Source organism: Nonomuraea basaltis, from assembly GCF_005893125.1.
In the GTDB taxonomy this organism is placed as follows: Bacteria; Actinomycetota; Actinomycetes; order Streptosporangiales; family Streptosporangiaceae; genus Nonomuraea; species Nonomuraea basaltis.
In genome coordinates this window covers 1-55,223 of record NZ_VCJS01000065.1, presented here as the reverse complement: position 1 = coordinate 55,223, position 55,223 = coordinate 1, and the positions used below count along the sequence as shown (strand labels likewise).

58 protein-coding genes and 4 pseudogenes (1 of these 62 running past the window's edge) are annotated in these 55,223 nt (G+C 68.9%); 21 read left to right on the top strand and 41 right to left on the bottom strand.

From position 1 onward, the window contains the following. Positions 1–621, bottom strand: partial view of a response regulator transcription factor gene (locus tag EJK15_RS28655; protein WP_138713580.1) — the 5' portion only. The gene continues 63 nt to the left of window position 1, outside the view; 621 of the gene's 684 nt are visible here — the first part of the coding sequence; its start codon is at positions 619–621; the stop codon falls past the left edge of the window. Between the two features lie 174 nt (positions 622–795). On the opposite strand from EJK15_RS28655, the gene EJK15_RS28650 reads away from it, so the two are divergent. Genes EJK15_RS28650 through EJK15_RS28640 form a run of 3 tightly spaced genes read left to right on the top strand, consistent with a single transcriptional unit; the run spans position 796 to position 3,813 of the window. After that, complete coding sequence (locus EJK15_RS28650) at positions 796–1,824, top strand: tripartite tricarboxylate transporter substrate-binding protein (protein WP_138713579.1); 1,029 nt, start codon at positions 796–798, stop codon at positions 1,822–1,824. A 1-nt stretch (position 1,825) separates the two neighbouring features. Further along, positions 1,826–2,287, top strand: coding sequence for a tripartite tricarboxylate transporter TctB family protein (locus EJK15_RS28645; RefSeq protein ID WP_138713578.1), 462 nt, complete (start codon positions 1,826–1,828; stop codon positions 2,285–2,287). A 20-nt stretch (positions 2,288–2,307) separates the two neighbouring features. Then, the gene (locus EJK15_RS28640; protein ID WP_138713577.1) at positions 2,308–3,813 is read left to right on the top strand and encodes a tripartite tricarboxylate transporter permease; all 1,506 of its coding nucleotides are present in this window, start codon (positions 2,308–2,310) and stop codon (positions 3,811–3,813) included. Positions 3,814–4,579: 766 nt separating this feature from the next. Here EJK15_RS28640 and EJK15_RS28635 read toward each other — a convergent pair. Beyond that, positions 4,580–5,272 (bottom strand): haloacid dehalogenase type II, encoded by a 693-nt coding sequence (locus EJK15_RS28635; protein ID WP_138713576.1) that lies wholly within the window; start codon positions 5,270–5,272, stop codon positions 4,580–4,582. Positions 5,273–5,596: 324 nt separating this feature from the next. Here EJK15_RS28635 and EJK15_RS28630 point away from each other — a divergent pair. Next, positions 5,597–5,914, top strand: a pseudogene (locus EJK15_RS28630) (hypothetical protein); the annotation flags it as partial. On the opposite strand, the gene EJK15_RS28625 reads toward EJK15_RS28630, so the two are convergent. Together EJK15_RS28625 and EJK15_RS28615 are read right to left on the bottom strand one after the other, a co-directional pair. Beyond that, positions 5,899–6,252 (bottom strand): DoxX family protein, encoded by a 354-nt coding sequence (locus EJK15_RS28625; RefSeq protein WP_138713574.1) that lies wholly within the window; start codon positions 6,250–6,252, stop codon positions 5,899–5,901. The pseudogene EJK15_RS28630 and the gene EJK15_RS28625 overlap by 16 nt on opposite strands. A gap of 614 nt (positions 6,253–6,866) precedes the next feature. Further along, positions 6,867–8,114, bottom strand: a complete 1,248-nt coding sequence (locus tag EJK15_RS28615; RefSeq protein ID WP_138713573.1) for an RNA-guided endonuclease InsQ/TnpB family protein — start codon at positions 8,112–8,114, stop codon at positions 6,867–6,869. Between the two features lie 54 nt (positions 8,115–8,168). Between EJK15_RS28615 and tnpA the strand changes: the two genes are divergently transcribed. Continuing rightward, a complete protein-coding gene (gene tnpA / locus EJK15_RS28610; RefSeq protein WP_138713572.1) occupies positions 8,169–8,585 on the top strand; it encodes an IS200/IS605 family transposase in 417 nt (138 codons plus the stop codon). Positions 8,586–8,759: 174 nt separating this feature from the next. Here the strand turns inward: tnpA and sigJ are convergent, their stop codons facing one another. Further along, complete coding sequence (gene sigJ / locus EJK15_RS28605; RefSeq protein ID WP_138713571.1) at positions 8,760–9,704, bottom strand: RNA polymerase sigma factor SigJ; 945 nt, start codon at positions 9,702–9,704, stop codon at positions 8,760–8,762. A 305-nt stretch (positions 9,705–10,009) separates the two neighbouring features. Here sigJ and EJK15_RS28600 point away from each other — a divergent pair, with 305 nt between their 5' ends. Both EJK15_RS28600 and EJK15_RS28595 read left to right on the top strand, forming a co-directional pair. Beyond that, a complete protein-coding gene (locus tag EJK15_RS28600) occupies positions 10,010–10,774 on the top strand; it encodes a class I SAM-dependent methyltransferase (RefSeq protein ID WP_138713570.1) in 765 nt (254 codons plus the stop codon). Between the two features lie 408 nt (positions 10,775–11,182). After that, positions 11,183–11,518: a hypothetical protein gene (locus EJK15_RS28595; protein ID WP_138713569.1), complete on the top strand. Its 336-nt coding sequence runs from the start codon at positions 11,183–11,185 to the stop codon at positions 11,516–11,518. Between the two features lie 62 nt (positions 11,519–11,580). Here the strand turns inward: EJK15_RS28595 and EJK15_RS76450 are convergent, their stop codons facing one another. After that, positions 11,581–11,712, bottom strand: a complete 132-nt coding sequence (locus tag EJK15_RS76450) for a hypothetical protein (protein ID WP_276615438.1) — start codon at positions 11,710–11,712, stop codon at positions 11,581–11,583. Beyond that, positions 11,709–12,710: a magnesium and cobalt transport protein CorA gene (locus tag EJK15_RS28590; RefSeq protein ID WP_240777270.1), complete on the bottom strand. Its 1,002-nt coding sequence runs from the start codon at positions 12,708–12,710 to the stop codon at positions 11,709–11,711. Before EJK15_RS28590 ends, EJK15_RS76450 begins: the two co-directional genes overlap by 4 nt. A gap of 43 nt (positions 12,711–12,753) precedes the next feature. Between EJK15_RS28590 and EJK15_RS28585 the strand changes: the two genes are divergently transcribed. Continuing rightward, positions 12,754–12,951 (top strand): hypothetical protein, encoded by a 198-nt coding sequence (locus EJK15_RS28585; protein ID WP_138713567.1) that lies wholly within the window; start codon positions 12,754–12,756, stop codon positions 12,949–12,951. Between the two features lie 31 nt (positions 12,952–12,982). Here the strand turns inward: EJK15_RS28585 and EJK15_RS28580 are convergent, their stop codons facing one another. Then, positions 12,983–13,723 carry a TetR/AcrR family transcriptional regulator gene (locus EJK15_RS28580; protein WP_138713566.1) on the bottom strand — a complete coding sequence of 247 codons (741 nt, stop codon included), beginning with the start codon at positions 13,721–13,723 and terminating at the stop codon, positions 12,983–12,985. Between the two features lie 124 nt (positions 13,724–13,847). On the opposite strand from EJK15_RS28580, the gene EJK15_RS28575 reads away from it, so the two are divergent. Then, on the top strand, positions 13,848–15,089 hold the full coding sequence (locus tag EJK15_RS28575; RefSeq protein WP_138713565.1) for an FAD-dependent monooxygenase: 1,242 nt from the start codon (positions 13,848–13,850) through the stop codon (positions 15,087–15,089). A gap of 82 nt (positions 15,090–15,171) precedes the next feature. Here the strand turns inward: EJK15_RS28575 and EJK15_RS28570 are convergent, their stop codons facing one another. Then, the gene (locus tag EJK15_RS28570; protein ID WP_138713564.1) at positions 15,172–15,627 is read right to left on the bottom strand and encodes a MarR family winged helix-turn-helix transcriptional regulator; all 456 of its coding nucleotides are present in this window, start codon (positions 15,625–15,627) and stop codon (positions 15,172–15,174) included. 50 nt (positions 15,628–15,677) lie between these two features. Between EJK15_RS28570 and EJK15_RS28565 the strand changes: the two genes are divergently transcribed. The 3 genes and pseudogenes from EJK15_RS28565 to EJK15_RS72995 all read left to right on the top strand — a co-directional run bounded on the left by EJK15_RS28565 (position 15,678) and on the right by EJK15_RS72995 (position 18,520). Continuing rightward, the gene (locus EJK15_RS28565) at positions 15,678–16,490 is read left to right on the top strand and encodes an alpha/beta fold hydrolase (RefSeq protein WP_138713563.1); all 813 of its coding nucleotides are present in this window, start codon (positions 15,678–15,680) and stop codon (positions 16,488–16,490) included. Between the two features lie 467 nt (positions 16,491–16,957). After that, positions 16,958–17,509, top strand: a pseudogene (gene rsgA / locus EJK15_RS77200) (GTPase RsgA); the annotation flags it as partial. 498 nt (positions 17,510–18,007) lie between these two features. After that, positions 18,008–18,520, top strand: a complete 513-nt coding sequence (locus EJK15_RS72995) for a GNAT family N-acetyltransferase (RefSeq protein WP_206061153.1) — start codon at positions 18,008–18,010, stop codon at positions 18,518–18,520. Positions 18,521–18,824: 304 nt separating this feature from the next. On the opposite strand, the gene EJK15_RS28550 is transcribed toward EJK15_RS72995, so the two are convergent. From EJK15_RS28550 to EJK15_RS28515, 10 genes and pseudogenes are all read right to left on the bottom strand, one after another. Continuing rightward, positions 18,825–20,282, bottom strand: coding sequence for a multicopper oxidase family protein (locus tag EJK15_RS28550; RefSeq protein ID WP_171074585.1), 1,458 nt, complete (start codon positions 20,280–20,282; stop codon positions 18,825–18,827). Positions 20,283–20,360: 78 nt separating this feature from the next. Beyond that, positions 20,361–22,133 carry a sensor histidine kinase gene (locus tag EJK15_RS28545; RefSeq protein ID WP_171074584.1) on the bottom strand — a complete coding sequence of 591 codons (1,773 nt, stop codon included), beginning with the start codon at positions 22,131–22,133 and terminating at the stop codon, positions 20,361–20,363. A gap of 35 nt (positions 22,134–22,168) precedes the next feature. Then, a complete protein-coding gene (locus EJK15_RS28535; protein ID WP_138713558.1) occupies positions 22,169–22,774 on the bottom strand; it encodes a response regulator transcription factor in 606 nt (201 codons plus the stop codon). Positions 22,775–23,072: 298 nt separating this feature from the next. Next, complete coding sequence (locus EJK15_RS70935; RefSeq protein WP_171074583.1) at positions 23,073–23,213, bottom strand: hypothetical protein; 141 nt, start codon at positions 23,211–23,213, stop codon at positions 23,073–23,075. Between the two features lie 112 nt (positions 23,214–23,325). Continuing rightward, positions 23,326–23,694: pseudogene (locus EJK15_RS77720) on the bottom strand (MauE/DoxX family redox-associated membrane protein); the annotation flags it as partial. After that, positions 23,691–24,185, bottom strand: coding sequence for a hypothetical protein (locus tag EJK15_RS28530; RefSeq protein ID WP_206061151.1), 495 nt, complete (start codon positions 24,183–24,185; stop codon positions 23,691–23,693). The pseudogene EJK15_RS77720 and the gene EJK15_RS28530, both read right to left, overlap by 4 nt. A gap of 75 nt (positions 24,186–24,260) precedes the next feature. Beyond that, entirely contained in the window at positions 24,261–24,419 is a 159-nt protein-coding gene (locus EJK15_RS70930) for a hypothetical protein (protein WP_171074582.1), read from the bottom strand. Positions 24,420–24,422: 3 nt separating this feature from the next. Then, positions 24,423–24,857 (bottom strand): hypothetical protein, encoded by a 435-nt coding sequence (locus EJK15_RS28525; protein ID WP_138713556.1) that lies wholly within the window; start codon positions 24,855–24,857, stop codon positions 24,423–24,425. 97 nt (positions 24,858–24,954) lie between these two features. Further along, positions 24,955–25,458, bottom strand: a complete 504-nt coding sequence (locus tag EJK15_RS28520; RefSeq protein WP_138713555.1) for a hypothetical protein — start codon at positions 25,456–25,458, stop codon at positions 24,955–24,957. A gap of 1 nt (position 25,459) precedes the next feature. Beyond that, positions 25,460–26,167, bottom strand: coding sequence for a hypothetical protein (locus EJK15_RS28515; protein WP_138713554.1), 708 nt, complete (start codon positions 26,165–26,167; stop codon positions 25,460–25,462). 170 nt (positions 26,168–26,337) lie between these two features. Here EJK15_RS28515 and EJK15_RS70925 point away from each other — a divergent pair, with 170 nt between their 5' ends. Then, a complete protein-coding gene (locus tag EJK15_RS70925) occupies positions 26,338–26,556 on the top strand; it encodes a hypothetical protein (protein WP_171074581.1) in 219 nt (72 codons plus the stop codon). On the opposite strand, the gene EJK15_RS28510 is transcribed toward EJK15_RS70925, so the two are convergent. The 4 genes from EJK15_RS28510 to EJK15_RS28495 all read right to left on the bottom strand — a co-directional run bounded on the left by EJK15_RS28510 (position 26,553) and on the right by EJK15_RS28495 (position 29,886). After that, positions 26,553–28,322 (bottom strand): NAD+ synthase, encoded by a 1,770-nt coding sequence (locus EJK15_RS28510; protein WP_138713553.1) that lies wholly within the window; start codon positions 28,320–28,322, stop codon positions 26,553–26,555. The two genes, EJK15_RS70925 and EJK15_RS28510, sit on opposite strands and share 4 nt — an antisense overlap. A gap of 103 nt (positions 28,323–28,425) precedes the next feature. Then, a complete protein-coding gene (locus EJK15_RS28505; RefSeq protein ID WP_138713552.1) occupies positions 28,426–28,983 on the bottom strand; it encodes an alpha/beta hydrolase in 558 nt (185 codons plus the stop codon). Positions 28,984–28,995: 12 nt separating this feature from the next. After that, the gene (locus EJK15_RS28500) at positions 28,996–29,349 is read right to left on the bottom strand and encodes a hypothetical protein (RefSeq protein WP_138713551.1); all 354 of its coding nucleotides are present in this window, start codon (positions 29,347–29,349) and stop codon (positions 28,996–28,998) included. 24 nt (positions 29,350–29,373) lie between these two features. Further along, positions 29,374–29,886 carry a hypothetical protein gene (locus tag EJK15_RS28495; RefSeq protein ID WP_138713550.1) on the bottom strand — a complete coding sequence of 171 codons (513 nt, stop codon included), beginning with the start codon at positions 29,884–29,886 and terminating at the stop codon, positions 29,374–29,376. 151 nt (positions 29,887–30,037) lie between these two features. On the opposite strand from EJK15_RS28495, the gene EJK15_RS70920 reads away from it, so the two are divergent. The 4 genes and pseudogenes from EJK15_RS70920 to EJK15_RS28480 form a co-directional block, all read left to right on the top strand. Further along, on the top strand, positions 30,038–30,211 hold the full coding sequence (locus tag EJK15_RS70920; RefSeq protein ID WP_171074580.1) for a hypothetical protein: 174 nt from the start codon (positions 30,038–30,040) through the stop codon (positions 30,209–30,211). A 267-nt stretch (positions 30,212–30,478) separates the two neighbouring features. After that, on the top strand, positions 30,479–30,766 hold the full coding sequence (locus tag EJK15_RS28490; RefSeq protein WP_338089896.1) for a rhodanese-like domain-containing protein: 288 nt from the start codon (positions 30,479–30,481) through the stop codon (positions 30,764–30,766). Between the two features lie 181 nt (positions 30,767–30,947). Beyond that, entirely contained in the window at positions 30,948–33,209 is a 2,262-nt protein-coding gene (locus EJK15_RS77195; RefSeq protein ID WP_338089895.1) for a TSUP family transporter, read from the top strand. 20 nt (positions 33,210–33,229) lie between these two features. Continuing rightward, positions 33,230–33,607 (top strand): annotated as a pseudogene (locus tag EJK15_RS28480) (redoxin domain-containing protein); the annotation flags it as partial. Between the two features lie 133 nt (positions 33,608–33,740). Here EJK15_RS28480 and EJK15_RS28475 read toward each other — a convergent pair. Both EJK15_RS28475 and EJK15_RS77715 read right to left on the bottom strand, forming a co-directional pair. Further along, on the bottom strand, positions 33,741–34,385 hold the full coding sequence (locus EJK15_RS28475; protein WP_138713548.1) for an OsmC family protein: 645 nt from the start codon (positions 34,383–34,385) through the stop codon (positions 33,741–33,743). After that, positions 34,382–34,573: a sensor histidine kinase gene (locus tag EJK15_RS77715; protein ID WP_420847096.1), complete on the bottom strand. Its 192-nt coding sequence runs from the start codon at positions 34,571–34,573 to the stop codon at positions 34,382–34,384. Before EJK15_RS77715 ends, EJK15_RS28475 begins: the two co-directional genes overlap by 4 nt. 202 nt (positions 34,574–34,775) lie before the next feature. On the opposite strand from EJK15_RS77715, the gene EJK15_RS28460 reads away from it, so the two are divergent. Next, complete coding sequence (locus EJK15_RS28460; RefSeq protein ID WP_138713547.1) at positions 34,776–35,024, top strand: DUF6544 family protein; 249 nt, start codon at positions 34,776–34,778, stop codon at positions 35,022–35,024. On the opposite strand, the gene EJK15_RS28455 is transcribed toward EJK15_RS28460, so the two are convergent. The 5 genes from EJK15_RS28455 to EJK15_RS28430 form a co-directional block, all read right to left on the bottom strand. Continuing rightward, a complete protein-coding gene (locus tag EJK15_RS28455) occupies positions 35,006–35,671 on the bottom strand; it encodes a hypothetical protein (protein WP_138713546.1) in 666 nt (221 codons plus the stop codon). The genes EJK15_RS28460 and EJK15_RS28455 overlap by 19 nt on opposite strands. Then, complete coding sequence (locus EJK15_RS72990) at positions 35,668–36,906, bottom strand: Acg family FMN-binding oxidoreductase (protein WP_206061149.1); 1,239 nt, start codon at positions 36,904–36,906, stop codon at positions 35,668–35,670. The genes EJK15_RS28455 and EJK15_RS72990 overlap by 4 nt, the downstream gene beginning before the upstream one ends. A gap of 734 nt (positions 36,907–37,640) precedes the next feature. Continuing rightward, complete coding sequence (locus tag EJK15_RS28440; RefSeq protein ID WP_138713545.1) at positions 37,641–38,057, bottom strand: VOC family protein; 417 nt, start codon at positions 38,055–38,057, stop codon at positions 37,641–37,643. Between the two features lie 10 nt (positions 38,058–38,067). Next, complete coding sequence (locus tag EJK15_RS28435) at positions 38,068–38,442, bottom strand: helix-turn-helix transcriptional regulator (protein WP_240777271.1); 375 nt, start codon at positions 38,440–38,442, stop codon at positions 38,068–38,070. Between the two features lie 194 nt (positions 38,443–38,636). Beyond that, complete coding sequence (locus tag EJK15_RS28430) at positions 38,637–39,959, bottom strand: M28 family peptidase (protein WP_138713543.1); 1,323 nt, start codon at positions 39,957–39,959, stop codon at positions 38,637–38,639. Positions 39,960–40,032: 73 nt separating this feature from the next. On the opposite strand from EJK15_RS28430, the gene EJK15_RS28425 reads away from it, so the two are divergent. Continuing rightward, positions 40,033–40,860 (top strand): poly(ethylene terephthalate) hydrolase family protein, encoded by an 828-nt coding sequence (locus EJK15_RS28425; protein WP_138713542.1) that lies wholly within the window; start codon positions 40,033–40,035, stop codon positions 40,858–40,860. 77 nt (positions 40,861–40,937) lie between these two features. On the opposite strand, the gene EJK15_RS28420 is transcribed toward EJK15_RS28425, so the two are convergent. From EJK15_RS28420 to EJK15_RS28390, 7 genes are all read right to left on the bottom strand, one after another. Beyond that, positions 40,938–43,016 (bottom strand): GH36-type glycosyl hydrolase domain-containing protein, encoded by a 2,079-nt coding sequence (locus tag EJK15_RS28420; RefSeq protein ID WP_138713541.1) that lies wholly within the window; start codon positions 43,014–43,016, stop codon positions 40,938–40,940. After that, a complete protein-coding gene (locus EJK15_RS28415; RefSeq protein WP_138713540.1) occupies positions 43,013–43,786 on the bottom strand; it encodes a carbohydrate ABC transporter permease in 774 nt (257 codons plus the stop codon). Before EJK15_RS28415 ends, EJK15_RS28420 begins: the two co-directional genes overlap by 4 nt. After that, positions 43,779–44,696 (bottom strand): carbohydrate ABC transporter permease, encoded by a 918-nt coding sequence (locus EJK15_RS28410; protein ID WP_138713539.1) that lies wholly within the window; start codon positions 44,694–44,696, stop codon positions 43,779–43,781. Before EJK15_RS28410 ends, EJK15_RS28415 begins: the two co-directional genes overlap by 8 nt. Further along, positions 44,693–45,952 carry an ABC transporter substrate-binding protein gene (locus EJK15_RS28405; RefSeq protein ID WP_138713538.1) on the bottom strand — a complete coding sequence of 420 codons (1,260 nt, stop codon included), beginning with the start codon at positions 45,950–45,952 and terminating at the stop codon, positions 44,693–44,695. Before EJK15_RS28405 ends, EJK15_RS28410 begins: the two co-directional genes overlap by 4 nt. After that, a complete protein-coding gene (locus EJK15_RS28400; RefSeq protein ID WP_138713537.1) occupies positions 45,949–46,731 on the bottom strand; it encodes a GntR family transcriptional regulator in 783 nt (260 codons plus the stop codon). The genes EJK15_RS28405 and EJK15_RS28400 overlap by 4 nt, the downstream gene beginning before the upstream one ends. A gap of 164 nt (positions 46,732–46,895) precedes the next feature. Continuing rightward, on the bottom strand, positions 46,896–47,528 hold the full coding sequence (locus tag EJK15_RS28395; protein ID WP_138713536.1) for an HAD family hydrolase: 633 nt from the start codon (positions 47,526–47,528) through the stop codon (positions 46,896–46,898). A 206-nt stretch (positions 47,529–47,734) separates the two neighbouring features. Beyond that, positions 47,735–50,230: a polysaccharide lyase family 8 super-sandwich domain-containing protein gene (locus tag EJK15_RS28390; RefSeq protein ID WP_138713535.1), complete on the bottom strand. Its 2,496-nt coding sequence runs from the start codon at positions 50,228–50,230 to the stop codon at positions 47,735–47,737. Between the two features lie 59 nt (positions 50,231–50,289). Between EJK15_RS28390 and EJK15_RS28385 the strand changes: the two genes are divergently transcribed. After that, entirely contained in the window at positions 50,290–50,475 is a 186-nt protein-coding gene (locus EJK15_RS28385; protein ID WP_138713534.1) for a hypothetical protein, read from the top strand. 4 nt (positions 50,476–50,479) lie between these two features. Here EJK15_RS28385 and EJK15_RS28380 read toward each other — a convergent pair whose 3' ends face one another. From EJK15_RS28380 to EJK15_RS28365, 3 genes are all read right to left on the bottom strand, one after another. Further along, positions 50,480–51,571, bottom strand: a complete 1,092-nt coding sequence (locus EJK15_RS28380) for a hypothetical protein (protein WP_138713533.1) — start codon at positions 51,569–51,571, stop codon at positions 50,480–50,482. After that, entirely contained in the window at positions 51,568–52,062 is a 495-nt protein-coding gene (locus EJK15_RS28375; protein ID WP_138713532.1) for a SigE family RNA polymerase sigma factor, read from the bottom strand. Before EJK15_RS28375 ends, EJK15_RS28380 begins: the two co-directional genes overlap by 4 nt. Before the next feature lie 402 nt (positions 52,063–52,464). Beyond that, entirely contained in the window at positions 52,465–53,742 is a 1,278-nt protein-coding gene (locus EJK15_RS28365) for a cytochrome P450 (RefSeq protein ID WP_171074579.1), read from the bottom strand. Between the two features lie 86 nt (positions 53,743–53,828). Between EJK15_RS28365 and EJK15_RS28360 the strand changes: the two genes are divergently transcribed. Continuing rightward, positions 53,829–54,536 (top strand): TetR/AcrR family transcriptional regulator, encoded by a 708-nt coding sequence (locus EJK15_RS28360; protein WP_138713531.1) that lies wholly within the window; start codon positions 53,829–53,831, stop codon positions 54,534–54,536. Positions 54,537–54,637: 101 nt separating this feature from the next. Here EJK15_RS28360 and EJK15_RS70905 read toward each other — a convergent pair. After that, positions 54,638–55,223: hypothetical protein (locus EJK15_RS70905; protein WP_206061148.1), on the bottom strand; the 586-nt coding region annotated here is incomplete at its 5' end.

Below are 55,223 nucleotides of genomic sequence, written 5' to 3'. Positions count from 1 at the left end.
GACCACGGCCGGCCCGAGCTTGTGCCGTAACGCCGCGATGTGGGTGTCCAGGGTACGGCTCGAGGACTCCCAAGTCGCGCTCCAGATCTGGTCGAGGATGACGTCGCGGCTGACCACGTTCGGCGCGCGCCGGGCCAGCAGCAGGAGCAGCTCGAACTCCTTGCGGGTCAGCGTCACGTTCGTGCCGTTGACGGTGACCTCGCGGGTGCCGACGCCGATCCGCATCGGGCCGAGGACGAGCGGCTCGTCCGGATGGCTCAGGGCACGCGCCACCCGGGTACGCCGCAGGACCGCGTCGATCCGCGCCAGCAACTCCGGGATCCCGAACGGCTTCACGATGTAGTCGTCGGCGCCGGCGCGTAAGCCGCGTACCCGCTCGTGCTCCTCCGAACGTGCCGTCACGGCGATAACGGCGGTCTCCGGGCGGTCACGCAGCTTACGGATCACGTCGAGTCCGTCGCCGTCGGGCAGGCCCAGATCGACGAGGACCACATCGGACGGGGCGGCACGCACGGCCTCGGCGGCGGTGGCGATGCGGTGGACCTCGAAACCCGCCTGGGCCAGGACGGTCACCAGTCCCCGCGCCACGCGGTCGTCATCCTCGATGATGGTGATCCGCATACCGGATTGTACGGCCCGGGTCCACGCTCGCGTTAGCCCCTTCAGTTCTTGGGATTTCTCTGACATTCGGCGCATTCCTTGGGATTTCTCTGACACCATCCGCGTCCCTGCCCGCCCAGACTGAGGCGGCGCACTCACCGACGAACGCGAATGCGCTGACGAGGAGGCCGCGATATGAGAACGACCAGCAGGTGCCGGGCCGCCGCGCGGATGATCGCCGCGATCGGCGTCGTTTCGCTCGTCGCCGCCTGTTCCGGTAGCGGAGGCGCCCCCACCGGTGGTGGCGCTACCAGCGCAGGCTACCCGGACCAGAACATCACGTTCGTCGTACCGTTCAGCGCGGGCGGCCCGACGGACACGGTAACCCGCATGATCGCCGAACCGATGGCCGCCAAGCTCGGCACCAAGATCGTCGTACAGAACGTCGAGGGCGCCGGCGGCACGGTCGGCGCCGGCGAGGTCGCGCGGGCCGAGCCCGACGGCTACACCGTCCTCATGCACCACATCGGCATGTCCACGGCGCCCGCCCTGTACCAGAACCTCGGCTACAAGCCGCTCGAGAACTTCGAGATGATCGGACTCGTCACCGAGGTGCCGATGACGATCGTCGCCCGCAAGGACTTCGAGCCCAAGACACTCCAGGACCTCGTCACGTACGTGAAGGCGAACGCCGGCAAGGTCACCCTGGCCAACGCCGGCATCGGCGCCGCGTCCCACCTGTGCGGCCTGCTGTTCCAGACCGCCGCCGGCGTCAAGCTCCAGGAGGTCCCGTACGAGGGCACCGGCCCCGCGCTGACCGACCTCGTCGGCGGCCAGGTCGACTTCATGTGCGACCAGACGACCAACACCAGCGGCCAGATCTCCGCGGGCGAGGTGAAGGCGTACGCGGTCACCACGCCGGAGCGGGTGAAGAGCCTGCCCGACCTGCCCACCACGGCCGAGGCCGGGCTGCCCAAGCTCCAGGTCAGCGTGTGGCACGGTCTCTATGTCCCGGCCGGCACACCGCAGGAGGTTGTCCAGAAGCTGTCCGAGGCGCTGAAGACGGCACTGGCCGACCAAAAGGTCATCGACCAGATGGCCAAGCTCGGCACCGCGCCGGTCCCGGCCGAGAACGCGACCCCGCAGGCGCACCGGGCCAAGCTCCAAGAGCAGCTCGGCACCTGGGCAAAGGTCATCGCCGACGCCGGCGTCAAGGCCTCCTGAGGTGGAGCGCCGCCGATCCTTCCCGGACGTCCTCGCCGGGGCGATCTTCATCCTGATCGGTGGCGCATTCGTGGTGGGGTCGCTCGGCTACGAGCTGGGCACCCCACTACGGATGGGCCCCGGCGCCTTCCCGCTGCTGGTCGGCGCGACCGTGGCCGCCCTGGGCCTGGCGATCGTCATCAAGGGACTCATCGCCGGCGAGGTGGTCTCGTTCGGGCCGATCCCCTGGCGTGCGGTCGCCGTCATCGTGCTCGCGGTCCTGTTCTTCGGATTCACCGTGCGAGGCCTCGGATTCGTACCGACGTCGGCGGTGACCGCCCTGCTCACCACGCTGGCCAGCACGCGCGTACGGCCGCTCACGGCCGTGGCCGTGGCCGCCGGGCTGACCGTGGCCAGCACGCTCATCTTCGTCGTCGGACTTCAGCTGCGGATCCCGCTATGGGGCCCGTGGCTGGGGTTCTGACGCGGCATCCGGATTGAGGCATGGAACTTCTCGACAACCTCGCGCTGGGCTTCTCGACCGCCCTCCTGATCCAGAACGTCCTCTACTGCTTCGTGGGAGTGCTGCTCGGGACGGCGGTCGGCGTGCTGCCCGGCATCGGGCCGACGGCGACGGTGGCGATGCTGCTGCCGATCACGTTCAGCTTCGAGCCGGTGACGGCGCTGATCATGCTGGCCGGCATCTATTACGGCGCACAGTACGGCGGCTCGACGACCGCCATCCTGATCAACCTGCCCGGTGAGTCGTCGGCGGCGGTCACCGCGCTGGACGGGCACGAGATGGCCCGGCAGGGCCGGGCCGGCGCGGCGCTGGCCGCCGCTGCGGTCGGGTCCTTCATCGCGGGTACGGTGGCCACCGTCGCGCTGGCCGTCGCGGCCCCGCCGCTGGCCCGCGTCGCGTTGCAGTTCGGCCCGGCCGAATACTTCTCGCTGGTGCTGCTCGGCCTGATCGTGTCGATCGCGCTGGCGCGTGGCACGGCGCTCAAGGCATTGGCGATGATCGCGCTCGGCGTCCTGCTCGGTACGGTCGGCCAGGACCTCTACACGGGCACGCCCCGGTTCGTGTTCGACCAGCGCGAGCTGTACGGCGGCATCGACTTCGTATCGGTCGCCGTCGGCATGTTCGGGGTGGCCGAGATCCTGCGCAACCTGGAGAACGAGCAGACCCGCACGGCGGTCATCAGCAAGGTGAAGAACCTCTGGCCGACCCGCGAGGACCGGCGCCGGATCGTCGGCCCGATCCTGCGGGGTACCGGTCTCGGTGCCGCGCTCGGCGTCTTGCCCGGCGGTGGCCACGTGCTGGCCTCGTTCACCTCGTACGCCGTCGAGAAGCGGATCTCGAAGCGGCAGCAGGAGTTCGGGCGCGGCGCGATCGAGGGCGTCGCCGGCCCCGAGTCGGCGAACAACGCCGCCGCACAGACGTCGTTCATCCCGCTGCTCACCCTGGGTCTGCCCGCCCACCCGGTCATGGCACTGATGGTCGGCGCGTTCATCGTCCACGGCATAACCCCCGGCCCGAACGTCATCACCGACGAACCGGCGCTGTTCTGGGGCCTGATCGCGTCGATGTGGATCGGCAACGTGCTGCTCGTGCTGCTGAACCTGCCGCTGATCGGCCTCTGGGTGCGCATGCTGCGCATCCCGTACCAGGTGCTGTTCCCGATGATCATCCTGTTCGCCTCGATCGGCACATACTCTCTGGAGTTCAACGCGTACGACGTCTACGCGATCGTATTCTTCGGGATCCTGGGCTACATCCTGATCAAGTGCGGCTGCGAGCCGGCGCCACTGCTGCTCGGCTTCGTCCTCGGTCCCCTGCTTGAGGAGAACCTGCGCCGGGCGCTCATCATCTCCCGCGGCGACGCGTCGGTCTTCCTGACCCGACCGATCTCCGCGGTGCTCCTGGCCCTGGCCGTGGCAGCGCTCGTCGTCGCCGTCCTCCCGACGATTCGCAAGCGCCGCGAGATCGTGTTCGCGGAGGAGGAGTAGGAATTCTTAACCCGCGGGTTCGGGGACGGGCTCTTCAACGCAGCAGATGAGTGCATTGCTGGAGCAGTGATCTGAAACGGACGTCGCGGCACGAGTGGGCGACATCCTGACGGCTCCGATCAGGTCCTCCACGACTTGCAGTTTCGACGCCCGATGCGCCACCGCCCCGCCCGACTGAAGCCGCGTCACAAAGATCAGCTACAGAGCCTTTACCTGTACTCAGCTCTGTACATCGAGAAGGACGCCGACAGGCGGTGGCGTTGCGGATGCTGGGAGGCGCCTGCAGGTCATCGTCCGCCAGGGTCTGGCGCCCTTTGCCCGTACCGCATACTCCGTCGTACCGCGCCGGAAGCAACCCGTCACGACTCACAGACACTACGCATTCAACCTGTGTGGTCGAGTCCCGATACCGCTGGACGCCCTCCGCGACGCCCTGACCAGACCTTCCCTGCGAAGACGACGAATGCCTCGGTCGCCGTGTTGAAGTTGACGTACAGCCCTCCCGTCGGGGCGAGGTTGGCGGCCATCTGCTCGGCCGGCTTTCTCGGCGTGGGTCTCTTCGGCGGCGAAGTCCAGAAGTGTCCACCGCCGAGGCCGGCCGGTTGCGGCAGTGGACACCTCGATCCGCGCGATCTTGGTGACCTGCAGCGGAACGTCGGTCAGCGTGCTGGTAACACCTCGTGTTTCAGGGATACGAGTTCGACGCGACACCCATTCAGCGAACGTCCACCCCTGGACGCGGGAATCATTCATCGGATCGGCGCTTCTACGTCGCCGTCAGCGCGTCGACCAACTCATCCAGGCTGTTCGACCGCCATTTGAAGGTGTCGGTATCCATTGGAGGATCCCCGGCTGGTCGCTGAACGTAGGCGGTTCGCATTCCCACCGCCTGAGCTCCGCGAAGGTCCCAGGCGTGGGCGGCGACCATCAACACGCGCTCTGACGGACATCCTGCCGCGTCGACCGCGAGCTGGTAGACCTCCGGTGCGGGCTTGTATGCCTGGGCATCTTCGGCGGACAAGGCTTGGTGCCAGCGCAGCCCGGCGTATGCGTTGAGACGGAGCAGAGTCGCGCGACTGGCATTGGAGAGCCCCAGTACAGGAAATCGCCGCGCGAGGCGCGTGAGTCCGGCGAGGGAGTCGTCCCAGGGCTTTAGGCGCTGACCCGCGGTAGCCAGTCGCTCAATGGCCACCGGGTCGGTGAGCCCGGCACAGTCGGCTACGCGTTGAGCTGCCTCGCGGTCGATGATCTCGGTGTTGGCGTATGCCCGGCTTTTTTCCTCGATGCGTTGCTGCTCGTGCTCGACATGCTCTCGCCACACGGTGAGCAACTGGTCGACAGACGAACCGTCGGACGCGGGCACCGCGTCGCGAATCGCCGCTCGAAGTCCGCCTGGCTCGTCGACCATCGTTCCGAGGACGTCCAAGACGACTACCTCGATGTCGCATGCCTCGGCCATCCGGTCTCCTCTTTATGGCAGTCGGGCACGACGTGGCCCGGGCTAACACGTGGACTGGACAGTCAGGAGGGTTGCCCAGTTTCCGTGCGCGTTCAACGCCCCATGTGCGCCTGCAATCCGGCGCACTAGCCCCAGTCGCGTCACCGGTTCAGCAGGTAACGATTGTTGCTCGACCTCACGTCACCGGTCAAGATGGTGACGTGAGATTCCCATTCGTGAGTGGCAACCCAGCTTTGGACTTGGTCGGCACCGTGGGGGTCTCGTCGAGACAAGCCCGTCGACCTCCTGGTCGCCCCCGCCGATCTTGAGTAGTGGGTCCTCGAATGCGACGAGCTTTCCAACCAGGTGGCCGCCGATGTCGCGACCTTCACATCCGCGCTGCAGCTCAGCGAGGCGATCTACCAGCTGACGCTCGATCGCATGCAGGATCGGCGCTTCGCGCCGACCAGCCTGGATATCGTCAACGACGCCGCTGTCGGGCCGGTACCCACGGTCGAACTCAGCGACGCAGACTTACATCTGTCAGGAGATCTCCGCTCTGCGCTGGCCCACGTCGCTTCCGTGTACCTGGCAACACTTTCGTCAACGACAGGCCTTGATGACCCACCTGTGGTTGTCTCCACGGATCACCACCAGTGGTAGACCAGGTTCACGGCAAGTGCGGCCACCGCAGTGGCGAAGAATCCGGCCCAATTCACGAGCTTGCGGGAACCCACTCGCAGGTGCGCAAGAAGCGCGCCGATGAAGTACAGCACGAGGCCAGCGGCAGCGAGTGTCCCCAACATTGGCACGGCGAACCCGCCCAACAGCCCCAAAGAGCCCGCCGCCAGCAACATGCCCAACACCGGTACCCACGACCGTGGCAAGCGCTTCATATCCGCCTGAGCCTTTGGAAATTCGTGGCCGATCAGGTAGACGACGGCGGCGCTGCCGTTCAAGACCGAGGCGAAGATGGTGACCGTGACATAAGCGGCGAACATGAGCCCTCCTTTGTGGTTGTTTGCTTCAAGAACTTCCGTTGAGAAAGCCGGCCAGTGCATCGTTGATCGCTGCGCGTCTTCGGTGGGCGGCGTGAGGTATAACGACCACCTGAGCGTGTGCGATGAGACGGCGTGCGCGTGGGCATGGCGAGGTCTCCCTTCTCGATCTCAGCGGTGTCTGAGCCTTGCGACCCGGTGCCCCAGTAGTCCGACGAAACAACCGCTGGGAATGTGAGGCGACGCGCCAACCTCACAGGTTCGGTGGGCTGTCTCGTCGAACTGGTGAGGGCAGATGCGACCAAGGAAAGGCCGGCGACACCATGATCACCCCATCCGAGTCACGAGATGGCCGGCCCGATCCGAGCCTGAGCGCGATCATGAGCGAGCGGCGTCAGCTGATCAATCTGCCTCGACGTGCTCGGCACGGGCCCGGCACGAGCGCTACGTGGGCGAATGGATCCCGGAGCCGCTGCCCGGTCGCACGGATCTCGTCGTGTTCGAATCGATGACCCCGGCCGAGCGCGTCGCGCACATGTTTTGACATCCTCCCCGGCCTGAAGGCCGGGGGTTCCCCTACGTCGCCGTAGGGTTCTTACTGCTTCCGTCTACGCCGCTCACGCGGCGCAGGTTTCGGGCGGCGCCGGGATCGGAGTTGCCTCACCCGGTCTTACCCGCTCTCCACAGTCGTTTTGGGTGTCCGCCAGCCCGGCGGCCACCTGCTTTCGGTGCTGCTCCCGTCGGAGGCGGTGGCCTTCGGCGAGGATGTTGAGTGCAGCGGCGATGTCCCGGTCGTGGTGTTCGCCGCAGGACCGGCAGTCCCACTCGCGGACGTCCAGGGCGAGTTTCCCGACCTTCCAGCCGCAGCAGGGGCAGGTCTGAGAGGAGGGGAACCACCGATCGATGCGGATGAGGGTCCGCCCGTAGCGGTGGGCTTTGCCATCCAGCAGGGTCAGGAACGCACTCCAGGAGGCGTCGTTGACAGACTTGGCGAGCATCCCGCGCGCCAGGCCCCGCACGGCCAGATCCTCGATGTACACCGCTTGGTTCTCACGGATGATCGAGGTTGTGGCCTGGTGCAGGAAGTCCTTGCGCGCGTCGCCCACCTTCGCGTGCTGGCGGGCTACCTTGACCCGAGCCTTGTCCCGGTTCGCCGATCCCTTCTTCTTGCGCGACAGCTCCCGCTGGAGCTTGGCGAGCTTGTTCTCCCGCCGTCGCAACCACTTCGGGTTCGCGATCTTGTCCCCGTTCGACAGGATCGCGTAGCAGGTCAGCCCGAGGTCGATCCCGCTCTCGGGGTCCGCGTCGAGTCCGGGCAGGATCTGAGAATCGTCGGGCACCTCGACGACGAACGAGGCGAAGTAGCGCCCTCCCGCGTCCTTGATGACCGTCACCGACGACGGGGCGACCGGGAGCGGGCGGGACCAGCGGACCTCAACCTCGCCGATCTTCGCGAGGTACAACCTCCCGCTGTCACGCAGACGGAAGGCGTTGGCGTTGAACCGTGCCGTCTGCCGGTGGTCGCGCGCGGTCTTGAACCGGGGCAGTCCCATCTTCGGGCCGCGCCGCCTGCCCGAGACCGAGTCGAAGAAGTTCTTGTACGCCGCGTCCAGGTCGCGCAGCGACTGCTGCAACGGGACCGGGGAGACCTCGCCGAGCCACTCCCGTTGCGGGGTCCTCTTCGCGGCGGTGACGCAGATCTTCTGGATGTCTGTGCCGCCGATCCACGGCAGGCCCGCCTTGCGGGCCTGTTTGCGCAGCGCCAGGGCGTCGTTCCAGACCACCCGCACGCACCCGAAGGTCCGGGCCAGCAGCTCCCGCGCCGGGGCGTCCGGGTACAGCCGGTAGTTGTAGCGCAACCTCACCGGAACCACCCCCTCACCAGGAACCCCTGACTCGAACACATTATCATCAGGTCTATGGCCATAGAAGATGAATACAGAAGAGGCCGACATGTAGTTTCCGCGCTGCACGTCCATCTGGTCTTCGTTACGAAATACCGCAGGAACGTGTTCGACAACGCCATGCTGCGCCGCTGCGAGGACATCATGATCGAAGTCTGCGACAGCTTCGAGGCCGAGCTGCGGGAGTTCAACGGCGAACACGACCACGTCCACCTCCTGGTGAACTACCCGCCCAAGGTCGCGATCTCCAAGCTCGTCAACTCGTTGAAAGGCGTCTCCTCGCACTACCTGCGCAAGGAGTTCACCGGCCGTGTCAACCACGCCCACATGGGTGGGGTGTTCTGGTCCCCGCCCTACCTCGCCGCCTCCTGCGGCGGCACACCACTCACGATCATCAAGGCGTACATCGAACAACAACGCCGACCCACCTGACGCCCGGAGCGGACCCGACGGGTTCCGGGTCCGCGCTACGCGCTCCGGCCTGCCCGCCTCCGGCGGGCCATCCCCTAAAGGGGATGGCATTCATCCCCGGCCTGAAGGCCGAGGCTTTCTGCGGACCTTCGGTAACGGCTGGGTTGCTTCGACGGCCACGCGTCTGGGCTGGTCCTAGTGCTGTGGCCCCACCGTCCATGGCCGGAGCTTGTCGGGGTTGCGTACTGCCCAGATGTGCTTGATCCGGTCGCCGGCGACCTCGAACGCGAACACCGCCACGGTGACGCCGTCGTGTTGAGCGATCAGGCCGGGCTGACCGTTGACCGTACGCTCCAGGAGCGTCAGGTCGGGTGCCCTGCCGGCGAGATCGATGGCGTAGCGCGCGATCTGTTCGCCGCCTTCGATCGGGCGGAGTATGGCGCTGACGAGGCCGCCGCTGTCGGCGATCGTCGTGGCGTCGGGGTCGAGGAGGGCGATGAGGGCGTCGATGTCCTTGGCTTCCCATGCCTGCTTGAAGTCCCTGACGATGCCGGCCTGCTGGGCTGTGGGAGTGGCGGGAGTCTGCGACGCGCGGATGCGGCGGCGGGCCGAGGAGGCCAGCTGGCGGCACGCCGCCGGGGTACGGCCGACGATCTCGGCCACTTCGGCGAAGGAGTAGCGGAAGACATCGTGCAGGATGAACGCGACGCGCTCGGCCGGGGTCATCGATTCGAGCACGACGAGGAAGGCCATGTTGATCGACTCGTCGAGAGTGACGCGGTCGGCCGGGTCGACCGTGGGGCCGCCCGGCCGCCCGATGATCCACTCCGTGCGCTCGGGCAGCGGCTCGGGGATCCATTCGCCCACGTAACGCTCGCGCCGGGCCCGTGCCGAGCCGAGCAGGTCGAGGCAGATGCGACTGGCGACCGTCGTCAGCCAGGCACCGGGGGACTCGATGGCTTCCCGCTGCTGCTGGGACATGGCATACCAGCGGGCGTACGTCTCCTGTACGACATCTTCAGCCTCGGCCAGGGAGCCGAGGAGCCGGTACGCGAGATTGATCAGCTGACGCCGCTCGCTCATGATCGCGCTCAGGCTCGGATCGGGCCGGCCATCTCCTGACTCGGATGGGGTGATCATGGTGTCGCCGGCCTTTCCTTGGTCGCATCTGCCCTCACCAGTTCGACGAGACAGCCCACCGAACTGTGAGGTTGGCGCGTCGCCTCACATTCCCAGCGGTTGTTTCGTCGGACTACTGAGACACCATCCAGCACGCGGGAAGGCTCAGCGACCCCGGCCGGTATGCGGATCGCCGTCCAAATCCTGCGTCGGAACGCGTGATCGCAGCTGCCTCGCCCGCTCCATTCGGCATATTTCACCATAAGAACTGCTGCTGGCCGTACGTGTTTCCCTGGTTTACCGTGCCGTCAGAGGGTGGTGAGCCGATGGCGGGCAGGGAACCCGATGCCGCGGTCAATCGGGAGCGGTGGACCCGGATCAACGCGGACTACACCAACCAGCATGCCTCGCGCGCCTGGGCTGCCGAGGAGATCACCTGGGGCGTTTTCAACGTGCCCGAGCGCGAGCTCGGCGTGCTCGGCGATGTCGAAGGCCTGGACGTGGTCGAGCTCGGGTGCGGCACCGCGTACTTCTCGGCCTGGCTGGCCCGGCGGGGCGCACATGTGGTCGGTGTGGACGTGACCCCAGCCCAGCTCGACACCGCGCGGCGCTGCCAGAACCGCTTCGGTATCACGTTCCCACTCGTCGAGGCGGACGCCGCCGACACCCCGTTCCCGGACGGCAGCTTCGACCTGGCCGTCTCCGAGTGCGGTGCGAGTCTGTGGTGTGATCCCGCCCGCTGGGTGCCCGAAGCCGCACGGCTGCTGCGGCCGGGAGGACGGTTGGTGTTCCACACGATCAGCGTGCTGGTCACGCTGTGCCTGCCCGATCGCGGACACGCGAGCGAGCAGCTCATACGGCCCCAGCGCGAGGTCCACCGCCTCCGCCTCGCCGGCGGCGGGGTGGAGTTCCATCCCAGTCATGGCGAGTGGATCCGTATCCTGCGCACCAGCGGTTTCGTCGTGGACGCCCTGCACGAACTCCACTCCCCGCCGGACGCGGACACCCACCCGTACTACGAACTGGCGACCTCCGAATGGGCTCGCAGATGGCCCATCGAAGACCTCTGGGTGGCCCACCTGCCCGGTTGACTGACCCGGAAGCGCTCCTCCCCTACGCGCACTCCGTTCGTTTCGGTACGGCGTTCACAGTTCGGTAAGCACACGAGCACGAGGCCACAATCAGCCGTATCTGGGACAGGACGTTCCTGCCGATGATCATCTGGTGCATCAGCTGTTCTGCCCCGCCGACGAACTCCCCCATGGCCCCTCCCTGGGGATGTGTGGCGACACGCCGGGCTGGGATCCTGCCACGCCCAGGCGCTCGTTCACCCGCCGGAGCATAAGCCGGCCGACCGCCTGGCCCCGTAACCGAGCCCGCCCCAGCGAACGTCGGCAACGCTGGGGGCCCGACCATGAGCAGCCTGACCAATCCGTGAACCTGAGCGGTCAACGCATTAGTCTGATTCCGGGACCACTCGGACGGAGGTGCGGACGCAGATGAGCGAAACCGATCCGCACATCCACGTCGAGCAGAAAGTGGTGCAGGCCGGCGCCGCCTTCCGCAATGTGATCGTGTCGTCGTTGGGCCTCGTGCCCGATGCACCGAGTGTCGTCACCACCGGTTGCGGACTCCAGGTGCCCTATGCGATGACCTCTCCTCGTCCGGAAAGCGTCACCTGCCTCGCCTGCCGGGAACACGCTCATCGAGAGCACCTGCGCTTCGCCGACCAGGTGGAGCGCCTGAGCCGGATGCCTGGCTGGCCCTTTGCCGGCGATGAGGCGGCCAAGGCCGTGGAATGGACCCGGGACCACGCGAAGAAGTTCGCCGGCTAGTGCGGTGACCACAGAAGTCAACGACGCCACCCAACGACGTCGGCATCCACGCCTGCCGATCTTCATGGCGTGGGGCCGGCACCTCGGGGATCGAGCAGGATGATGACGGTCAGCACGACGATCCAGGCTAAGACCGCGGCCAGCAGGAGCCTGTTCAAAGACAGCCCGCGGCGGAAGAACTTCGGGGTCTTCACAGCCACCCACTCTTACGCAGCAGCCGGTGGACGATGATCACGGAGATGACCATGACGCTCAGGCTGAGGGGATAGCCGAGCAGCCAGTGCAGCTCGGGCATGTAGTCGAAGTTCATGCCGTAGATCCCGGCGATCATGGTGGGTACGGCGATGAGGGCCGCCCACGAGGAGATCTTGCGCATGTCGGCGTTCTGCTGCATGGCCGCGGCGCTCTGCTCCCGCCCCACCAGGGCCAGGTGCGCGCTCAAGGCGCTGGTCAGCAGCTCGTCGTGCTCATCGACCTTGGTGTCCACCCGAAGCAGGTGGTCCAGCACGTCCCGGAACTGGTCACGGGCGACGGCGCACAGCTCCACCCGGCCTTTGACGATCTCGTCCAGGACCGGCACCAGGGGATCTTGGGCGGCGCGGAACTCCAGCACCTCCCGCTTGAGGGAGTAGATGTCTTCGGTGACATCGGCGTACTCCCCGCTGAACACGCGCCGCTCCAACGCGATGAGGGCGTGCTCGACCTCGTGGGAGATGCGGGAGTAGGTGTCGACGACCTGATCACAGATCGCATACAGCACCCCGGCCGGCCCGACCGCGAGCAGGTCGGGGTCGGATTCGATGCGCCGGCGCACTCCGGTGAGCGGGTTGGCCTGGCCGTGGCGGACGCTGATGACGAAGTCGCCGCCCAGGAACAGGTTGATCTCGCCGACCTCGATGTCGGAGGTCTCCTCGACATACAGCAGCGGCTTGAGCACCACGAATAAGGTGTCGTCATAGCGTTCGAGCTTGGGCCGCTGGTGTGCGTTGATGGCGTCCTCGACCGCCAGTGGGTGCAGCTTCACCTCACTGGTGATCAGGTCGAACTCGTCCTGGGTGGGCTCGTGCAGGCCGATCCATAGGAAACAGTCGCCTCTGGCGCGGGCGGCGTTGAAGGCATCGCTGATATCGCCGGTGATGGTCTCACGCACGCCGTTGCAGTAGACCGCCTTGTCCACAATCACATCAGGCATTGTGACGGATCCGGCAATTCTTCTCATTTCCTCCTTCGTCAATGTGACGCAGTCCGTCGGCGTGTACGTCCTCGGCCACGCCCTGGCCCAGGTCGGCACGCCGCCCGGCACGGACGTCGCGGCCCTTGTCAGCGACCCCGCCGCGCTCGCGTTCTATGACCAGTGGTTCGAGGCCGGGCTGCTCGCCATGGTCTCAGGCTTCCAACAGCGGTTCGCGCATGAAGACCCCGACCACCTCTGACCGCCGACCTGAAACTGCCGGTCGGCTCCGACTAGGTGGGGCGCTGGCGGGCGAGCACGTCTATGCCGTCGAGGATGCGGTCGAGACCGAAGGTGAATTCGGCGTCCAGGTCGTCACTGTCGTCATCGATGGCTCCGGCGGCGATGGCCGCGCTGACGGCGGGGAAGCGTTGGTGGTCGATGAGTTTCGACAGGGCGCTGCCGTGGCGGATCTTCGCCCGTTGATCACCGGCCTGGTGGACGATCGTGGTGAGGCTTGCCCAGTTCCGGACGAAACCAGCCAGCAGCATGATCACCGATAGCTTCTCGTTCTCGGCGAGGCCGGTGCCCCGAAGACGGGTCAGGCCACGTTCCAGCCAGGCGATCTGGTTCGGCGTGATCGGCGGGCCAGTGATGGGGATCTGCAGCAGCCATGGGCGCCGGCGCAGCACGGCCAGGTAGTCCCAGGACCAGCGCGTGAGCCACTCGCGCCACCCCGCATGGTCATCGCCCTGGTCGGTGGGCGGCGGGCCGATGCCCGCATCCATCATGAGGTCGACCAGCTCATCTTTGGCCGCGACGTACCGGTACAGCGCCATCGTGGAGACGCCGAGCTCCTTGGCGATGCGCACCATGGACACCGTCGCCATGCCCTCGGTGGAGGCGAGGTGAACGGCGGCCTCGACGATCCGCTCCAGCGTCAGTCCGGGCTTCGGCCCGGGGGCGGAGCGGCTCCGTACGCCCCACGCCGCTTCGAGACTCGCGGGCAGCCCGGTGCCGCTGTCGTCGCTCATCCGCCCCCTCCAGGGTTGCCATCCATCCCAGGAGTGTGTATAGCATACGCCATTATGTATAAGGCTTACGCAATCATGTGTAAGGTCTACACCATTGCCCCCGAGCCTCAGTAGGGAGAGCCACATGCAGAACGCCAGCATCCTCATTTCGGGTGCGAGCATCGCCGGTCCTGCGCTGGCGTACTGGTTGCGCCGATACGGATTCAGTCCCACCGTGGTGGAACGAGCGCCCGCGCCACGGCCCGGCGGCTACAAGGTCGACCTGCGCGGCGTGGCGGTCGACGTCATCGACCGGATGGGGATCGGCACGCAGGTACGCGATCGCAACACGGACGTCCGCGGTGGGACCTGGCTGACCGGCGCAGGAAAGGCCGTGGCGACGCTCGGCCCCGACGTGATCGGGTTCCGCGATCCCGGCGACCTGGAGATCCTGCGCGGCGACCTGGCCGAGATCCTCTATCGGGCGACCAGCGGGGAGGTGGAATACCTGTTCGGCGACGCGATCACCGCGATCATCCAGGACGTCAAGGGGGTGCGGGTCACCTTCGAGCACGCGCCGCCACGTACCTTCGACCTGGTGGTGGGCGCCGACGGGCTGCACTCCGGCGTCCGCGCTCTGTCCTTCGGCCCGGAGTCACAGTTCGCCCGGCAACTCGGCCTGAGTGTCGCGGTCTTCAGCGTCCCCAACCACCTGGGCCTGGACCGCTGGGAGATGGTCTGCACCACCGCCGGTCGCATCGCCAACCTCTACGGCCTGCGGCCCTCCGCCGACGCCACGGCGCAGTTCTTCTTCGCCACGCCGCAACGGCGGCCTGACCGCCATGACCTGCGCGCGCAACACCGAGCCGTGGCCGAGGCGTTCGCCGGTCACGGCTGGGAGGTGCCCAGGCTACTGGCCGCCATGCCCACGGCGTCCGACCTCTACTTCGACCCCCTCGCCCAGATCCGCATGCCCGGCTGGTCGAACGGCCGGATCGCGCTGCTGGGAGACGCGGCCTACTGCCCCTCCCCGGCGTCGGGCCAAGGCACAAGCCTCGCCGTGGTCGGCGCCTACGTGCTGGCGGGCGAGCTCGCCGCGGCGCACGGCGACCATCGCACCGCGTTCCCACGCTTCGAGCAGGAGATGCGCCCGTTCGTGGAGCGGAACCAAGAGCTGGGACGCGACGCGGTCAAGCAGATGGTCCCCGCCACCCGCCTGCGGGCCTGGGCGCAGCTGGCGATGATGCGCATGATGCCGTACATGCCGGGCAAGGCCAGGGTCATCGAGAAGATCATGAAACCGATCCGGGAAGCCGCCAACGCCATCACCCTCAAGACCTACTCCACGGCCCCACCACTCCGGCCAGAGGAACACAGCTCTGCGTGACGATGGCGGCCGCACCGTGGCAGCCGGCCACCAGATCCCACTTGAGCACACCGCCGACCGGGCATCACGGGAACGAGTCGGCCTACCGGTGCGCCTGATGCGAGGCCGCGCCGCCGGTCAAGCGGGAGGCGAGGGCTTCCAGCAGCGCGATCACCTTGGCGACCTCTGCGGGATCATCGGTCCCGAGCGCCGCCGCAAGCGGGCCGTCGATGGATGTCGCACGCACCTGGGCCACTCTCTCCGATGCCCCAGGAACCACCTTGATCAAAGTCCGGCGACGGTCGGCGGGATCGGGACCAGTCACGACGGAGCCCGCCGCCTTCAGCCGCGCCACGGCGGCAGACACCGCACTCTGCGGCAGGCCGGTACGGGCGGCGATCTCGCCGACGGAGGTCTCCCCATGGGCACGCAGGTCGGAGACGACCACCAAAACGGTGCGGACACTGGTGGTCTGCGGCCCGATGCCTTCGGCCGGCATGGCCTCCTCACCGATCTTCATCAGCGTCCGGCCAAGCAGGAAAAGGTCCACTCCGTTCATGCGACCAATTTACATTAAAAAAGATGCATCAAGTCTGATATATTTCCCCCATGAAGCGAACTCTCCGCGTCCCGGGCGCCCAGCTGTCCTACGAGGTCCGCGGCGCTGGGCCCGTCCTGCTCGTCTCCCAGAGCGGTGAAGGCGACGCCGGCCGTACGATCGACCTGGTAGACCAGCTAACCGCCGACTACACCGTGGTCACCTACGACCGTCGCGGCCTGTCCCGCAGCACGCTGGACGACCCCGCGCGTGGCGCGACCATGGCCGAGCACGCGGACGACGTGCACCGGCTGCTCGCCGAGGTCACCGATGCGCCCGCGCGCATGCTCGGCTGCAGTTTCGGCGCCGTGCTCGGCCTGCACGTGGCTGTCAGCCACCCCGAACAGCTCGACGTACTCATCGCCCACGAACCCGTCGCACCTGCCCTGTTGCCCGACCTCGAACGCGGTCACCACGAGCGGGAACTGCAGGACCTCCAGCGGCTCTACCGCGACCAGGGACTCGCCGGGAGCATCGCAAAGATCGCCGAGGTCCTCGGCATCCGGCCCGGCGAACAGGAGACCGAGCACGGCCTCACCCAACACCCGATGGACGACCAGCGGAAGGCGAACTTCGACTTCTTCATCCGGAACGACTTCAGCGCAATCGTCCATGACACGCTGGACATCACCGCACTCAAGACCACCGCCACCCGCATCATCCCCGCCGTCGGACGCACCACCCCGGGCAACGTGTTCGACCACAGGTGCGCACACGAATTGGCGGCCCTAGTCGGGGCCATGGTTGAGGAGTTCCCTGGCGGCCACAACGGCAACCTCACCCACCCACGTGCCTACGCCTCCAGGCTCCTCGACCTGCTCTGAACGTCCGCGGTCGTGGTCTTCGAAGAGTGCGCAGATCCGCCAAGCAAGTGAACTGGTCGCGTGTCCTCTGCGGTCTGTGCGTGTACGGATCGGCAGAGGTTCCCGACCTTCCGGCGCAGCAACCCGTGACAGGCATTCTGCTGGGACTGCTAGGCTGCTGATCGTTTGGTGTTGGATTTCTGGATGAGAGGGAGGTGAGGTTTGATGACCGCGGTGAAGACCGCTGCCGTGTGCAGCGCCCGGACATTCCTCACGTCCCGGGCTCCGGTCTGACCCACTTCTTCCCCTCGCCGTAGCCGTCCGGCTTACGAGACGGGGGTGATGTCTGCGTCTCGTCGGGGCCCCTTCCCGCAAGGTGTCTCACGTTGCCAAACCTCTTCACCGATCCTTCCGACATCGGCCTGTCCCGGTACGGATGGACGGAAACCCTCGACAACGCCTTCGCAGAACACCGCGAGGCCGGCCTGGTGCCGGCCCGGATCGCACGGGTGGATCGCGGCCTGTGTGACGCGGTCACCGAGTCCGGCCCGGTGCGGGCCGCCCTCACGGCTCTGTACTCGCCCGACCCGCTCCTGGCGCCCTGCACCGGCGACTGGGCCGCGCTGCGCCCGGGCCGCGAACCGGTACTCGTTGCCCTGCTGCCGCGTCACAGCGCGATCGTGCGCTCGTCGGCGTCACGCACCTCCCACGGGCAGGTGCTGGCCGCCAACATCGACACCGTCGTCGTCGCCGTCTCACTGGCCGCTCCGCTGGACGCGGCCCGGCTGGAACGGCTGCTGGCCCTCGCGTGGGACAGCGGCGCCAGGCCGCTGATCGTCTTGACCAAGGCGGATCTGGCCACCGACGCCGCCGCCGTGCGCGCCGAAGCGAGCACGCTGGCACCGGGCGTGGACATCCTGGTCACCAGCGCGGCCACCGGTCAGAACACAGATGTGCTGACCGCCCTGCTGAGCGGCACCACGGTCCTGCTCGGATCCTCCGGCGCAGGCAAGTCCAGCCTCGGCAACGCGCTGCTCGGCGACGAGCTTCTGGCCACCGGCGAGGTACGGGCGCAGGACGGCAAGGGCCCTACAACGCGAGAACGTGTGGGCGGCCTCGCGCACCGATGCCCGGCTGCGCGGCGAACGCACCAACCGCCAGAAGGCCATCACCAGCCATCTGCGCGCGACCTACAAGTTCAGGGACCAGCAGTCATGACCGACCACATCCCACCGACGCCACAGACCCACCAGCCGGCTGAGTGGGGCCCCGGGCCGGACCCTTCCTCGCAAGGAACAGCCACCGCCGCGAGCGACACTCCGCACGACGCGATCCTCGACCTGCACCAGCCGTTCCTCGACGAACTGACGCGAGCCGCCGCCGCCCGCGGCGTCGGCCACGCCATCCGTACGATCCGGGCGTCGATGGCGGCCACCCCGCAAGAGATCACCATGCGCCACGAGCACGGCACGGACTACCAGTACACCGGCTATGTCCTGCGCCCGCAGGCGAGCACAGAAACGGACTCGAACACTCCCATGACCACTTCCTGGATCACCCGCCCGGAGCCCGCCGCCGACCTCGCCCAGATCCGCGAGGTCAACCTCGCCGCCTTCCCCACCTCTCTCGAGGCCGACCTGGTCGAGGCCCTGCGCGCCGACCCGCAGGCGTGGATTCCCGGCCTGTCCTGGGTCACCGAGGCGCCCGACGGCTCCATCGCCGGATTCGCGCTGCTCACCCGCTGCCACGTCGACGGCGCTCCGGCGCTCACCCTGGGCCCGTGCGCCGTACGGCCCGAGCACCAGCGGCGCGGCGCCGGTTCCGCCGCCATCCACGCCGCCCTGCGAGCCGCCCGTGAGCAGGGCGAGAACCTCGTGCTCGTGCTCGGCCACGCCGAGTACTACCCGCGTTTCGGCTTCACCCCGGCCTCCGGCCACTCCATCCGGCCGCCCTTCGACGTCGAGGACAAGTACATGATGGCGCTCGTCTTCGACCCCACCCTGCCCGTGCCGACCGGCACCATCCGCTACCCGGCGGCGTTCGGAGTCTGACCCAGGCCGTCCGGGGCGAGACCACGGCCATCCAGGGGTTCGGCGCTCTCGCCCACTCCTGGGCCACAGCCGCCGGCAGACCATCCTGGTGACGCACGTACCCGGATGGCCCTGAGGCGGGCGGCCTGCCAACGATGGAAACCCGATCGCCGGCAGGCCGCCCGCGGCCGCGAGGGAGCGCGCTGCGGTCGATAGCTGGACGATCACCACGCATGCGACGGCCGGCGAGGTCCTGATCGCCGAGTGGACCTTGCCGATTGCGTCCCGCGAGCGCGCACCGGAGTTTCGGCCGCGCAGGGCGGCGCTACGTGTGGTGGTGGGTGGCGATTGTGCGGGGCACCTGGTTTTCGGTGCCGGGTTTCACGATCACGAACTGCCCCATCATGCCGGAGTCCTCGTGCCGGAGGATGTGGCAGTGGTACATGTACGGCGTGACTGGGTCGGTGAACCGGCCGAACTGGACGGCGAGCCGTACCGTGCTCTTCGGTGGCACGTAGACGGTGTCCTTGTGGCCGCTCGCGTACGCGTGCGGTTTGTCCCCGTTCACGTCGAGCACTTGGAATGCCACCTCGTGGATGTGGAAATTGTGGGCGTAGACGGTGTTCTCGATCTCCCAGATCTCGGTGGCGTCGGCGGGAACCACCTCGTCGATACGCGACAGGTCCATTTCCTTGCCGTTGATGGCGTCGTGGCCGTTGAGCCGGAACCGGCGGACCTTGGCGTTCGGCGGGACCACGATCGGAGCGGGGGCGGTCAGGCTGGCCGGCAGGCGGGGGGAGGCGGCGAGCCGCGCCGCCGCGACGATCTTCAGCAGGTCGAAGTCGCCCTCGTCGATATCGTCGGACCCCGAGAGCGTGCGCAGGAGGACCTGCTCGCCGGGTGTGAAGGTCACGACGACCTCCACGCGCTCGCCGGGCGTGAGGGAGACCTGGTCCGCCTGGGCCGGGGCGGGCAGCAGGCCGGCGTCGTTGCCGACGACGTGGAACGCGCGGCGGTCGGCGAACGTGAGGTGGTACATGCGGGCGTTCGATCCGTTGAGGATCCGGAAGCGCACCCGCTCGGTGCGGACGTTCAAGAAAGGGGCGTGCGTGCCGTTGACCAGCATGTGGTCGCCCAGGATGCCGAAGGTGCCCTTCAACGGGTCACCCGTCGGCGAGCCGTCCTCGGCGAGATTCTTGTCCTGCAGGATGAGGGGGACGTCGTCGATTCCGTACCTGGAGGGGAGCTGCGCTGTGGTCCGATCATCGATGATGAACATGCCGGCGAGGCCGCGGTAGACGTGCTTGGCGGTCTCGCCGTGCGGGTGCGGGTGGTACCAGGATGTGGCGGCGGGCTGGTCGATGGTCCAGTGCGGACTCCACGTGGCGCCCGGTTCGATCGTCTGGTGCGGCCCGCCGTCCATCTTCGCGGGCAGCCGCATGCCGTGCCAGTGCACGGTGCTCGCCTCGTCCAGCCGGTTGGTGACCGTCATCCGGACCCGGTCGCCGCGTGCCGCCCGGATCGTCGGCCCGAGGTGCGGGCCGTTGATTCCCCACGTCTCGACCGGCTTGCCGGCCAGGATCTCGCTCCGGCCCTGCTGCATCGTCAGCGTGAATCTCCGCGTCCCGTCCTTGTCCACCGTGGGCTCGAGCAGCGGCGGCACGCGCAGCTCGGTGCGGAAGGCGGCCGGATCGCTCGCGGCACGCGGAGCCGCGGCGCTGGAGCCGCAGGCCGAGGCGAGGCCGGAAAGCGCGGTGGACGCAAGGAACTGTCGACGATTCATGATCCCCGGTTGATCTCTCGTGTCAGTGTGGCGGACTCACTGTGAGGCACCGGGCGGTCCCCGGCACAGTCGCCGGATTCACCTTGTGGGCGTGAGATCCTCATGATCGACCGGTGTGCGGGCGAGGAGCTCGAAGCGGTCGCCGGTCCGGGTGGTGGTGAGCTCGCCGCCGATGGCGGCCAGGCGGGCGCGCAGGCTCCGCAGCCCCGTGCTGGGCTCGCCGGAGGCGGGAGCGGCTCCGTCGTTGGCCACGCGCAGCCGTACGCGGCCGTCCTCGACGGTGATCTCGACCAGGCACTCGCCTGGTGTGCTGTGCCTGAGCACGTTGGTGACCGCCTCGCGCAGCACCACCGCGAGCACGGGCTCGGCCGGCCCGAGCACGGCCGTGGCGTCGATCCGCACGGCCGCTCCTATCGATTCCAGCACGGCTCTGGCGGAGTCGACCTCGGCGGCCAGCGACAGGCGGCCGTCCGGTGCGCTCAGACGGGCGGTGTCCGAGAGCGCGGCCCGCGCCGCCTGCGTCACCTGATCGAGTTGCCCCATCGCCCGGCTCGGGTCCGTGTCGAGCAGTCGCAGCGTGAGCTCCCCGTGCAGGACGATCGTCGTGAGACCGCGGCCGAGCAGGTCATGCACGTCCCTGCCCACCCTCAGCCGCTCGCGCAGGGCCACCAGCTCGACGAGCTCCGCCCGGGTCCGCCTGAGCTCGGTGACGAGAGCGACCAGCCGGGTCAGCCCGTAGACCGCCAGAGCAGTGGCCAGGGCACTGCAGAACTGATAGCCGGCAAGGAGCGGGGTCCGGGTGAGCCAGCCCTCTACCGCGGCGATGCCGCAGATCGCCACGCACAGCGGCCACGACACCGGTGCCCGCGCGCAGAGCAGGACGACGCCGGCGAAGAACCCTGACACCAGAAGCCCGGATGTCTCCCCGTCCACCAGGGGCACGTAGATGGTCATGGCCTGAGCCGGCAGCGTCCAGCCCAGGCCTCTGGGCCGCCTGCCCACACGCAGGGCGGCCAAGTGCCAGAACTGCAGGGCGAAGGTCGCAGGCAGCAGGGCCAGGTAGCCGACGCCTCCAGAGCCGGGATCGAGCGCCTCGTCGGCGGCGAAGTTGAACAGGGACTGCCCGATGAACAGCATGTGCGTGACGACGAGGATCGGCGTGGCCAGCCATACGATTCGCGCATCGTGATCGCGAGGCGGGACCGGGATCGGGCCGTCGGCGAGTGGGAGGGACCGTACGCGGTTGAGCACCTTGCGTGCGATGGCCACGGCCCGAGAGACCTCTCTGCGCACCGCCTCCTCGTCGCCCTGGCGTCGCGCTTGCCGCGCCAGATGCTCGACGGCGGCCACGCTGCTCACCACCAGGTGTTGTACGTGCCGCCACAGCCGTAGCCGCTCGACCTCCCTGGCCCTGGCCGCCAGCTCGGATCGCTCCCGCTGGACGTGGTCCAGGAGGTCGGCGAGCCGGCTGAGGCCGTACAGCATCAGGCCGAGACTGAGGGGGGCGACGACCGCGTAGTAGACGTGCACGGGTGCGCGGTCCAGAGCGGACGCCATGGCTCCCTCGACGACCGTGATCAGCCCGACGATCAGCCATGCGGAGGGACCGCTCACGACGAGGAGGGCCGAGGCGGCGACGAACCCGGAGCCGCCGGCCCGCCAGCTGTCGGCGTCGGCCAGCAGGGGCAGGTAGTTCAGTACGGCCTGCACCGGGAAGAGCACGGCGGACAGGCGCCGCCTGCCTGGCAGCGAGATCGGTAGCTGGAGCGCGGCGACCAGGATGATGCTCGCCACGGTCAGCGGCCCGGCCGAGGCCTCGCCGATGTGGAAACACACCCGCACTACACACATGACGCAGATGAAGGCGGCGAGTAGGCGAGCAGGGCTCAGAGCCAACCGGCGTCCTGGGCGATCCTGACGGCGTGCAGCCGGTTGCGGGCGTGCAGCGTGGCGACGATCGCGGTGAGGTAGTTGCGTACGGTGCCCACGGACAGGAACAGCGCCTCGGCGATCTGCTCCACGTCCTCGCCGTCGGAGAACCTCCGGAGCACCTCCAGCTCGCGCGGTTTGAGCGGGCTCTCGACCATCTCCAGCGCGGCCAGGGCGAGATTGGGATCGATCACCCGCTCACCCGCCGCGACCCTCCTGATCGCGTCGGCGAGCTGGTCCGGCGGGGCGTCCTTGACCATGAACCCGGACGCCTGGGCGGCGAAGGCTTTGCGCACGTTTCCCGGACGACCGAAACTCGTCACGACCAGCACCCGGCATCGCGGTAACCGCCTGCGCAGCTCGGCCGTGGCGGTGAGCCCGTCGACGCCGGGCAGCTCGATGTCGATCACCGCCACGTCCGGCGCGTGCTCTAGCGCCATGGGCACGATCTTGTCACCGGTCGCGGCCTCCGCGACCACCTTGATGTCGGGTTCGAGCTCGAGCAGTGCGACCAGTGCCCCTCGGATCATGTGCATGTCCTCGGCGAGCAGAACCCGGATCATCCATCGCCCCTACTCCCAGGACCTCACTTGCGCCCTATTTCTACCATCTCGTGAGGTCTTCATTTTGGATCATGAAAAATTCACGCCCTGAGCGGGCCGGGACCCGTCCGATGGAGCTCACGCCGCGCTCGTCCACCAGACGCCCGACCGGCGGGCCGACCCGTCGACGCCGTCGTGGTGGAGGGGACCGTCGGCGGCGCGTACCGCCTCGGCCTGGGCGGGGGTGAGCGATGGGTTGAGGAAGACCGATCCGGCTTGGCGGGAAGTCCGGGCCGTCGGCGGGCAGCAGCAGGCCGCGTCACGCCGCTTCTGAGATTGAAGGATGGAAGTTACGGTGGTTGAGGATCAGGCCGGTCTCCGCGATGAAGCCGTCCAGCAGCCGCGGGCGGTACCGCATGCGTTTGAGCTTGGTGTTGACCATGGTGGCCAGATCGCCCACGACCGGAACCGTTCGTTACCCTCGGAAGGGCGACCAGCACCAAGCCCAGCACGGCGCCCGTCAACTGGACCACCACGTCAACGGCCGGCAACGCCGCCGGCCCGGCCCCGACGACGAGAGCGGCCCGCACGAAACTCCACGCACCGAACGTCTCATCCGCCGACAGGCACCCACACGGCTTGCCGCGGAACCGGACGAAGCCGATAGTGACGTAGCCCAGCAATGCCAGCCCGAATCCCGTGGTGGCCACGGTGAGAGGCCAGATGACAGCCGGGGCGAGCCACGGCGTCAGCAGGAGACCGGCGCCGAGGACCAGTTCCACCCCAGGCACGGCATACGAAAGCAGCGCCAGCAAGGAAGCCGAATGCAGGCCCTGACCGCGCAGCGCCCCTCGAAACAGCCGCCTGTGCCGTAATTTCCAGGTCCCGGCGGCCAGCAACAGCACGCCAGCCGCAGCCGAAATAACTCCAACAACCGTCATACGGCGATAAACCCAAGAACGCTCGACAAACCCAGAAAGACCATCATCAGCAACGCCCCCACGAGCCCACTCCGCTGAGTCCACTTGGCGTGCCAGTCCGAGGTGTGCGGCATCCGCCCCGCTCCCCACGTCATCAAGGCGCGCCCGATGCCGAATCCCACCCCGGCCAGCAATCCACCTCCGAGATCAGCCACCAGGGCGACCATGAGGGCCAGCATGTAGGGCAGGTTGCTGGTGACGTACGTCCGAGCACCGGTCCCCATCTCGATGCCGAACTGCAGGGGTGCCACGAACCGTCCCAGCCGGAACACCGTCTCGGGAACCAGTCGCCGGTTCTCGGGCATCGGGAAGCTCACCCACCCGAGGTGGCGAGCCACCAAGACGGCCAGGCCAACGACCACCAGTCCCCAGCGTACGGCCGGCGGCAGCACCGATTGCAGAACGGCGCCCACGATCAGCAGGACGGTCGCGGACGCGACGCCCCCGATCACCAGCCCGAGGGCAAAGGCCTGAAGCGAATAAGAGCGCCGACCCGACACTCCCAGCACATCGGCTGAATTCTTGCTTCAAGTGGATCCGCTGAGCGAATAGCCCGCGGCCACGCCCAGCGCCGGCCACAGCGCCGCGGCCGGTGCCAGGGCCACGGCACCGGCCAGGCCGAGCGCACCACCACACGCGATGATGGTGAGAGCGATGACGGCCGGTTCTGCCGCGCGCTGTCTCATGAATCAGACCCGGTAGCGGCACACGGTGTTGTACGTGGTGCATCCACCGCTGGCGCAGACCTTCATCTTGCCGTCAGAGCAGCGATAGGTGTATCCGCCTGCGGCCCAGCGCCAGGCGTTCCTGCCGTCCGAGGTCGACCAGCACCGGTTGCTGACCGCCGAGTAATCCTTGGTCGTCGGCCCCGCGGCCTCGGCATCGGTCCTGTGCCATCCGCTCCTGCAGAACGTGCTGGCCCGGTACGAGCCCCCATTACACGCCGCGGCCAGACCGTAGTAGGCGCCTCCGGTGTCCGCGTCGGGCGCGTAGTCCACTCGGCAGGTGGTCCATTCGGTGAGAGCGAGTGGGCTCACATCTGCCCGGGCGGCCTTGCCTGTCATGCCGCGACTGCCCCAGCTCAAGACGGTGCCGCCCAGCGCCATCGCGGAGATGGTGACCATGCGCAGAACCGTACGCCGCTGGGGCCTGGTCTCCAGGAGGCTCAACGCCGCGCTCTGTTGGCGTTGGTCGGCAGGCCGTTCGTCGGCGGATGGAATCTCAGACCAGCTCAGCGTCACGGTCGTCCCCTTTCATCGCGGTCCAGCGCAGGATCGCCTCCTGGGCATCGCCTTGCTTGGCGGGAAGTACGACCTCTTCGACCCGGCCGCTTGGACCGACCAGGAGCACGATCGGTGCGGAGAGGTGTGCCAGGGCCGTCCACGCCGCCGTGTCTTCCCTGACGTCGAACTTGTCCTGTACGGCCGCCCACGTGGCGGCGGGCTCGTGCGTGAGGAGGATGATCTTCGTGGCGCCGGACAAAGGGGTCGTCTCCTCCACCGTGGCCCAGCAAGCAGGGCATGTGCTGTCGACCGCCAGCACGACGCGCGCCTCGGGCTCCTGCCACCCGGGAAGATCGATCGGCTGCTGACCGGCGGTGTTCAGCCGGGAGGACGCGAGCTCCGCCCGCAACGTCCGCAACTCGTGAAACACTCTGAGCAGCGCCAGGTAGAGCAGGATCAGAGCGGCCCACGTGACAATCCACAAGGCAGTCGTCAGGCTCATGTCAGCGCCAGGCGATTTCGAGAACGTCCAGCCAATTCAGCAAATCAGAATCGCTGGCCGGCGCATCGGATGAGAGCTTGATCTCTGCGGATCCACGCGGGCATCCAAGAATGTAGAAATAGTCGCGTACGGACGCGGCCGATGTTTCCCTGTCCGGCAGAGGACGCTTCCAGAGCTCGCCTTTCTGGGTTTTCGCGCCCCGCCATGACGGTGTCATCCCGCCGGCGCCTGTGGCGTCGGGGACGTGTAGCGAGCCTCGTCCCTCAACAATGACGCCCACGTCTTCCCACGCATGGCTGGCGAAGGAATCGCTATTGGGTTTGACAACCATTCCCTCGGCCGTGTCCTCGATGACGAGGGAGGCGAAGACGTCCTCGATCCGCTTCTGATTGGGCACTCCGTCGGCCCAGACGGTCATCAGTTCGTGGAAAGGCCCGAGAAGCGTTGTGACCAGCACCGCACCATCGTCGGACATGGAAGCGACCAGCTCGCGGCCCGCCACGTAACCGCGCCAGGCGAGGGAGGCCTTGACCACGGCCTCGCACGCGATATCGTGGTAGCCTCGGGCGCCGATCATAAACACTCGGGATGTCTTTCCCGTCGTCAACATGCAAGATGTGTTGACGCCTAATATTTTTTCCTCGGTCCCGGCGGTGATGTCGACAATTCGACCGCTCGGCGCACGCACAGTCACCTTCGCAGCTGCCATACCCAGCCCTTCTGGCGCAGTTATCGATCATCATGAACGCGGCGCCGCACAAACGTCAAGGCTTTGGCTCGACTACTTTTGTCAGGTCCTATCAGAAGACCGGTACGGTCCGTTTTCAAAGACGAGGCCGATGGCAACTCAATGAACTTGCCGAGAAAACGTTCGATTCCTTGACAAGATCACGATCCGACCGGGGCGGCGCGGCGGGCAGCCGTCGGACGGCCCTGGCCCCGTATTACGCCCGGGACGCCGGCATACCTGCCGAGCGGCGCGGCACCTGGCACGTGCTCGAAGACACCATGACGTTGGCCGGGCCGCGTGAGAAGGGCCCGGTGCCGGCACTGCGGCGGATCTTCATGCATTCCTCCACATGCGGAAAACGGGCCTAAGTGGTCTCGCGCCAGCGGTTGGTGATGGGCAGGCGGCGGTCCCGGCCGAAGTTCTTCGGGGTGATCTTGGGGCCGGGCGGATACTGGCGCCGCTTGTACTCGGCCAGGTCCACCAGCCTGATGATGCGCGCCACCAGGTCGGGGTCGTGGCCGGCGGCGACCAGCTCGGCCGAGCCCATGTCCTTCACGACGTAGTCGTCCAGCAGCCGGTCCAGCACCTCGTACGGCGGCAGCGAGTCGGTGTCGCACTGGCCGGGGCGGAGCTCGGCGCTGGGCTCCTTGGTGATGGAGTTCTCCGGGATGGGCCGGGCGACGTCCATGCGGAACCAGCCGTCGGTGTGGGCGTTACGCCAGCGCGACAGCTCCCAGACCATGGTCTTGGGCAGGTCCTTGATCGGCGCGAAGCCGCCCGCCGAGTCGCCGTAGAGGGTGGAGTAGCCGGTGGCCAGCTCGCTCTTGTTCCCGGTGGTGAGCACCAGGTGCCCGTGCTCGTTGGAGAGCCCCATCAGCGCCATGCCGCGCACCCGGGCCTGGAGGTTCTCCGCCGCCAGCCCGGTGAGCTCGATCTCCTTCTCGAAGGCGGTGACGATGCCGTTGATCGGCACCAGGCGTGAGTTGACGCCCTGGCGGCGCACCAGCTCCTCGGCGTCGGCGACGGAGTGCTCGGAGGAGTAGCGCGAGGGCATCATCACGACGTGGACCCTCTCGGGGCCGACGGCGTCGGAGGCGATGGTGGCGGTCAGGGCCGAGTCGATGCCTCCCGACAGGGCCAGGATGACCGACTCGAAGCCGTTCTTGGCCACGTAGTCCCGCACGGCCAGCACCAGCGCCGAATAGATCTCGGCCACGTCGTCCAGCCGCGGCGCGATCGAGGGCGTGATGGGCGAGTCGATCGTCACGGGCTCGCTGGAGAGCACGAGCCGGTCCACGGTGATCGTCGAGCCGTCGCCCGCGTCGTAGGCCGTCTTGCCCGGCTCCCGGTCGGCGACCGGGAGGTCCAGGTCCACCAGCAGCAGCTCCTCGCGGAACTGCCCGGCCCGCGCGACGAGCTCGCCGTCGGCGCCGACCACGATCGAGTCGCCGTCGAAGACCAGCTCGTCCTGCCCGCCCACCTGGTTGACGTAGGCCAGCGCGCAGCCCGCCTCCCGCGCCCGCCGGGCCACGAGCTCCAGCCGGACGTCGTCCTTCTCCCGCTCGTACGGCGAGGCGTTCGGCACGACCAGCAGCCCGGCGCCCGCCTGGCCGACCACCGCCACGGGCCCGCCGTCCTGCCACAGGTCCTCGCAGACCGCGATGGCCACGTCGACACCGTGCAGCCTGAAGACGGGCAGCCGGTCGCCGCGGACGAAGTAGCGGTACTCATCGAAGACTCCGTAGTTTTGCAGGTGGTGCTTGGCCGTACGGGTGACGACCTTGCCCTGGTGGAGCACGGCCGCGGCGTCCAGCGGCGCGCCCTTGGGCTGGCCGACGCGCGGCGCGAGGTCGGCCCGGTCCATGTAGCCGACGACCACGGGGAGCTCGCCGAGCCCCTCCTCGGCCAGCCGGGCGGCCGCCCGCTCCAGCGTGGCGATCGAGGCGTCCACGAAGGAGGAGCGGAGTGCCAGGTCCTCCACGGGATAGCCGGTGAGGAACATCTCGGTGAACAGAACCAGGTGCGCGCCCCCGGCGGCGGCCTGGCGCGTCCAGTCCAGCAGCTTGGCGGAGTTGGCCGCCAGGTCACCGACGACCGGGTTGGTCTGTGCTAGGGCAATGCGCAGGTGTGCCACATGGATCAGGGTAGTACGGTCCGATTTTTATCGTCAAATTGACGATAACTAGGCCGCCCACCCGTGCCGCTCGGTGGCGTCCGGCTGTCGGTCACCCACCCGTTCAGGCACTGGGTGGTGGTGGATCTGCTGCCATCACGACGAGCTCGAGGTCGTTGACCCACGCGTCGAAGCTGAAGTCGGCGACCTCCCAATCAGACAGACCGCATCCGCGCTCGTCGTAGCGGATCAGCCGGTGGTGGTGGGCCAGCCCGTCAAGCCAGTGCGCCCAGATCGGGCTGGACCATTCCAGGTCGAGGTGGGTGAGCCAGTTCGCCGCCCTGACCAGCGGCGAACCAGTGCCGGAGATCGCGTAAGCCACGCGCACGCCGTCCGGCGAGACGCAGTATCGGATCTGCTGTGGCGGTCGCACGATGCCCGGTTCGTCGACGGCGTCGCCGGCGTCAACGGCGTCGTCGTCGAGTTCGGCCACCTCGGCCACGAACCGGTAGCCGATCCCGTGCGCGGTGGCGATGACCCGCTGCTGGTTCCCGTCGTCGCCGAGAGCCCGGCGGAGCATCTTCACTCTGCTGGTGAGCGCTGAGTCGCTGATGTACCGGCCGCCCCACACCGCGTCCAGCAGCTCGCAACGAGTCCGGCCACGGCCGGACTCGTTGCCCAGATCATCGTGGTGTCAGCCGAACAGCTGGAAGAAGATCGGGAAGGTGCCCAGCACGCCCAGCCCGATCAGGCCCAGGGCGATCGTCAAAGCGCGGCGGGTCTCATAGGCGCTGGTACGCAGCCTCAGGTGCAGCACCAGCCAGGCGACCAGCCACACTATGACGGCGCCGATGGTCTTGCCCGACAGCGGGCCGACCGCCTTGCTCCAGGCCAGCCCTTCTTTGACGGCCGGGCTGGCCTCGGCCAGCGTGGTGAACAGGCCCAGCGCCGCCGAGCCCACGCCGGCGGCGAGGATGGCCGCCGCGATCGGGCCCTCCGGCTTGGGCACGTAGTGGATCTGCTGCTCGAAATCGAGTTCGGTGGTCATCGCGATTCTCCTCTTCCCTTTCCCTTACGCGACGGGCGCGACTTTGGTGATCAACGCTCCGAACAGACCGGCCACCGCGGCAAGGGCGAAGGCCAGGACGAACAGGGTGATCGTGGTACGGCGGACCCGCTCGTGGCGGATCAGATTGGTGCCGTAGTAGAAGACGATGAACACCACCACGGTGGCCAGGATCGGGCTGATCCAGGCGACGTGTTCCTTCCACTCCATCGCGAACTCGTGCCAGCCCGCGGTGTGCTCCGAGGCCAGCAGCCGTGATCTGGGGCTATCGGGGCCCTTCGCCCGGTACCAGGGGTAGACGATCCACGTGCCGGTGATGACGGTCAGCCAGGCGGCCACCGCCATCGTGGTCGTCCCGATCTTCAGGCGCAGCATCCGCATCCGGATGCCCTGCGCGGTCACCATGCGGGGTCGCAGGCTGTACAGCTCGGCCAAGCCGCCGGCGAAGGCCAGCAGAAACAACCCGCCCAGCAGCATGCCGTGGATCAGCGCCCACCATTCCTGCCCTGTCAATCGCATTTCCCACCTCACAGATAGGCTTTCGATCGCCGTAAGCTCAACGTAAAGAACGGCCGTGATCGCCAACAGTGACTAAAGTCACTCAGGCCAGGGCACTACGACCTGCGCCGTCGCGGCACGCAGGGCATCGCACGGCCGACTCGATGCGGCCGTGGCGCTGTCCCTCACGCTGATCGCGTTGCTGACCGGCCGCACCGCACAAGCCCGGGACGAGCTGGTCGTCGACGAGGTCCTGGCGGCCCAGCACGGCCTGCGGGTGGGCTGTCGACGGTCTCGTGCGAAGAACGGGTCCACGCCGGCCTTGACCCTATGCCTTCTCCTGTAAGGCCAGTCGATCTTGGCGTGCGCCGGCGCGGCCTCGCCCTTGCTGCGGACGAGTGCCCGGCCCGCTCGTGATGAACGACCCTCCACGCCATCGACTGTCGGGGTATGGAAACAGGTGGCGCGCAGGCGCCCCTGCAGCCGCTCTTCACGACGTGAGCGTTCAGGGATCTGAGTCCGGACTTTCGAATTTGCCTTCCCACTACCCCGGGAGTATAAATGGCCAAGGAAGGTACCCCCGGGGGTATATCCTCACGTGAGACGAGGAGCGATGAACACCGACGACGACTCCTCGAACGTCGACACCACCACCGCCCGCGCCATGGTCGCGTCCAACCCCGACGCACTTGTCGTGGACGTGCGCGCCCCCGGCGAGTTGGAGGCCGCACACATCGACGGCGCGATCAACCTGCCGCTCGACCGGCGGGCTACCCAGGCGCACAGGAGGCTCTGCGAGGCCGGACTGCCGGACACGGTCGTGCTCTCGGGCGGTATGAACGCATGGATCGCCTCCGGAGCCCCGCCTTCATCGATGCGGGCCCGGCCTTCGCCGCTGTGACCGATACCTGCGCCATGGGCATGCTGCTCTCCCGCCTGCGGTACAACCGCGGACCCGGCGTCGACGTGGACGCGGCCCTGGCCGGCATCAGCCGCTCGAACGCCTGACCCTCCGCCCCGGTCGCACCACCGGCGGCGACGCCTGTCGTCTACATACCCCCAGGGGTATGGGAAGGAATGATATGAGTGTTCTGACCCTCGCTGCGGCCTTGGTAGTCGGTCTGACTCTCGGTCTGTTCGGCGGAGGAGGGTCCATCCTCACCGTGCCGCTACTGGTCTACCTGGCCGGCGTCCCGGCCAAGGCCGCCATCGCGATGTCGCTGTTCGTCGTTGGCGCGACCAGCATGGTGAGCGCCATCGGACACGCCAGGGCCGGACGCATCCGGTGGCGTACCGGAGTCGTCTTCGGCCTCGCCGGCATGGCCGGCGCGTACGGCGGCGGGCTGCTCGGGCCGCACCTTCCCGCCACTGTGTTGCTGGCGGGGTTTGCGCTGATGATGCTCGCCACCGCTGTCGCGATGATCCGCGGCCGCAAGACCGCCGAGCCCGCTCCGAGCGGCGCCAAGGAGCTGCCGATCCTCCTCGTGATCACGGAAGGAGCCATCGTCGGCCTGGTCACCGGACTGGTGGGCGCGGGCGGCGGATTCCTGGTCGTACCCGCGCTGGTGCTGCTCGGCGGCATGCCCATGAGCGCGGCCGTGGCCACCTCACTGATCGTCATCGCGATGAAGTCGTTCGCCGGGCTCGCGGGCTACCTGCAGTCCGTCCAGGTCGACTGGTCGATCGCGCTGCCGGTCACCGCCGCCGCAATCGCCGGCGGCCTGCTCGGCGGGCATCTCGCCGGGCGGATCAGGGCCGAGCGGCTGCGCACGGCGTTCGGCTGGTTCGTGCTCGTGATGGGGGTGTTCCTGCTGGTCCAGCAGGCGCCGCCGACCCTGTTCCACACGGCGTGGGGCGTCGTCGCACTGGTCGCCGCGGGGGCGGTGACGCTGGCCACCGCCGCGTACCTACTGCTCAGCAAGAAGTCACAAAATTCGGCCAATAACAGGAGGAAGACCATGTTCTTCGCCCAGTACTACCTGGACTGTCTCTCCCAGGCTTCGTACCTGATCGGCGACCCCAAGACGGGACGCGCGGTCGTGGTGGACCCCCGGCGTGACGTCACCGAGTACATCACCGACGCCGAGGCGCACGGCCTGCGGATCGAAGGAGTGATCAACACTCACTTCCACGCCGACTTCATCGCCGGCCATCTCGAACTCGCCGCCCGCACTGGCGCCTGGATCGGGTACGGGCGCAAGGCCGAGGCCGAGTACCCGATCCGCAAGCTCGCCGACGGCGAGCGCATCGAGCTCGGCGACGTCGTCCTGGAGATCCTGGAGACCCCGGGCCACACACCGGAGTCGATCAGCGTGCTGGTGTTCGAGCACGCCGCGGACCAGGCGCCGTACGGCGTGCTGACCGGCGACGCGCTCTTCGTCGGCGACGTGGGCCGTCCCGACCTGCTCGCCTCGCTCGGGGCGACGGCCGACCAGCTCGGACGCATGCTGTACGACAGCGTCCAGCACAAGCTGATGCGGCTGCCGGACGCCACCCGCGTCTTCCCGGCACACGGCGCCGGATCGGCCTGCGGCAAGAACCTGTCCACCGAACGCCAGTCCACCATCGGCCGGCAGCGCCTGACCAACTACGCGTGCGCGCCGATGAGCGAGGACGAGTTCGTGTCCATCGTGACCGAGGGCCAGCCGCCCGCCCCCGGCTATTTCGTCTACGACGCGGTGCTCAACCGCAAGCATCACGAGCTGCTCGACGTGGACGCGCACACCGTCCCCCTGTCAGGGGAGGAGTTCCTGTCCAGGCGGTCGGCGGGCGCCGTCGTCCTCGACACGCGCGACCCGCAGGAGTACACGCTGGCCCACCTGCGGGGCTCGATCAACGTCGCCGCCGACGGCCGCTTCGCCGAGCGGACCGGCACGGTCGTCGCACCGAACAAGGAGATCGTGGTGATCGCCCCGCAGGACCGCGAGAGCGAGGTCGTCACCCGCCTGGCGCGGATCGGGTTCGACACGGTCGGCGGATACCTGCGCGAGCCCGAGGGCGCCTTCCTCGCCATGCCCGGCGAGATCGCCCACAGCAGCCGCCTGACCGCCGCCGAACTGCGCGCCGCGCTCGACGACAATCAGCCGCCGCTGCTCCTCGACGTGCGCAACGCGAGCGAGGTGGCGGGCGGCGCCATCGAGAACGCGCTGCACATCCCGCTCGCCCAGCTCGCCGGACGGCTCTCCGAGATCCCCCAGGACCACCCCGTCGTCGTCTACTGCGCCGGCGGCAACCGCTCGGTCATCGCCATGAGCCTCCTGGAGCACGAGGGACGCGAGCAGGTGTCCGACCTGATCGGCGGCTACGACGCCTGGCAGCGCACCGTCACGCCCGCGAACGCCTGACCGGCCCGGAAGGAGACGACATGACCATCGAAAGAGCAGGGCTTCCGCTCATCGGCGACAAGGTCCCGGACTTCTCCGCCGAGAGCACCCACGGCCCGGTACGGCTCGCCGACTACGCCGGCCGCTGGCTGGTCCTCTTCAGCCACCCCGCCGACTTCACCCCGGTGTGCACGACCGAGTTCGTCGCCTTCGCCGAGTTGGCCGGGGAGTTCGCCGACCGGAACGTCGCCCTGCTGGGCAACTCCATCGACTCCGTCCACAGCCATCTGGCCTGGATCCGGTCCATCCAGGACAAGCTCGGCGTGACAATCCCGTTCCCGATCGTCGCGGACCTCGACACGCGGGTGTCGCGGGCATACGGCATGCTGCACCCGAACACATCCCACACGGCGGCCGTCCGCGCCGTCTTCGTGATCGACCCCGAGGCGACCGTCCAGGCGATGCATGAAGAAACGCCGCGACATGTGGCTGCTCAAACGCTACGGCCTGCCCGCCCTGTACTGGCACGGCATGCTCAAGAGCCTCCTCTGATCAGGACAGCTCAATGCTCACCTGGGGCGGCTGGTGGAGCGTGTTGTGCAGGGTGCAGTGCGAGGCCACGGCCAGCAATCCCGCCCTGCGCTGCTCCGGCACGCCGAGGGCGGACACGCGCAGGCGGACGTCCCCGACGCGGACCGGCCGGTCGGTGGCCATGCTGAATTCGGCCGTCACCCGCAGGTCGTCGCGCGGCAGACCGTGGCGGCTCAGGTAACGTCCCGCGTAGAAGGCCACGCAGGAGGCCAGCGAGGCCACAAACAGCTCGGTCGGCGTGGCGGCGCTGTCGTCGCCGTCCACGTCAGGTGGCTGGTCGACGAGCAGCGTATGCTGCCGGACGCTGATCGCGTACGCCTCTCCCCCAGCGTGGGTCACCTCGATCCGCTCAGACGTCGCCCCTTCGCCGCGTTCGACGGCCGCGGCCTGAGCCAGCAGCTTTTCGGCAAGGCGGCGGCTCTCAGCCGGTGTGAGGCTGATCCACGCGTCGTCGCGGTCGTAGGAGCGCGGGCCGACGTCGAGCGTCACCCGGCCGGGAAGGTGCTCCGGGCCGTTGAAAGGTAGGCGGCCGACGACGATCTCGCGGCCACATGCGGCCTGCAGCTTCTGGTGCGGGGCAGGCGCGGTCGTGTCATGGACGTTCATGATGATCTCCTTAGCTGTGTCTCCGGCAAACGGATGGTGAAAATGGCACCGCCGTCCGGGCCCGATCGGGCGGAGATGGTGCCGTGGTGGGCGGTGACGAGCTCGCGGACCACGGCGAGACCAATGCCGGAGCCAGCGACATCGGCACGGGATTGGCCGCGCCAGAACCGGTCGAAGAAATGGCGCAGATCCTCGGCGGGGATGCCGGGGCCGGTGTGGCCCGCTCCAGGTAACGGCGCAGCAGGTCGCGAATGGACTTCTCGTCCTCTACCACCAGCACGGTTCCTGACATACCCCCAGGTGTATTCCTAGGTCGGCTGAGATGCGAGGGTCGAAAGTCCCTACTCGCCCGATCCACAGGTCATTCAGCTGGTATGGCCGGGCACGGCCGTGTCGAGGAGGTTCTCCGCGGCGCGGAACATCGGTTTCCGATCCGGCGATGAGCCCAGCACCGACCGGTACGCCGACCTGCCCGGCGGGCTGGTCCAGGCCGAATGGCACACTCCCGTGGAGGACTGGCGAGTCATCAACGGGCGGGCGGTGCCGGGCCGATTCAGCGCCGTCTGGCACCTGCCGCAAGGACCACTGCCCTACATCACCGGCCGGCTGACCCACCTCACCTACAACGTGGCACCCTGATCGTGACGGCGCAGCGCCGCGAGACCTGAGATCAGGGCGAGTACGGCGAGCAGCGGCGTGACGAGCGTCCACCAGGTGAAGACGGCGAATGGCACGGCGCCCAGCAACAGCATGGCCGCCGGCCGCCGGCGCGGCACGGGCGGCACCCACGGGGAGACCGCGACCAGGACGGCGCTCATGGCGGCGAGCGCCAGAAGCGCATCGGCCGTGGCCGCGACGACGACGAAGCACACCCCCAGTGCGCCGGTGAGGATGGCGAGCCAGCGCCCGCGCACCGCCCGGATGACGGCTGCCGGTGCGGCCGAGACCGTGGCGGCCGAGGCCAGGACGAGCACGCTCCCCGGGACCCACCACAGGCGTCCCACAGTGGTGAAGCAGACCAGGCCGGGCAGCAACTGCCCGGCCGCGATCGCCGCTCGCCGCCCCGGGCCGGGTCCCAGGGTGGTACGCGTGCGGAGCAGGTCCATGCTCGCGGCGACGGCAACGGCCGACAGCGCCACGGTGACCAGCCCCAGCGGCACCGGATCCTGCTTGCCGCCCGCCCAATCGCCGAGTTCGCCGCCGAGCAGGGTGGCCGCCAGCCCCGCCACGATTCCCAGCACCCCGGCGGCGGAACCGGCGAGGGCGGCGATGCGGTCGCGGGTCACCGCAGTACCTCCCGCACAGGCCGGCGGGGTGAAAGCCGGCCCTCGCGGACCGGGTATCCCAGGCGGAAGGTCGCCAGCACCTCCAGCCCGGGCGAGTGGGCCAGTGCCGCCAGACGCGACGCGTAGAGCGGCTCGCGTCCCAGACTCAGGTCCCGGTCGTTCCGCTCGGTGATCTGGTTCATGTGGTGCAGCGCGAGGCCGCCGGCAGTCGCGGCGAGGTGGACGCGTTGCAGCAGCCGGCCCCCTGCCAGCTGCTGAACCGGGTCACGCGGGTCGGAGACGAGAACGAAGCCGTACGCCGCCGCGGTGGCGGTGTGCACGGTACGTGTCTGCTCCACCCAGAAGGCGTCTCCGGATTCGCGGGACGAGGCGGGAAGCAACTTGGCGATCGCGGTGATGAAGGGAGACAGGCCCTGCCCGTCCAGAGTGAGCCCGTCCTTGCGGGCCTCGATGTCGTCGGCGCTCGCCCGGAACCAGGCGAAGCCGTCGCGGGACTGCTCGGCGTCGGAGACGACCGCCTGGGCGGCCTCGATCATCAACTGCCCGAGCGCGTCCTTGTCCTTCGTCGTGGTGACCCAGGCCAGCGAGACCTGGGGATCTGCGGACATTGCCGCCAGGCCGGTCAGCACGGCGTCGGGAACCGGTTCGCCGCTGTAGGGACCGCGGTTGGTGTGGCGGCCGGCGATCGCATCGTACATCGCCGACTCCTGACGGGCGCCCGTCGGAAGGCCGGCCCGGGCCACCAGCAGGGGCTGGGAGGCATCCGGCCGCAAGGTCACCTGGGGATCACGGCCGCGGGCGCGGGCGGCCAGCACGAGGTTCTCCAGGGCGCAGCCGAGCCCGAGGTGCATTTCGCGCGAGTACGGGTCGACGCTGCCCATCCGGCGGGACGGATCGGCGTACACCTCGATGCCGTCGTCGCCGTTGAGTCGGAACACCCACGGCTGGGTGTTGTGCGGGCTGGCCGCGAGCACCGCCGCCGCGACCATGCCGTGCGGTCCGGGGTCGTCGCGCCACAGCCGCCAGGCGTCGAATGCGCCGCCGCCATCGGCGCCGAGGACCCTATTGTCGTATGCCCGGTACGACAGGATCGCCGTGCCGGCCGCCGCCACGGTCAGCGCGCCGACTCCCGTGACTCGCAGAACGTCCCGCCGCCGCATGCCGCCCTCCGAGCGGTCGCCGCCGGCTGGGGCCGGCGGGGGTTCGCCGGCCATTCGAGTTTTCGCTGTGGACATGGTCTCAGCTCCCGGTTCGGCGATCGCGAGAGGTGCGCCACACGCACCCCGCCCCACTCTCCAGTCCGTCCGCGGGCTGGGCACAGTGCCACAAGGCCCGCCTAGCCGGGACCTAAGGCCCGCGGTGGCCAGCGCGAGGACTTACCGAGAACGGCCTCCTCGGAGCGCCGCCGTTTTCATGTCAAGGGCGGGTTGTGGCGCGGGGGCCCAGGTCCAGCGCCCCGCGTAGGCGTCGTGGATCCAATTCGTTGCGCCGCCGCTCCGATCGGCTGGAGTCCGTTTTCGTGCTGACAGCTCTGTTCCTGGTGCTGGCCAGTCTGTTCCCGGCCGTGCTCGCACGGCTGGATCGCATCCGGTTCAGGGAGTGGGAAACAGACTAGGTGCGGGCTGATGAGAGGTGGCGCCGCCCCAGGCTGCCCTAGTCATGACGCCGGTAATCGTGATGCCGCCCGCCGCGCGTGGCAGGACGCGTTCGACATCTTCAATCAGCTCGGCCACCACCACGCCGAGCAGGTCCGCGTCAAGCTCCACGGCCTCGGCCGCCCCGCACCTGTTCACCACACTGATCGCGCGCCCGGCCCACGAGGCGTTCCACCGGCTCCGCTGGTCGCAGTGGCGACACCGGCACCGAGCCCGGGCCCGCAATTGCCACTACCGGCGGCATTCGGCCGCGCAGGGATGACCGGGTGCGTCAGTTCGCCGGCAGGGTAGCGCCCGGTTCGCGGGCCCAGAGCTCACTTCCGGCGAGGCTGGTTGAAGCGCAGCATGTTGCCGGAGGGATCGCGGAAGGCGCAGTCGCGGACGCCGTACGGCTGGTCGATCGGCTCCTGCAGCACCTCGCCACCCGCTGCGCGGATGCGCTCGAAGGTGGCGTCGCAGTCGTCGGTCGTGAAGATGACAGCGCGCAGCAGGCCCTTCGCCAGCAGTTCCGCCATGGCCTGCTTGTCGGCGGGCGAGGCGTTCGGGTCCGCGAGGGGCGGCTCGAGGACGATGTCCACATCGGGCTGGGACGGCGCGCCGACGGTCACCCAGCGCATCCCCTCGAAGCCGACGTCGTTGCGCACCTCCAGGCCGAGAACGTCCCGGTAGAAGGCGAGCGCCTTGTCGTGGTCGTCGACGGCGATGAAGCACTGTGAAAGCTTGATGTCCATGCGTTTCACGCTACGGGCGGGGGCCGGGTTTCGCTTCTCCGTTCCTGACCGGTCGCGTGTAAATCTTGGCGATGCAGGCCGGGATGGCGGCGCCCTCGTCATGGCGGCGGGCCCGGTATGAGCTCGGGCTCTCGCCGACCAGCTCGGTGAACCGCGAGCTGAACGACCCCAGCGATGTGCAGCCGACCGAGAAGCAGACCTCCGTCACCGTCAGGTCACCCCGCCGCAGCAGCGCCTTGGCCCGCTCGATCCGGCGCGTCATCAGGTAGCTGTACGGCGTCTCCCCGAAGGCAGCGCGAAAGCTGCGGGAGAAATGGCCCGGCGACATGAGGGCGACGCGCGCCAGCGCCGGAACGTCGAGCGGCTTCGCGTAGTCGCGGTCCATCAGGTCACGGGCCCGGCGCAGCCGGACGAGGTCCTCCAACGTCACTCGACCACCATCGCACAGCGCCAGGCGCCGCAGAGATATCAGGGACTAAGGCAAGTGCCGCAGGTTCGGATCCTGCGCCGGAGGCACCACGTCCGACCAACACAACGTTCCCGCATCCCGCCACGCCGCGGTCGAGGTTCGATGCTCTGTTACGCCTGCTTCATGGGCAGGTTCTCACGGTTCGTCCGGTTCCACTGAGCCGTGCCGGCCACGATGCGGACGGCGGCGCGGGCCAGCGGTTCGAGGCTCGCCACGTCGATCTTGTCGATCGTGTCGGCCGAGTCGAACAGGTACATCGGCGCCGACAGGAAGTGCACCAGGGGCACACCCTCGGGGTGGAAGAACGCGCCGTCGGTGGGCGGCATCGGGGAGAACGCGTCGGGCGGCAGCACGAACGACCTGCGCAGTCCCTCCGCCTCCAGCGTCCGGGCGACCAGTTCCTCCAGCTCGGGCAGCCGGCTGGTGAACCACCAGCGGACCTCGGGGTCCTCGGTCGGCACGAGTTCGCCGTCGACGCCTTCGCAGCGCAGCGCCACGTGTTCAAGATGCACCTGGAGCACGACGTCGGCGAGCATGTCGCGGTGCCGTTCGATGAAGGCCCTGGTGCCCGCCGCGTGTGCCATGTGCCCGGAGGTGACCAGGAAGAGCAGGTTGTGCGGGCGCTCTTCCTGCGGCACCCGCGACCAGTGCCGGGCGGCGGCGAGCACGAGCGCGACGCCGGAGGCGTCCTCGACGGCCGAGGCCCACGGCCCGTCGTGGTGCGAGGCCACGATCACCCAGTGCGGCGAGTTGCCCGGCAACGTCGCGACGACGTTGTGCGCGGTCACGCGGTCGGTGACCGACTCGGCGACCAGCTCGCCGGTGCAGGGCAGCCGCCCGATGAGCCGCCGCGAGTCCGACCCCGACAGCCATAGGCCGGGGATCGGCCTCTGGACCGCGTCGTAGGGCACGTAGTAGTCGCGCGTGTCCCATGGCAAGCCGGTCAGCGCCCCGATGTATCCGGCGGCGCCCGCCTCCAGGGCGGGCTCGACGACCGCCATCATCCGCGGCCCGAACGGGATGGTCTGGACGAGCGAGTCGAAGACGCCCTCGGGGTCGTAGAAGGAGGTGGCGATCGTCTTGACGTACGACTGCGGCAGCTCGGTGAAGGTCAGCTCGTCCACCGCGATGTCGCCCGGCTCGGCTTCGGCCAGCGCGGCGATCCTGGCCCGTAATCCGGCGGCGGGGGCGGTGAACGGCAGCGGGAAGCCGGTGAACTCCTCGCCGGAGTCCAGCCGGAGCAGTGCCGTGCCGGGCTGCCAGCGGGGCATGTCGACCGGCTCGAGTTCGACCCCCAGCCCGAACTCGGCGAAGCGGTCGGCGAGCCATCGCTCGGTCCACGCGTCCGCCGGATAGCCGGGCCGCCGGATCCCGCGCGCGGTGATCGTCTCGATCCAGGCGAGCATCTCCGCCGCCGTCGGCACATCTTCCATTCCTGGATCTAACCATTGACAGCGCGTCTAGTGAAGCAAAAGATACGGTCATCCGTACAAATATGGAGGCCTTATGAAGCTTCTGGTCGCCGTGGTGCTGCTGTTAGGGGTCATGGTCTCCCCTGCCCGAGCCGCCGACACGATCGAGTCCCACTACGAGGTCGCCGGCCCGTGGGCGGTCGCCACGGCCGATGTCGGCACCGCGTACAAGCTCTACTACCCGGCCGACCTCGGCGCCGGAGGTTTCAAGCATCCGATCATCACCTGGGGCAACGGCACGAACGCCGTCCCCACGCAGTATCCGGGCGTGCTCAATCAGCTCGCGTCCTGGGGGTTCGCGGTGATCGCGTCGACGGACACGACGACGGGCACCGGCTCGGAGATGATCGCAGCCGCGACGTACCTGGTGGACCGGAACGCCGACGCCTCAAGCGTCTTCTACGGACGGCTCGACGTGACCAAGGTCGGTGCCGTCGGGCATTCCCAAGGCGCGGGCGGCTCCGTCAACACGGCCACCAAGTCGGGCGGCCTGATCAAGTCGGTGGTGCCGATCGCGCTGCCCGCCCCGATCTGGGTGAGCTCGGGTGACAAGTTCTCCGTGAACCAGCTGACCTGTCCCGTCCTGTTCCTCAGCGGCAGCGACGACGGCCTGATCTCCCCGCACTCCGCCATCCTGGCCTACTACAACGCCGTCCCCGGCGCCGGGGCCAAGGCCATCCTCAAGGGCGCCGGGCACAACACGATTCAGGGCGCGGGCGGCGGCTTCCTCGGTTACCTGACCGCCTGGTTCATGTACACGCTGCAGGGCGACTCCTACGCCCGTGGCGCCTTCGCCGGCTCCTTGCCGGAGATCGGTACCAACTCCTCCTGGCAGAACTCCGCCCAGAAGAACCTCCCCTGACGGAGCGCGAAGGCGGCGGCGGCGTTGCCGGTCAGCCCACTTCACGGTGGTGCCCCCGACGTCGTCGCCGAGCCGCGTCACCATGTGAGGGAAGCCGCACCGGAGACGGCGCCGGACGGAGTGACCACCTCGACCGGGCCAAGGGCCGAGAGTCGCCCGCTCCCGTCCGGCGCGACGGTCAGCACGCGGCTCCGGAACGAGGCGCCGCCACCGACGCGGAGGCGGCCGTCGGCATCGGGCCCGACACCCAGCAGGCGCAGGTAGGCCAGCAACGGCTGGGCATGCGCGTGCAGGTTGGCCACGGGGTAGGCCTGCATGGCGACGCCGACGTCCGCCAGGTCCCAGGTGCGGCCGGGACGGACCGACTCGGGCGGCAGGTAGGCGTCGGGACCGGACAGCGTGCCCTCCCAGACCTCGGGGTAGGCCGCCGCGTGGGAGGCCAGCGACATCCGCCGCCACCAGGCCCACCCCAGCTCGGGCGCGTGCTCGGCGGCGGCCCAGATGAGCGTCATGTTGATCGCGTACCAGATCGCGCTGTCCCCGGCTCCGCTGCCCGGCAGGACGGGCCACCGTACCCGGGCGCCCAGGGGCGAGCCGGCGGCGGCCGTGGCCTCGATCCTTTCCAGCAGGGCGCGGGCCTGATCGGGCGAGGCGGCCCCGCAGAGGATCGCCCACGGCTGGACCTCCAGCCACAGGTCGTCCTCCCCGACCACCGCCCCCGGACCGTGGGCGCGGCGGAACCAGCGCCCGTTCCACTCGCCGGCCACCAGGTCGCGCAGCGACTCGCCCAGCTTGCGCGCCTCGGCCGCCGTCGTGTGATCGCCGAGCCGCTCGGCCACCGCCGCGTACCGGGGCAGCACCCAGGCGGCCATCGCCGAGTTGAGCACCGACTCCCCGCGTTCGATCATGTCCGCCGCCGGCACGCCGCTCCTGGAAATCGCCAGATCGTTCCAGTCGGCGTTGAGTATCCGCACGTGCCCGTGTTCGCCACGGCCGACGACATCGGCGAAGAAGCGGAACTGCCGCCGTAGGTTCTCCCCGAGCGGCACCGCCGGCGCGTCATGCGCCGGGTGGTACGGCACGGCCGCGCCGAACGCCCGCACGTCCCCGGTCGCGGCCAGATACTCGGCGGCGAGCCACAGCGCCCACAGGTTCTGGTCGGACGGCCGGAACAGCTCGGTCCACGGCGACTTGTCCGGTCGCAGCGCGTACGGCAGGTCTCCGTCAGGGCTGCCCCACGCGCAGGTGTTGCGCAACACGGAGAGAGCCAGGTCGGGCTCGGTGTACACGAGGGGCAGCGCATGCTGGAGCGGATCGCGCGCGGCCCCGTTGAACCCGTGCCTGAAGGAGTAGCACGATCCCTGGTCCAGCGTGTGCCCGCCGAGCACCCCGTCGGCGCAGGCGCCGCCCGACAGCAGCGCCGCGTGCCAGGCGACCTCCCGCTCGGCCTCCGGAGCCTGTACAGCGCGCGCCCTGGGCAGGCGCGCGGCGAGCCCGGCGAGGCTGCCCTCGACGAGGCCGGCGGCGTCCGGCGAGCCCTCGTCCAGCAAGCCGTAGCGCAGCTCAACGATCTTCTCGGCACCCGGCTCCATGTCGAGAGCGACCGTGATGCGTCCCGACCGGGTTCGCTCGCCGCCGAGCTGCTCCAGTTCGAGGCCGGGGTCCGAAGCCGGCGCCGCGCCGCTGATCAGCTTGACCTCGGCCGGGCGGGATTCCCACTCCTCGATCAGCGACAGCCGGACCGGATCCTCTGTCCGGTTGCGGACCCGCAGCCGGATCAGGACCCAGGGCTGCTCCCCTTCCGGGCAGAGCACGGTGCGCTCCAGCGACAGCCGCTCGTCGGCCACCCGCACCCGCACGAACGTCGGCCCGAACAGGCGCTCCGTCGTGGAGCCCGCGGTGGACAGGTCGCCGATCCTGGTGACGCCGGCGCCGCGGGTCAGCCAGCGCAGCCCGGTGTGCTCGTCGAACAGGTCGCAAAGGCCGTAGTTGTCGGCGACCAGCGTGATCCGCCGGTTTCCGAGGTGGACGAAGTGCCGCCGGGTCGGCGGATCGAGGATCGGGTCCCACAGCGCCCGCGGGTCGCTCTCCTGATCCATCGTGTACGAGAACGCGGGCAGGCCGTGAACGAGGGTCCACTCGCCGAAGGCGTTCACCTCTTGACACCTCCGAGGGTCAGTCCGGCGACGTAGTAGCGCTGGAGGAGGAACATGAGCGCGATCGGCGGCACCGCGGTGACCAGCGCGGCAGTGGTCATCAGCCGGATGTCGTAGCCGATCTCGGTCTGCAGCTGGGAGATCCCTACCGGCAGCGGCCACAGCGACTGGTCGTTGGCGACGAGCAGCGGCCAGAGCAGGTTGTCCCACTGGGCGAGGAACTGCAGCAGGAACAGCGTGAGCAGCGCTGGGCGGAGCAGCGGAAGCGCGATCGTGGCGAAGATCCGGAACTCGCCGGCCCCATCCACGCGCGCCGCGAGCAGCAGCTCCTCGGGCAGGCTGAGCGCGAACTGCCTGACGAGGAACACGCCGAACGCGCTCATCATGCTCGGCACGATCATGCCCTGGAAGGTGTCGATCCAGCCCAGCTGGTAGACGATCACGTAGACGGGCACCATCACGACGGTCGGCGAGAGGGCCAGCGTGCCGACGACCAGCACGAACAGCGCCCTGCTTCCGGGGAAGCGCAACCGGGCCAGCGCGTAGCCCGTCGCGCCGGCGAAGACCACGTCGAGGATGCCGATGCCGAAGGAGAGGATGAGGCTGTTGCGGAAGTAGACGGGGAAGTCGCCGCCGGCGAACATCTCGGCGATGTTGGCGAACAGGCTGAACTCGGTGCCGCCGCCCTCGGGCGCCGAGGCCACGAGGACCATGACGCCGATCGGCAGCAGCATGACCGCCACGACCAGCGGGAGCACGACCCTACTCATCGCCGCCGCCGCGCAGGAATCGGAACTGCACCAGCGACAGCACGACCAGCATGGCGAGCAGCACCATCGCCATGGCCGACGCGTAGCCCATGCGCTCGAAGCCGAAGGCGGTCGACCACATGTAGTACGGCAGCACCTCGGTGGCGCCCGCCGGCCCGCCCCCGGTCAGCAGGAACGCCGGGACGAACGCCTGCATCGACCCCACCACGGCGATGACCAGGACGAACAGCAGGGTTCTGCGCAGCAGCGGGAGGGTGATCGAGAAGAAGGCGCGTACGGGTCCGGCGCCGTCCAGCGCCGCCGCCTCGAACACGCTGGGCGGCAGCCCTTGCAGTCCGGCCGTGAAGATGATCACGAAGAGCCCGAGGTGCTTCCAGGTGACCATGACGACCAGCGCCCACACCGCCATCTTGTCGTCGGTCAGCCAGGACACCGGCCCCAGCCCCGCCACGCCGAGCACCGCGTTGGCCGGGCCGCCGTCCGCGTAGATGATCCGCCATACCACCGAGGTGGCCACCAGCGGCATCACCGCCGGAATCATGATCAGGCCGCGCAGCACGCCGTTGAACCGCCCCGGCCTGGCCAGCGGTACGGCGATCGCCAGGGCCAGCACGATCGCCGGGAGCACCGAGCCCACTGTGTAGACCGCGGTGACCTGGGCCGAGTTCCAGAAGCCGGGGTCCTCCAGCATGCGCCGGTAGTTCTCCAGGCCGACCCATTCCGGCGTCCCCGCCAGGTCGTAGCGGGTGAAGCTCAGGTAACACGCCGACAGGAACGGCAGCAGCCAGAACACGCCGAAGAAGATCATCGCGGGCAGCGCCAGCATCCCGCCGACCCGCGCCTCGGCCCGCCGCTGTCCCCTGCCCGACAGCGTGGCCGGCCGCGCGAGCCGTATCTGGAGGGCTGTCACAGCGCGAGCCGCATCGCCTGGTCGAAGTCGAGCGCGGCCTGCTCGGGGGTCTTCTTCCCGTGGGCCACGGCGTCGCCCGCGTCGGTGAGCGCCTTGGCCATCTCGTTCCACACCGGCGTCCGCGGGCCGAAGTCGGCGTGCGGAGCGGAGGCCACCATGATGTCGATGGCCTTCTGGTCGGCGCCGGTGAGCTTCTCCCAGCCTCCGACCGGCGTGAGCGAGCCCGCTTCGCGCAGCTGCCTGGCGGCCACGTCGGGCCGCTGCAGGTAGTCGATGAAGTGCCAGGCCGTGTAGGGGATCTTCGTTTTGGCCGACACCGCCCAACCCCAGGTGTAGGCGGGCACCACCGGCTGCCCGGCGTCGAACCGCGGCAGCGGCGCGATGTCGAAGACCTTGCCGAACTCCAGCTTCTTGTTGAGCGTCGGGAACAGGTCCATCGCGAACAGGCCGGAGACGAGCATCGCCGCCTCACCGGTGGCGAACAGCCCGAAGCCGGACAGCGGGTTGGAGAGCTTGGCGTTGCCCAGGCCGCCGTAGAAGCGCAGCGCCTGCACGCCCGCGTCGGTGGCCAGCGTGGCCTTGCCTCCGTCGGGGCTGAGTATGGTGCCGCCCTTCCCCTTGACCAGGGCGAGGAGCTGCATGACGGTCCACTGCGGGTTGCCGAGGATCCACTGCAGGCCGACCTTCCTGCCGTCGGCCGAGGTCAGCTTCTTGCTGTATTCGGCGACCTCTTCCCAGGTGGTCGGCGGCTTGTCGGGGTCGAGGCCGGCCTCGGCGAAGCGGTCGCGGCGGTAATAGAGGTAGCAGAGGGTGTAGTCGGTCGGCACGCCGTACGCCTTGCCCTCGTAGGAGAGGGAGTTGAGCGCCGTCTGGTCGTAGGCGCCCGCTACGGCCTTCTCGCTGGGCGCCAGCCGGCCCTTGCGGGCGTGGCCGGGAATGGTCCAGCCGCCGATCCTGAACAGGTCGGGGGCGGCGCCGCCGGCGAACGCCGTGAGCAGCTTGGTGTCGAGCTGGTTGACGGGGACGTAGAGCGGGGTGATGTCGACGCCGCCGAACTCTTGCATGTACTGGTGGAGCAGCGGCGTGAAGACCGCGTCGTAGGCACGGGTCTGGTGCAGCCAGACCGACAGCTTGCCGCGCGGGACACCGTCGGCGGGCACCTCGGGCTCCTCGGGCTCCGGCTTGCCGCCACACGCGGCGAGCACGGGAGCGAGCGCGGCGGCGGCGAGTAACCGGCGTCTGGACAGGCGGTTCATCGCGCCTCCTGGCTCATCAGGGCATTCTTGGCGTCGTTGAGCTCGACGGAGAAGACGGCGAGATCGCCTCTGGCGTGGCGGATCGTGTACTCCAGCGGCAGCCCGCCCTCGGTGACCGTGGATCGTGCGGTGGCCAGGAGGGCCGCGGCCATGGGCACGTGCAGCAGCCCAGCCAGGCGGTAGTCGGCGTTGACCGCGCCGATCGTCTCCCTGCCCGAGGCCGGGCTCACCCCGTACTTGAGCCGCAGCAGGCCGTAGAGAGACCCGGTCAGATCCTCCTGGAGGATGCCGGGCACCCGCTCGGAGGGGAGATGAGCGCTCTCGATCATGCAGGGCTCGCCGTCGAGCAGCCGGATGCGTTCCAGAAAGACGATCTCGGCGCCGGGCTCCAGGCCGAGCGCGAGGGCGACGTCGGCGCTGCACGCCTGCGTGCGCGCCTCGAGCACCTGCGTGGCCGGCCTGCGCCCCAGCCTGACCATCGTCTCGGTGAAGCCGGTCGGCCGGGAGCCCAGCTCGGAGGCGACTCCCAGCGGCGCCGTGTAGGTGCCGCTGCCCTGCCGGGCCACCAGCAGGCCCTCCTGGACCAGGTCGCCGATCGCCCGTCGCGCGGTCGCCCTGCTCACCCCGGCGAACACCATCAGGTCCTTCTCCGCCGGGATGGGAGTGTTGGGCTCACACTCGCCGATCACTGCCCGCAGGCGCTCGCGCAGCTGGTAGTAGAGCGGCACGGCGGCGCCGGATTCCAGGGACAGCCGTCGCGCCCAGTCGATTTCGCTCATCCGGTGGCCTCTGGCTCAAAGTTGTACGGACGACCGTATCTTTTCCGGAGAGCGACACTCCTGTCAATGGCGATCCTGTTCGCGGCCCCTCGCGTGGGGCAGGCACCTTGGTGAGGGTGCCGGGGTCGGTTCAGGGCAGGCCGACCCGGGCTGATGCGATCTCGTCACAAGGTCGCAGCTCGGCCGAGGGCCGGCCGTACGTCGATGACCCGCATGCCCGCGGCGAGCGCCGCGGCGGCCCCCTCGTCGGTGTCCTCATAGGCCACGCAGCGCGCCGGGTCGACCTCCAGCCGCTCGGCGGCCAGCACATAGACATCCGGAGAGGGCTTGCCGTACCGCACATCTTCGCGGGTGACGACCGCGTCGAACAGCGGGCGCAGGCCGGTGGCCCGCAGACCCTCCTCCACCCCGCGCCGCGAGCCGCCCGACGCCACCGCCAGCGGCACCCGCCCGTGGTGCGCCCGGGCCACAGCGACCACGGGCTCGTGCGGCTCCACCGCGCCGACGAGCCGGCTGTAGGCGTCGAGCGCGGCGGCACGCACGGCGGCGTGGTCGAACTCCCGTCCGGCCTTCACCGTCAGCTCGGTCATGAGGGCGTCGGCGGGTAGACCGGTGCGGGCGCGGTACCACCCCGCGTCGAGCTCGATGTCCCACTCCGCCAGCGCGGTCCGCCAAGCGCTCTCGTTCGCGGCGGCCGTGTCGAGGAGCGTGCCGTCACAGTCGAAGATCAGGGCGGCGTACGGCGGGTCGGGGTGGAGCGGGGAATCGAGCACGGGCACCTGCCAGTTGGGGGACACAAGGCCGCCAGTTTAGAGCTGGCCACCGCTTGCACCGGGAGGGGTCAAACCTGCCCGAAACACAGCGAGAACGATCTCCCCGGCCGCTCCCCCGGGACCCACCGGACCATGAAAATTCCACACCCGGCAGGTGCCTCCTTGACGGCGTTCAGACGCCGCCGAACAATCTCAGACGCTCTCCGAGCGGGTAGCTCGCCGAGGGCCGTTCAGCGCAGGGTGGCGGTGAAGGTTCGGCCGTGGGCGTGGCGAGTCGCCGCCTGGACCAGGGTGCCGCCCGGTACGCGCCGTACCGTCACCCCCTCGTCGGCGGAGTCGAGGCGGAGGGGCGCGCCGTGCAGGACGACGGAGACGCGGTCGCGTTTCATCGTGGGGTCGGACAGAGCGACGACCGTGCGCTCGCCGGACCGGACGATGACCGAGGCGGGGCCGTCGACGAGCAGGTGCCCGGCGAGGCGCGGGCCATCGGCGAAGACGTTGGCGGCGACGATCCCGAGAGTCTTGTGCTTGATCGCTTGCACGTGCCGGTTGTTGGCCAGGACGGTCAGCGAGCCGTCCGCGTAGCCGCGCAGGCGGGTCTCGGTCGCGTTCGGGACCAGGGCGTAGGCGAGGGCGGGGACGTCGCCGGTGGCGGGGTGGGTGACCGAGGCGGTGAAGACGTTCTTGGTCACGCTGGTGTCGGGATTGGCCGTGCGCACGACTCTGCGGCTGCGGGTCACCGTCTCCAACCCGGCCGAGACGGGCTGCCTGGTGAAGAAGGCATAACCGACCGCGGTACGGCGGGTGCCGTTCGCGTAGCGCAGCCAGCGCGGCGGCGTGGTGTCCCCCGCCTGCCAGGCCCCGCCGTTCCAGCCCTCGCCCGTGAGCGCGATCGCGTCGCCGGGAGCGGCGATGCGGCTGTCCACGGTGGTCACCGCATCGCGGCCGCCCTGACCGGAGACGCCCGCGGCCAGCACCACGATCTCGTCGCCCAGCATGAACCAGGACTTGATCGCGCGGGCGTTCCGGTGGGCGACGAAGTCGTCGGGCAGGATGCCCGCCTGTTTGGCGGTGTAGGCGGCGTCGTCGGACTGGACCATGCCGGCCGCGCCGTACGCGCCGAGCGTCGCGCCGCCGGAGAAGGCGTTCCCGGCGCGCGGGAAGTACACGTAGGTGTTCTGGGACTCCGAGGAGGAGGTGAAGTTCAGCGGATGACCCGGGTTCTCGTACCAGAACCGGCCGTACAGCTCGGGCACCGTCCGGCGCTCCTCCACCGGCGCGGTGACCCCGGCCAGCCGGTACGGCGAGACGGCCGTGTAGTAGTCGACGCCGAAGACCTCGCGCTGGTCCTCGCCCGCGAGGTAGAGGTAGTAGGCGCCGTCGCCCTGGAACCAGGGCATGAGGTTCTCGCCGTTCATGTACTCGTACTTGCTGATGCGGTCCGAACTTCGCGCCAGGGCGAAGGCGTAGCCGGGGCGCCGGTGGACGGTCCTGTCCATGGCGTTGAACGCCACGCAGCGCTCGGGCGGGTTCAGGTCGGCGGCCGGGATGGCGGAGTCGGCGCGGATGGCCGCGTAGCGGGCGATGCTGACCGGGGAGACGAAGGCGGCCGTGTCGGCGGCCGGCAGGAACCTGACGTACTTCTTCAGGGCGAGGGCGCCGGCGCCGGCCACGTGGTCGGCCAGGTCGGCGATGGCCTCCACGATCACCCCGACGTCGGCGTAGCCGGTGGTGGTGCGCGAGACCGCCCGTCCCTTGACGATCTCCATCATCCACCCCTCGAAGATCAGCGGGGCGAAGCCGTCGGCGATCCAGCGGTAGACCACGTCCGCCAGGTCGGAGGCGCCGCCGCTCGTCGCGCCCTCGAGCATCTTGAGCGTCTGCACGACGCGGGTCAGCAGGGCCCGGCCGTAGGAGCCGGTGTAGGCGACCGAGTGGTGCTGGATGAAGGAGCCGTCGTGATAGTAGCCGTCGGTGACCCCGTGCCGGAGGTCGTAGGGGTCGATCGTGGCGAAGACGGTGGCCTGGTCGGAGATGGCCTTGCCGACGCGGGCGTCGTCGCCGGTGAGCGCGCCCTGCAGGATCCGGTTGGCGGTGATGTCGGCCAGGTTCGCCCCGGTGTGGAACCGCGAGTCGAGGTCGACGTCGCCGTTCTTGCCGTTGCGCAGGTAGGCGTCCATCGAGGCGATGTAGGTCGCCGTCAGGTCGGGCCGCTCCTCCCGCAACCGTTCGGCCAGCAGGGCCAGCGTCCTGCTCACGTGGGTGGAGATGCCGATCTCCCAGTTGTGCCAGTTGCCGTAGTAGCCCGTCGGCTGGTCGCCGTAGTAGCGCTCGTGCAGCCACAGCAGACCGTCGGCCACCCGCCGCTGGACGGCGGTGTCATCGTCGAGCTCGCCACCCGGCGTGCGGGTCGCTAGCGCGATCTCGTACAGGTACTGGTAGGCCAGGCGCAGGTTGGCGTCGTCGGTGCCGAGCCTGAGGCCGGAGAACAGCTCGCCGTCGCCCGCCTGGTCCATGGCGGCCAGCCGCTGCCTGGCGGTCCTGACAATCGCCGCGAGCTTGCCGGCGACCTCGGGCCGGGCGTTGACGTCCGGGGTCCCCGCGAAGATCGCCACGGTGTTGGCGAGCAGCCGCGCGTGATCGATCCCCGCCGCGGCGCGCGAGGGGGAGGCTACGGCGAGCAGACCGGCGGCGGGGAGCAGGGAGAGAACCTGGCGACGAGACATGTGCGGCACGGCGGACTCCAGGCCGTTGGAGAATATGCGGGCTCACACATGATCTACTTTTGTCAGCCCAGGATCCACAGGGCACCGTTGATCATCCCGCCGCGATCTCCGCGCAAAATCGTTGGACAACGCATGCACCCACGACCATCGTTGGCGCCATGCACCAGGAGGAGATCTGGGACATCGATGCCGCCCAGCACTATGACACGCCGGGCAGCGGCATGTTCGCGCCCGAGGTCTCTTGAGATTTCAGTGCACCAGCCCTGGCACCACGTTCCGCCCATCCTCACGCAGTGCGAATAGCTCCCGGCTCTTGCCGGTCCGCACATCCACCGCATAAACCACCGACACCGGCCCACGAGGTACGTCCGGCACGGCCAGCACCGTCACCTCCGTGGCATTCAGCCAGTTCCCGAGCTGCGAAGGAGCAAGCCCTTCTGAAATCCCAGAGATCGGAATACGGGTCTCCCGGCCGCCCCCTATCGCGTCAAAGATGACGATTGAGCCGTCCAGTCGCACCATCGGCTGCCGATCCCGATCGACGGTCTGCCCCAGCCGAGCGAGCGTCCGCCCGTCAGGTGCGAGAGCACTGTAGTAGTACGTGAAGTCCTGGATGGTGATCGGGTCGTGGCCGAGCACCCACACCTGGCTGGTCATGTCGTACGGCTTGGCCAGCACGACAGGCCCGGACCCGTCCGAAACGCTCACCGGCCACCACCCCCGCTTGAGGTCGGTCACCGTCCCACGCTCCACGTCCACCAGCTTGTTCGGCTCCCGCCGACCGCCCCACCCCGACACGACGAAGCGCAGCCCGTTGGGCGACAGCCGCAGGGCGTACTCGACCGCGAAGTCCTCCGCGGGCTGCTTCAGCGGCGCCTTCCATGTCTTACCGCTCGCCAGGTCGCGCACCACGATCCCGCGCTGCTTGGAGCTGTAGTACGCGATCCTGCGGCCGTCCGCCGTGACCTCCAGCGGCCCCTTCGCCTCCTTACCCAGCTCGTAGGTGTCGCCGTCGCGCGTCGCGATCCGCCAGGCACGCTCAGCGCACGCCTCGGCGGCGCTCCGGCACCCCGGCCGGTACGCCTGCTCCACCGGCCCGACGCCCTTCGCGGGCAGCGGGAGCACCTTCGTCTCCGGCGGCGCCAGCACGACCGGGGGCGCGGGGCGTACCTGCTGGAGCAGCACGGCCCCACCGCCCGCGATCAGGCAGGTTACGGCGGCGGCCACTACGGTGAGCCGGGTCGCGCGCCTTCTGCGCGCACCCCGCACCGCCTGTGCCGCCAGATCGACGGCGGGCGCCTGCTCGGCCAGCGCATGCAGGTCATCACGCAGTGTGTTCACCCGTACACCTCCTTAGGGGTGAACGCGCGTAGTTTGGACAGCGCGTAGTTGGTCTGGCTCTTGACGGTGCCGATCGAGACGCCCATGAGCTGCGCGGTCTCGTGCTCAGAGCGGTCCTCGTAGAAGCGCAGCACGATCATCGCCCGCTGCTTCGGCGTGAGCTGTGCCAGCGCGTGGCGCAGGGCGAGACGGCGCACGGTCGCCTCGTCGTGCGACTGCCCAGGCTCAGCGAGCTCCGGCAGCTCGGCCCCGGGCAACTCGACCTGCTTGCGCCTGCGCCACGAGATGGTCTGGTTCACCAGGGCTTTGCGGGTGTACGCCTCGGGGTTGCCGCCCCTGGCGAGCTTGGGCCAGTGGGAGGCGACACGGGTAAGGACCGTCTGTAACAGGTCCTCGGCGAGATGGGCGTTCCCAGTGAGCAGGTACGCCGTCCGCATCAGCGATTGCTGACGGGCGCGCACGAACTCGTGGAACCCCTCGTAACGGTCCATGTATCGAAATAACTCCGCCGAAGGGCTCCGGGTTGGAATGCCCCAGCGTAATGGAACCTACGTTGGCCGCCTTCTGTACCCCTTAGAACGGCCGGTTCATGTCGCCGCCGTACGCGTCCGCAGCCTTGAGAACGACGCCCAGCGGGTTCGGTCTGCTGCTTTGGGCTGAGCTTGGGTGCCGCCCGCCGCTCAACTGCGCAGCTGCGTGTTGAGCCGTGCGGCCTGTCGCGTGAGGTGGTTGCGTTCGGGGAGGCTGGGCGCCGATCGGGCGGCTTCGGTGTAGAGCCGTGCTGCGGTCACGGGGTCACCGTCACGCTCGTACAGGTACGCCGCGACGGCGGCGTGGCGGGGCTTGGGCCAGTCGGCTCCTGCTGTCGCTCGTGGCCGCCTTCCCCGGCCGTCTCAGGACCAGGTGACCGGCAGCGAACGCACGCCGAAGATGAGCATCTCGTTGCGTACCGGCACCTGCTCGGCCGGCACCGCCAGGCGCAGGTCCGGCAGACGGGAGATCAGTTCGCCCAGCCCGATCCGCATCTCGATCCGGGCCAGCTGCTGGCCCAGGCACTGGTGAACCCCATGCCCGAAGGCCAGGTGCGGAGCACGCGAGCGGTGCAGGTCGAGCGCGTCGGGATCGGGCCAATGGCGCGGGTCCCGGTTGACCTCGGGCGTGGCGATCACGACGGTCGCGCCGGCCGGGATGTCCACACCGCCCAGCGTCACCGGCTCCGTGGTGACCCGGCTGACCCCGAGCTGGATGATCGACAGGAACCGCAGCAGCTCCTCCACCGTGTTGTCGATCAGGCCAGGATCGGCACGCAGCGCCGCGAGCTGGCCGGGATGCTCCAGCAGCGCGAACGTACCCAGACCCAGCATGTTCGCCGTGGTCTCATGGCCCGCGTTGAGCAGGACGAGTGCGACATCGACCAGCTGCGCGTCCGTCAGGGGCGGGTCGGCGTCGTGGATGAGCCCGGACAGCAGGTCATCGGCGGGGTTCGAGCGCTTGCCGGCCACCAGCCGCCGCATGAACGCATACAGCCCGGCGCGCGCCATGGCCTGCTCCTGCGGGGTCGAGTTCGCGTTCAGCCCGACCGCCGTACGCTCCTGGAACTCCGCACGGTCGGCGTAGTCCACGCCCAGCAACTCGCAGATGACCAGCGACGGCAGCGGCAACGCGAACGCCGGCACCAGATCGGCCTGCGTGCCCGCCGCCTTCATCGCCTCGATGTGCTCGACCGCGATCTCCGTCACCCGCGACTCCAGCTCCCGCATGCGCCGCACCGTGAACTGACCCGTCAGCAACCGCCGCAACCGGGTGTGCTCCGGCGGGTCCATGAAGACGAAGATCCCGTCCTCCCGCTCCGCCACCTTCGCCTTCGGCGGCTCCGCCGCCTCCATCTCGGCCACCTCGTGCGGCTGCAGCGACGTCGCGTCCCGATGGCGCACCTTGTCGGCGCTGAAACGCGCGTCCGACAACACCGTACGGGCCTCCTCGAACCCCGTCACCAGCCACGCCCGCGCGCCATTGAGCAGATCCAGCGGCCGGACCGCGCCCTCCCCCCGCAGCCCCGGCGGCGGATCGAACGGGTTACGCCCCCGCTCCACCATGTCCACCGGCAGGATCCGCCGCATCGCCGTGGTGCTCACGCTCGGAGACTCCTCGGTCAAGCTGTTGTCGGCCATCAGCACATCCTGTTCTCGAAGGGGCCTTAGAGTACGCGACTGTATCTAATAGCGGACACCGTAAGTCACCGCGATAAGATACGCAAGTGGATCGTAAGCACGAGCGGATCGCGGGTGAGCGCGGGGCGATCAGGGCGCAGGCGGCGGAACGTCGTGCCGACGGCGGCACGACCCGCGACAGCGGCGCATCCCGTCGACGTGGCCCCAAACTCGAGGATGCGATCCTCGACGCCGCATGGGACGTGCTGGTCGAGCACGGATATCACGGCTTCACCTACGAAGCGGTCGCCGCCCGCGCCGGCACGAGTCGTCCTGTGATCTACCGGCGCTGGCCTCAGCGCGACGACCTGCTGCTGGCCACTCTCACCAAGTTCTGGCGGCTGATCGCGGTGCCCGACACCGGCAGCCTCCGCGATGACGCGATCGGCTTCCTGCGCAACGCCGACGCTGACCGCGCAGGCATGATCACGTTGATGAGCGTGCAGCTGGCGGACTACTTCCGCGACACCGGTACCAGCCTCAGCGAGCTACGCGACACCCTCATCACGCCGGGCCAGGCGACCGCCTTCGAGATGATCGTCGCCCGCGCGGTCGAGCGCGGCGAGCTGCCCGACGTGCCGCGTTCGTCCCGCCTGGTGAACCTGCCGTTGGACCTGTTGCGCCACGACATGTTCATGACGATGCGCGCGGTGCCGGACGAGTCGATCGTCGAGATCGTGGACGAGGTGTGGCTGCCTCTGTTGGGCGTGCGTGGGGCTCCGTCCGCGTCATCGGCTCCGGCCCCACCGGCCTGACCCTCGCCTGCGACCTGGCCCGCCGGGTGTCGCCGTCCTGGAACAACCCACCCTGGGCCCGGCCCGCGCCGGCTGCCCTGGGCATCGAGGCGGTTTGGACTTCAGGATCGCATCATCCACAGACCGGCCCAGGTGACGGCCACCCCGAAGGGGACGCCCAGGGGAGGCTGCCCCATCAGGACCGCGACGGCACCGCAGGCGACGACGGCGATGGCGACGGCTTTGGGCAGGGTGCCGGCGCGCAGGCAGCTGGCGCCGAAGAGCACCCATCCGACCGCGAAGAGCACGTAAGCCGATTGTCCGCCGGCGAGTAGTGTGCCCGATGATCCATGTCCGAAGATCTGCGGCGCCGTCTGGGCGATCCATGGGCTGGCGAATCCCTCGAACCAGTAGTCGCCTGCCAGATGGACCGTGCCCAGCAGGACGGCGATCAGCGCGGCCACGCCGAACCAGCCCGCCCGCGTCGCCTGCCGTTGGTAGATCGCCACGGCGGCGACGACGAGCAGGGCCATCGCGATGAACTGGGCGATGGCGTTGCCGACGTAGAGCGGGTCGGTGAGGGTGGCCGTCCAGTTGCCGCGGTCCAGGGCGGCGAACTGGATGAGCTGGGTGAGGACCAGCGCGATGCCCGCGATCAGCGCGAGCGGACCGGCCACCCGGGCCAGCGGCGGCGCCTGGCTCTTATAC

Bases quoted from the DNA above. Each gene is read 5' to 3' on its own strand.
- EJK15_RS28650 (WP_138713579.1), top strand. From the start codon at position 796: ATGAGAACGACCAGCAGGTGCCGGGCCGCCGCGCGGATGATCGCCGCG.
- EJK15_RS28640 (WP_138713577.1), top strand. From the start codon at position 2,308: ATGGAACTTCTCGACAACCTCGCGCTGGGCTTCTCGACCGCCCTCCTG.
- EJK15_RS28635 (WP_138713576.1), bottom strand. From the start codon at position 5,272: ATGGCCGAGGCATGCGACATCGAGGTAGTCGTCTTGGACGTCCTCGGA.
- EJK15_RS28625 (WP_138713574.1), bottom strand. From the start codon at position 6,252: ATGTTCGCCGCTTATGTCACGGTCACCATCTTCGCCTCGGTCTTGAAC.
- tnpA (WP_138713572.1), top strand. From the start codon at position 8,169: ATGGCCATAGAAGATGAATACAGAAGAGGCCGACATGTAGTTTCCGCG.
- sigJ (WP_138713571.1), bottom strand. From the start codon at position 9,704: ATGATCACCCCATCCGAGTCAGGAGATGGCCGGCCCGATCCGAGCCTG.
- EJK15_RS28600 (WP_138713570.1), top strand. From the start codon at position 10,010: ATGGCGGGCAGGGAACCCGATGCCGCGGTCAATCGGGAGCGGTGGACC.
- EJK15_RS28595 (WP_138713569.1), top strand. From the start codon at position 11,183: ATGAGCGAAACCGATCCGCACATCCACGTCGAGCAGAAAGTGGTGCAG.
- EJK15_RS28590 (WP_240777270.1), bottom strand. From the start codon at position 12,710: ATGCCTGATGTGATTGTGGACAAGGCGGTCTACTGCAACGGCGTGCGT.
- EJK15_RS28580 (WP_138713566.1), bottom strand. From the start codon at position 13,723: ATGAGCGACGACAGCGGCACCGGGCTGCCCGCGAGTCTCGAAGCGGCG.
- EJK15_RS28575 (WP_138713565.1), top strand. From the start codon at position 13,848: ATGCAGAACGCCAGCATCCTCATTTCGGGTGCGAGCATCGCCGGTCCT.
- EJK15_RS28570 (WP_138713564.1), bottom strand. From the start codon at position 15,627: ATGAACGGAGTGGACCTTTTCCTGCTTGGCCGGACGCTGATGAAGATC.
- EJK15_RS28565 (WP_138713563.1), top strand. From the start codon at position 15,678: ATGAAGCGAACTCTCCGCGTCCCGGGCGCCCAGCTGTCCTACGAGGTC.
- EJK15_RS72995 (WP_206061153.1), top strand. From the start codon at position 18,008: ATGACCACTTCCTGGATCACCCGCCCGGAGCCCGCCGCCGACCTCGCC.
- EJK15_RS28550 (WP_171074585.1), bottom strand. From the start codon at position 20,282: ATGAATCGTCGACAGTTCCTTGCGTCCACCGCGCTTTCCGGCCTCGCC.
- EJK15_RS28545 (WP_171074584.1), bottom strand. From the start codon at position 22,133: ATGTGTGTAGTGCGGGTGTGTTTCCACATCGGCGAGGCCTCGGCCGGG.
- EJK15_RS28535 (WP_138713558.1), bottom strand. From the start codon at position 22,774: ATGATCCGGGTTCTGCTCGCCGAGGACATGCACATGATCCGAGGGGCA.
- EJK15_RS70930 (WP_171074582.1), bottom strand. From the start codon at position 24,419: ATGAGACAGCGCGCGGCAGAACCGGCCGTCATCGCTCTCACCATCATC.
- EJK15_RS28525 (WP_138713556.1), bottom strand. From the start codon at position 24,857: ATGGTCACCATCTCCGCGATGGCGCTGGGCGGCACCGTCTTGAGCTGG.
- EJK15_RS28520 (WP_138713555.1), bottom strand. From the start codon at position 25,458: ATGAGCCTGACGACTGCCTTGTGGATTGTCACGTGGGCCGCTCTGATC.
- EJK15_RS28515 (WP_138713554.1), bottom strand. From the start codon at position 26,167: ATGGCAGCTGCGAAGGTGACTGTGCGTGCGCCGAGCGGTCGAATTGTC.
- EJK15_RS28500 (WP_138713551.1), bottom strand. From the start codon at position 29,349: ATGACCACCGAACTCGATTTCGAGCAGCAGATCCACTACGTGCCCAAG.
- EJK15_RS28495 (WP_138713550.1), bottom strand. From the start codon at position 29,886: ATGCGATTGACAGGGCAGGAATGGTGGGCGCTGATCCACGGCATGCTG.
- EJK15_RS28490 (WP_338089896.1), top strand. From the start codon at position 30,479: ATGAACACCGACGACGACTCCTCGAACGTCGACACCACCACCGCCCGC.
- EJK15_RS77195 (WP_338089895.1), top strand. From the start codon at position 30,948: ATGAGTGTTCTGACCCTCGCTGCGGCCTTGGTAGTCGGTCTGACTCTC.
- EJK15_RS28475 (WP_138713548.1), bottom strand. From the start codon at position 34,385: ATGAACGTCCATGACACGACCGCGCCTGCCCCGCACCAGAAGCTGCAG.
- EJK15_RS72990 (WP_206061149.1), bottom strand. From the start codon at position 36,906: ATGTCCACAGCGAAAACTCGAATGGCCGGCGAACCCCCGCCGGCCCCA.
- EJK15_RS28440 (WP_138713545.1), bottom strand. From the start codon at position 38,057: ATGGACATCAAGCTTTCACAGTGCTTCATCGCCGTCGACGACCACGAC.
- EJK15_RS28435 (WP_240777271.1), bottom strand. From the start codon at position 38,442: ATGGACCGCGACTACGCGAAGCCGCTCGACGTTCCGGCGCTGGCGCGC.
- EJK15_RS28430 (WP_138713543.1), bottom strand. From the start codon at position 39,959: ATGGAAGATGTGCCGACGGCGGCGGAGATGCTCGCCTGGATCGAGACG.
- EJK15_RS28425 (WP_138713542.1), top strand. From the start codon at position 40,033: ATGAAGCTTCTGGTCGCCGTGGTGCTGCTGTTAGGGGTCATGGTCTCC.
- EJK15_RS28415 (WP_138713540.1), bottom strand. From the start codon at position 43,786: ATGAGTAGGGTCGTGCTCCCGCTGGTCGTGGCGGTCATGCTGCTGCCG.
- EJK15_RS28405 (WP_138713538.1), bottom strand. From the start codon at position 45,952: ATGAACCGCCTGTCCAGACGCCGGTTACTCGCCGCCGCCGCGCTCGCT.
- EJK15_RS28400 (WP_138713537.1), bottom strand. From the start codon at position 46,731: ATGAGCGAAATCGACTGGGCGCGACGGCTGTCCCTGGAATCCGGCGCC.
- EJK15_RS28390 (WP_138713535.1), bottom strand. From the start codon at position 50,230: ATGTCTCGTCGCCAGGTTCTCTCCCTGCTCCCCGCCGCCGGTCTGCTC.
- EJK15_RS28375 (WP_138713532.1), bottom strand. From the start codon at position 52,062: ATGGACCGTTACGAGGGGTTCCACGAGTTCGTGCGCGCCCGTCAGCAA.
- EJK15_RS28365 (WP_171074579.1), bottom strand. From the start codon at position 53,742: ATGGCCGACAACAGCTTGACCGAGGAGTCTCCGAGCGTGAGCACCACG.